The organism is Stutzerimonas nitrititolerans, from assembly GCF_003696285.1.
GTDB classification, from domain to species: domain Bacteria; phylum Pseudomonadota; class Gammaproteobacteria; order Pseudomonadales; family Pseudomonadaceae; genus Stutzerimonas; species Stutzerimonas nitrititolerans.
On record NZ_RFFL01000004.1, the window covers coordinates 115,344 to 170,505 of the forward strand.

General features: G+C 65.4%; 59 protein-coding genes, 3 pseudogenes and 2 riboswitches (2 of these 64 only partly in view). Of the genes and pseudogenes, 33 read left to right on the plus strand and 29 right to left on the minus strand.

Features of this window, described 5'->3' with window-relative positions; all coding sequences use genetic code 11:
- The 11 genes from EA795_RS06140 to EA795_RS06190 form a co-directional block, all read left to right on the plus strand.
- A protein-coding gene (locus EA795_RS06140; RefSeq protein WP_122076164.1) for a polysaccharide pyruvyl transferase family protein crosses the window boundary here: on the plus strand, positions 1-431 show its final stretch. Its footprint begins 742 nt before the window's first position; the window shows 431 of its 1,173 coding nt (coding positions 743-1,173); its start codon lies beyond the left edge, outside the window; its stop codon occupies positions 429-431.
- 169 nt (positions 432-600) lie between these two features.
- Positions 601-843 carry an exodeoxyribonuclease VII small subunit gene (locus EA795_RS06145; protein WP_014854021.1) on the plus strand — a complete coding sequence of 81 codons (243 nt, stop codon included), beginning with the start codon at positions 601-603 and terminating at the stop codon, positions 841-843.
- Positions 840-1,724, plus strand: coding sequence for a polyprenyl synthetase family protein (locus tag EA795_RS06150; protein ID WP_058076146.1), 885 nt, complete (start codon positions 840-842; stop codon positions 1,722-1,724). Before EA795_RS06145 ends, EA795_RS06150 begins: the two co-directional genes overlap by 4 nt.
- Before the next feature lie 117 nt (positions 1,725-1,841).
- Positions 1,842-3,743 carry a 1-deoxy-D-xylulose-5-phosphate synthase gene (gene dxs / locus EA795_RS06155; protein WP_122076166.1) on the plus strand — a complete coding sequence of 634 codons (1,902 nt, stop codon included), beginning with the start codon at positions 1,842-1,844 and terminating at the stop codon, positions 3,741-3,743.
- Between the two features lie 265 nt (positions 3,744-4,008).
- A complete protein-coding gene (gene cobT / locus EA795_RS06160; protein ID WP_122076168.1) occupies positions 4,009-5,064 on the plus strand; it encodes a nicotinate-nucleotide--dimethylbenzimidazole phosphoribosyltransferase in 1,056 nt (351 codons plus the stop codon).
- Positions 5,061-5,837, plus strand: a complete 777-nt coding sequence (locus EA795_RS06165) for an adenosylcobinamide-GDP ribazoletransferase (RefSeq protein ID WP_205891476.1) — start codon at positions 5,061-5,063, stop codon at positions 5,835-5,837. Before cobT ends, EA795_RS06165 begins: the two co-directional genes overlap by 4 nt.
- Positions 5,822-6,340, plus strand: a complete 519-nt coding sequence (gene cobC, locus EA795_RS06170) for an alpha-ribazole phosphatase family protein (RefSeq protein ID WP_058076143.1) — start codon at positions 5,822-5,824, stop codon at positions 6,338-6,340. Before EA795_RS06165 ends, cobC begins: the two co-directional genes overlap by 16 nt.
- Positions 6,341-6,617: 277 nt before the next feature.
- A riboswitch (cobalamin riboswitch) is annotated at positions 6,618-6,830 on the plus strand.
- A 104-nt stretch (positions 6,831-6,934) separates the two neighbouring features.
- Positions 6,935-8,857 carry a TonB-dependent receptor gene (locus tag EA795_RS06175; RefSeq protein ID WP_122076172.1) on the plus strand — a complete coding sequence of 641 codons (1,923 nt, stop codon included), beginning with the start codon at positions 6,935-6,937 and terminating at the stop codon, positions 8,855-8,857.
- Positions 8,858-8,970: 113 nt separating this feature from the next.
- Positions 8,971-9,744 (plus strand): substrate-binding domain-containing protein, encoded by a 774-nt coding sequence (locus EA795_RS06180; protein ID WP_122076174.1) that lies wholly within the window; start codon positions 8,971-8,973, stop codon positions 9,742-9,744.
- Positions 9,732-10,718: a FecCD family ABC transporter permease gene (locus EA795_RS06185; protein ID WP_122076176.1), complete on the plus strand. Its 987-nt coding sequence runs from the start codon at positions 9,732-9,734 to the stop codon at positions 10,716-10,718. The genes EA795_RS06180 and EA795_RS06185 overlap by 13 nt, the downstream gene beginning before the upstream one ends.
- Complete coding sequence (locus EA795_RS06190; RefSeq protein WP_122076178.1) at positions 10,709-11,437, plus strand: ABC transporter ATP-binding protein; 729 nt, start codon at positions 10,709-10,711, stop codon at positions 11,435-11,437. Before EA795_RS06185 ends, EA795_RS06190 begins: the two co-directional genes overlap by 10 nt.
- A gap of 144 nt (positions 11,438-11,581) precedes the next feature.
- Here the strand turns inward: EA795_RS06190 and EA795_RS06195 are convergent, their stop codons facing one another.
- The 11 genes from EA795_RS06195 to nrdR all read right to left on the minus strand — a co-directional run bounded on the left by EA795_RS06195 (position 11,582) and on the right by nrdR (position 19,855).
- Entirely contained in the window at positions 11,582-11,986 is a 405-nt protein-coding gene (locus EA795_RS06195; RefSeq protein WP_043942661.1) for a hypothetical protein, read from the minus strand.
- The gene (gene ribA, locus EA795_RS06200; RefSeq protein ID WP_014854032.1) at positions 11,983-12,600 is read right to left on the minus strand and encodes a GTP cyclohydrolase II; all 618 of its coding nucleotides are present in this window, start codon (positions 12,598-12,600) and stop codon (positions 11,983-11,985) included. Before ribA ends, EA795_RS06195 begins: the two co-directional genes overlap by 4 nt.
- A gap of 190 nt (positions 12,601-12,790) precedes the next feature.
- The gene (locus tag EA795_RS06205) at positions 12,791-13,438 is read right to left on the minus strand and encodes a retropepsin-like aspartic protease family protein (protein ID WP_122076180.1); all 648 of its coding nucleotides are present in this window, start codon (positions 13,436-13,438) and stop codon (positions 12,791-12,793) included.
- A gap of 87 nt (positions 13,439-13,525) precedes the next feature.
- Complete coding sequence (locus tag EA795_RS06210; RefSeq protein WP_014854034.1) at positions 13,526-14,026, minus strand: phosphatidylglycerophosphatase A family protein; 501 nt, start codon at positions 14,024-14,026, stop codon at positions 13,526-13,528.
- A 41-nt stretch (positions 14,027-14,067) separates the two neighbouring features.
- Entirely contained in the window at positions 14,068-15,027 is a 960-nt protein-coding gene (gene thiL / locus EA795_RS06215; RefSeq protein WP_122076183.1) for a thiamine-phosphate kinase, read from the minus strand.
- Positions 15,028-15,037: 10 nt separating this feature from the next.
- The gene (gene nusB, locus EA795_RS06220) at positions 15,038-15,520 is read right to left on the minus strand and encodes a transcription antitermination factor NusB (protein WP_058076134.1); all 483 of its coding nucleotides are present in this window, start codon (positions 15,518-15,520) and stop codon (positions 15,038-15,040) included.
- Positions 15,517-15,993, minus strand: a complete 477-nt coding sequence (gene ribH, locus EA795_RS06225) for a 6,7-dimethyl-8-ribityllumazine synthase (RefSeq protein ID WP_065983730.1) — start codon at positions 15,991-15,993, stop codon at positions 15,517-15,519. Before ribH ends, nusB begins: the two co-directional genes overlap by 4 nt.
- A gap of 155 nt (positions 15,994-16,148) precedes the next feature.
- Positions 16,149-17,228, minus strand: a complete 1,080-nt coding sequence (ribBA, locus tag EA795_RS06230; protein WP_122076185.1) for a bifunctional 3,4-dihydroxy-2-butanone-4-phosphate synthase/GTP cyclohydrolase II — start codon at positions 17,226-17,228, stop codon at positions 16,149-16,151.
- Between the two features lie 12 nt (positions 17,229-17,240).
- Positions 17,241-17,903, minus strand: a complete 663-nt coding sequence (locus EA795_RS06235) for a riboflavin synthase (protein WP_122076187.1) — start codon at positions 17,901-17,903, stop codon at positions 17,241-17,243.
- An 82-nt stretch (positions 17,904-17,985) separates the two neighbouring features.
- Positions 17,986-18,152, minus strand: a riboswitch (FMN riboswitch).
- A 111-nt stretch (positions 18,153-18,263) separates the two neighbouring features.
- Positions 18,264-19,391, minus strand: a complete 1,128-nt coding sequence (gene ribD / locus EA795_RS06240) for a bifunctional diaminohydroxyphosphoribosylaminopyrimidine deaminase/5-amino-6-(5-phosphoribosylamino)uracil reductase RibD (protein WP_122076189.1) — start codon at positions 19,389-19,391, stop codon at positions 18,264-18,266.
- Complete coding sequence (nrdR, locus tag EA795_RS06245) at positions 19,388-19,855, minus strand: transcriptional regulator NrdR (RefSeq protein WP_014854041.1); 468 nt, start codon at positions 19,853-19,855, stop codon at positions 19,388-19,390. The genes ribD and nrdR overlap by 4 nt, the downstream gene beginning before the upstream one ends.
- A gap of 114 nt (positions 19,856-19,969) precedes the next feature.
- Between nrdR and EA795_RS06250 the strand changes: the two genes are divergently transcribed.
- From EA795_RS06250 to thpR, 3 genes are all read left to right on the plus strand, one after another.
- Entirely contained in the window at positions 19,970-20,401 is a 432-nt protein-coding gene (locus EA795_RS06250; protein WP_240644997.1) for a YbaY family lipoprotein, read from the plus strand.
- Complete coding sequence (locus EA795_RS06255; RefSeq protein WP_122076193.1) at positions 20,398-21,054, plus strand: class I SAM-dependent methyltransferase; 657 nt, start codon at positions 20,398-20,400, stop codon at positions 21,052-21,054. The genes EA795_RS06250 and EA795_RS06255 overlap by 4 nt, the downstream gene beginning before the upstream one ends.
- 234 nt (positions 21,055-21,288) lie before the next feature.
- Positions 21,289-21,825, plus strand: a complete 537-nt coding sequence (thpR, locus tag EA795_RS06260; RefSeq protein ID WP_122076195.1) for an RNA 2',3'-cyclic phosphodiesterase — start codon at positions 21,289-21,291, stop codon at positions 21,823-21,825.
- A gap of 7 nt (positions 21,826-21,832) precedes the next feature.
- Here the strand turns inward: thpR and yedF are convergent, their stop codons facing one another.
- Entirely contained in the window at positions 21,833-22,072 is a 240-nt protein-coding gene (yedF, locus tag EA795_RS06265) for a sulfurtransferase-like selenium metabolism protein YedF (RefSeq protein ID WP_014854046.1), read from the minus strand.
- Complete coding sequence (gene yedE / locus EA795_RS06270) at positions 22,041-23,267, minus strand: selenium metabolism membrane protein YedE/FdhT (protein WP_058076126.1); 1,227 nt, start codon at positions 23,265-23,267, stop codon at positions 22,041-22,043. Before yedE ends, yedF begins: the two co-directional genes overlap by 32 nt.
- A gap of 180 nt (positions 23,268-23,447) precedes the next feature.
- Between yedE and trxA the strand changes: the two genes are divergently transcribed.
- Positions 23,448-24,317, plus strand: coding sequence for a thioredoxin (gene trxA / locus EA795_RS06275; protein ID WP_122076197.1), 870 nt, complete (start codon positions 23,448-23,450; stop codon positions 24,315-24,317).
- Between the two features lie 270 nt (positions 24,318-24,587).
- Here the strand turns inward: trxA and EA795_RS06280 are convergent, their stop codons facing one another.
- From EA795_RS06280 to EA795_RS06290, 3 genes are all read right to left on the minus strand, one after another.
- Positions 24,588-25,181: an HAD family hydrolase gene (locus EA795_RS06280; RefSeq protein ID WP_065983721.1), complete on the minus strand. Its 594-nt coding sequence runs from the start codon at positions 25,179-25,181 to the stop codon at positions 24,588-24,590.
- Positions 25,178-26,047, minus strand: coding sequence for an acyl-CoA thioesterase II (gene tesB, locus EA795_RS06285; protein WP_122076199.1), 870 nt, complete (start codon positions 26,045-26,047; stop codon positions 25,178-25,180). The genes EA795_RS06280 and tesB overlap by 4 nt, the downstream gene beginning before the upstream one ends.
- An 81-nt stretch (positions 26,048-26,128) precedes the next feature.
- Entirely contained in the window at positions 26,129-26,695 is a 567-nt protein-coding gene (locus tag EA795_RS06290) for a GNAT family N-acetyltransferase (RefSeq protein ID WP_014854051.1), read from the minus strand.
- Between the two features lie 99 nt (positions 26,696-26,794).
- On the opposite strand from EA795_RS06290, the pseudogene EA795_RS06295 reads away from it, so the two are divergent.
- Positions 26,795-27,084: pseudogene (locus tag EA795_RS06295) on the plus strand (histone deacetylase); the annotation flags it as partial.
- 74 nt (positions 27,085-27,158) lie between these two features.
- Positions 27,159-28,415 (plus strand): TIGR03862 family flavoprotein, encoded by a 1,257-nt coding sequence (locus EA795_RS06300; RefSeq protein ID WP_122076201.1) that lies wholly within the window; start codon positions 27,159-27,161, stop codon positions 28,413-28,415.
- Between the two features lie 7 nt (positions 28,416-28,422).
- Here EA795_RS06300 and EA795_RS06305 read toward each other — a convergent pair whose 3' ends face one another.
- From EA795_RS06305 to EA795_RS06315, 3 genes are all read right to left on the minus strand, one after another.
- Positions 28,423-28,815: a GFA family protein gene (locus EA795_RS06305; protein ID WP_122076203.1), complete on the minus strand. Its 393-nt coding sequence runs from the start codon at positions 28,813-28,815 to the stop codon at positions 28,423-28,425.
- Between the two features lie 71 nt (positions 28,816-28,886).
- Positions 28,887-29,507, minus strand: coding sequence for a flavin reductase family protein (locus EA795_RS06310; protein ID WP_122076205.1), 621 nt, complete (start codon positions 29,505-29,507; stop codon positions 28,887-28,889).
- Between the two features lie 18 nt (positions 29,508-29,525).
- Positions 29,526-30,755 carry an MFS transporter gene (locus EA795_RS06315; protein WP_122076207.1) on the minus strand — a complete coding sequence of 410 codons (1,230 nt, stop codon included), beginning with the start codon at positions 30,753-30,755 and terminating at the stop codon, positions 29,526-29,528.
- A 537-nt stretch (positions 30,756-31,292) separates the two neighbouring features.
- On the opposite strand from EA795_RS06315, the gene EA795_RS06320 reads away from it, so the two are divergent.
- From EA795_RS06320 to EA795_RS06365, 10 genes and pseudogenes are all read left to right on the plus strand, one after another.
- Positions 31,293-32,579, plus strand: coding sequence for an SLC13 family permease (locus EA795_RS06320; RefSeq protein WP_177431883.1), 1,287 nt, complete (start codon positions 31,293-31,295; stop codon positions 32,577-32,579).
- A gap of 57 nt (positions 32,580-32,636) precedes the next feature.
- Positions 32,637-34,040: a 3-isopropylmalate dehydratase large subunit gene (gene leuC / locus EA795_RS06325; RefSeq protein ID WP_058077404.1), complete on the plus strand. Its 1,404-nt coding sequence runs from the start codon at positions 32,637-32,639 to the stop codon at positions 34,038-34,040.
- Between the two features lie 11 nt (positions 34,041-34,051).
- Complete coding sequence (gene leuD / locus EA795_RS06330) at positions 34,052-34,708, plus strand: 3-isopropylmalate dehydratase small subunit (protein ID WP_058077405.1); 657 nt, start codon at positions 34,052-34,054, stop codon at positions 34,706-34,708.
- 407 nt (positions 34,709-35,115) lie between these two features.
- Positions 35,116-35,871, plus strand: a pseudogene (locus EA795_RS06335) (SDR family NAD(P)-dependent oxidoreductase).
- Between the two features lie 230 nt (positions 35,872-36,101).
- Complete coding sequence (locus tag EA795_RS06340) at positions 36,102-36,437, plus strand: cupin domain-containing protein (RefSeq protein WP_058077406.1); 336 nt, start codon at positions 36,102-36,104, stop codon at positions 36,435-36,437.
- Positions 36,438-36,495: 58 nt separating this feature from the next.
- A complete protein-coding gene (locus EA795_RS06345) occupies positions 36,496-36,903 on the plus strand; it encodes a GNAT family N-acetyltransferase (RefSeq protein ID WP_122076209.1) in 408 nt (135 codons plus the stop codon).
- Between the two features lie 129 nt (positions 36,904-37,032).
- Positions 37,033-37,500 (plus strand): GNAT family N-acetyltransferase, encoded by a 468-nt coding sequence (locus tag EA795_RS06350; RefSeq protein WP_122076211.1) that lies wholly within the window; start codon positions 37,033-37,035, stop codon positions 37,498-37,500.
- Positions 37,497-37,892, plus strand: a pseudogene (locus EA795_RS06355) (aspartate/glutamate racemase family protein); the annotation flags it as partial. The gene EA795_RS06350 and the pseudogene EA795_RS06355, both read left to right, overlap by 4 nt.
- 29 nt (positions 37,893-37,921) lie before the next feature.
- On the plus strand, positions 37,922-38,212 hold the full coding sequence (locus EA795_RS06360; RefSeq protein ID WP_349771812.1) for a VOC family protein: 291 nt from the start codon (positions 37,922-37,924) through the stop codon (positions 38,210-38,212).
- A 32-nt stretch (positions 38,213-38,244) separates the two neighbouring features.
- Positions 38,245-38,643: a GFA family protein gene (locus EA795_RS06365; protein ID WP_122076213.1), complete on the plus strand. Its 399-nt coding sequence runs from the start codon at positions 38,245-38,247 to the stop codon at positions 38,641-38,643.
- Positions 38,644-38,734: 91 nt separating this feature from the next.
- On the opposite strand, the gene EA795_RS06370 is transcribed toward EA795_RS06365, so the two are convergent.
- Both EA795_RS06370 and EA795_RS06375 read right to left on the minus strand, forming a co-directional pair.
- Positions 38,735-38,962, minus strand: coding sequence for a hypothetical protein (locus EA795_RS06370; RefSeq protein ID WP_122076215.1), 228 nt, complete (start codon positions 38,960-38,962; stop codon positions 38,735-38,737).
- A gap of 156 nt (positions 38,963-39,118) precedes the next feature.
- Complete coding sequence (locus EA795_RS06375) at positions 39,119-40,018, minus strand: helix-turn-helix domain-containing protein (RefSeq protein WP_122076360.1); 900 nt, start codon at positions 40,016-40,018, stop codon at positions 39,119-39,121.
- Positions 40,019-40,429: 411 nt separating this feature from the next.
- Between EA795_RS06375 and EA795_RS06380 the strand changes: the two genes are divergently transcribed.
- Entirely contained in the window at positions 40,430-41,194 is a 765-nt protein-coding gene (locus tag EA795_RS06380) for an SDR family NAD(P)-dependent oxidoreductase (protein ID WP_122076217.1), read from the plus strand.
- On the opposite strand, the gene EA795_RS06385 is transcribed toward EA795_RS06380, so the two are convergent.
- A complete protein-coding gene (locus EA795_RS06385; protein WP_122076219.1) occupies positions 41,181-42,530 on the minus strand; it encodes an NTP/NDP exchange transporter in 1,350 nt (449 codons plus the stop codon). The two genes, EA795_RS06380 and EA795_RS06385, sit on opposite strands and share 14 nt — an antisense overlap.
- Positions 42,531-42,594: 64 nt before the next feature.
- The gene (locus EA795_RS06390; RefSeq protein ID WP_122076221.1) at positions 42,595-43,593 is read right to left on the minus strand and encodes an oxidoreductase; all 999 of its coding nucleotides are present in this window, start codon (positions 43,591-43,593) and stop codon (positions 42,595-42,597) included.
- A 200-nt stretch (positions 43,594-43,793) separates the two neighbouring features.
- Here EA795_RS06390 and EA795_RS06395 point away from each other — a divergent pair, with 200 nt between their 5' ends.
- Positions 43,794-44,702 (plus strand): LysR family transcriptional regulator, encoded by a 909-nt coding sequence (locus EA795_RS06395; protein WP_122076223.1) that lies wholly within the window; start codon positions 43,794-43,796, stop codon positions 44,700-44,702.
- A 5-nt stretch (positions 44,703-44,707) separates the two neighbouring features.
- Here the strand turns inward: EA795_RS06395 and EA795_RS06400 are convergent, their stop codons facing one another.
- From EA795_RS06400 to EA795_RS06410, 3 genes are all read right to left on the minus strand, one after another.
- The gene (locus EA795_RS06400) at positions 44,708-45,328 is read right to left on the minus strand and encodes a glutathione S-transferase family protein (protein WP_122076225.1); all 621 of its coding nucleotides are present in this window, start codon (positions 45,326-45,328) and stop codon (positions 44,708-44,710) included.
- A 96-nt stretch (positions 45,329-45,424) separates the two neighbouring features.
- Positions 45,425-46,753 (minus strand): RNA helicase RhlE1, encoded by a 1,329-nt coding sequence (gene rhlE1 / locus EA795_RS06405; protein ID WP_122076227.1) that lies wholly within the window; start codon positions 46,751-46,753, stop codon positions 45,425-45,427.
- Positions 46,754-47,012: 259 nt separating this feature from the next.
- Positions 47,013-47,486: a LabA-like NYN domain-containing protein gene (locus EA795_RS06410; RefSeq protein WP_014854066.1), complete on the minus strand. Its 474-nt coding sequence runs from the start codon at positions 47,484-47,486 to the stop codon at positions 47,013-47,015.
- A gap of 110 nt (positions 47,487-47,596) precedes the next feature.
- On the opposite strand from EA795_RS06410, the gene EA795_RS06415 reads away from it, so the two are divergent.
- Positions 47,597-48,277: a YciC family protein gene (locus EA795_RS06415; protein WP_043942856.1), complete on the plus strand. Its 681-nt coding sequence runs from the start codon at positions 47,597-47,599 to the stop codon at positions 48,275-48,277.
- Positions 48,278-48,332: 55 nt separating this feature from the next.
- Complete coding sequence (locus tag EA795_RS06420) at positions 48,333-48,758, plus strand: VOC family protein (protein ID WP_014854068.1); 426 nt, start codon at positions 48,333-48,335, stop codon at positions 48,756-48,758.
- Here the strand turns inward: EA795_RS06420 and EA795_RS06425 are convergent.
- Positions 48,755-49,597 carry an SDR family oxidoreductase gene (locus EA795_RS06425; protein WP_122076229.1) on the minus strand — a complete coding sequence of 281 codons (843 nt, stop codon included), beginning with the start codon at positions 49,595-49,597 and terminating at the stop codon, positions 48,755-48,757. The two genes, EA795_RS06420 and EA795_RS06425, sit on opposite strands and share 4 nt — an antisense overlap.
- A 163-nt stretch (positions 49,598-49,760) precedes the next feature.
- Here EA795_RS06425 and EA795_RS06430 point away from each other — a divergent pair, with 163 nt between their 5' ends.
- Entirely contained in the window at positions 49,761-50,537 is a 777-nt protein-coding gene (locus tag EA795_RS06430) for a substrate-binding periplasmic protein (RefSeq protein ID WP_058076109.1), read from the plus strand.
- 28 nt (positions 50,538-50,565) lie between these two features.
- Here the strand turns inward: EA795_RS06430 and EA795_RS06435 are convergent, their stop codons facing one another.
- Positions 50,566-52,617: a TonB-dependent receptor gene (locus EA795_RS06435; RefSeq protein ID WP_122076231.1), complete on the minus strand. Its 2,052-nt coding sequence runs from the start codon at positions 52,615-52,617 to the stop codon at positions 50,566-50,568.
- A gap of 188 nt (positions 52,618-52,805) precedes the next feature.
- Here EA795_RS06435 and EA795_RS06440 point away from each other — a divergent pair, with 188 nt between their 5' ends.
- Positions 52,806-53,954, plus strand: a complete 1,149-nt coding sequence (locus tag EA795_RS06440) for an acetyltransferase domain-containing protein (RefSeq protein ID WP_122076233.1) — start codon at positions 52,806-52,808, stop codon at positions 53,952-53,954.
- 79 nt (positions 53,955-54,033) lie between these two features.
- Here the strand turns inward: EA795_RS06440 and hrpB are convergent, their stop codons facing one another.
- Positions 54,034-55,162, minus strand: partial view of an ATP-dependent helicase HrpB gene (gene hrpB, locus EA795_RS06445; protein WP_014854071.1) — the final stretch only. 1,403 nt of this gene lie beyond the right edge of the window; only the last 1,129 of its 2,532 coding nucleotides appear in the window; its start codon lies beyond the right edge, outside the window; its stop codon occupies positions 54,034-54,036.

Genomic DNA, 55,162 nt, shown 5'->3' on the forward strand with positions numbered 1-55,162 from the left:
AAGGCAAGGACGACCGGGCGCTGGCGGACAAGTTCTCGGCAGCCGTCGGCGGCATCCCGGTGGTCCAGGAAAAGGACGCGCTGCGGATCAAGGGCATTCTCGGCGCCTGCAGCGGCACCCTGGGCAGCCGCTTCCATGGCCTGGTCAGCGCGTTATCCCAGGGCGTGCCGTCGCTGGCGACCGGCTGGAGCCACAAGTACCAGATGCTGTTCGAGGACTACGGGCTCCCCGAAGGCCTGCTGGAGGTCGGCGCCAGCGATGCCGAGATCGAGCGCAAGATCGCCTGGATAACCGACGACCGCGAACGGATCCAGGCACAACTCAAGGAACGCGCCGAACAGCTCAAGGCGCAATCCGAACAGATGTGGCAGCAGGTGTTCGCGGTGATCGATCAGCGCACCGAGCAGCGGCAGGCCCGGCGCTCGGCCTGAGCACATCGAGCCCTCCTGATGGCGCCCATGCTCTGCGTGGGCGCCCCAACAGCTACTTCCGCCTTTCAGCGTCTTTATGCTGGCTGCTTGTCCCTGGCCGCTGCTTTTTCCGCCCAGCTCTGCTAGTGTCGCGACCGTTTCAGAACCGCCGCACAGAACAGGTTCCGCCATGGCCCGCAAGAAAGTCGCCCTCGATTTCGAACAATCCCTCGCCGAGCTGCAACAGCTGGTCGAACGACTGGAAAGCGGCGAGCTGTCGCTGGAAGACTCGCTGACCTGTTTCGAGCAGGGCATCGGCCTGACCCGCGACTGCCAGGCGGCCCTCAGCCAGGCCGAGCAGAAGGTGCAGATCCTGCTGGAGCGTGACGGCAAGCTGCAGGAAACGCCCTTCGAGGTGGACCCCGAAGCATGATCGCCTATCAACAGCGCTGCCAGGCGCGCGTCGACGACTGCCTGAACACCCTCTTCGTCCCGCCCCGTCCACAACTCGAACGTCTCTACCAGGCCATGCGCTACAGCGTGATGAACGGCGGCAAGCGCGTGCGCCCGCTGCTGGTGTACGCCGCCTGCGAAGCACTCGAAGGTGATGCGGCCCAGGCTGATGGCGCCGCCTGCGCGGTCGAGCTGATCCACGCCTATTCGCTGGTGCATGACGACCTGCCGGCCATGGATGACGACGACCTGCGCCGTGGCCAGCCCACCACCCACAAGGCCTTCGACGAGGCCTGCGCGATCCTCGCCGGAGACGGCCTGCAGAGCCTCGCCTTCGAAGCACTGGCGGCAGCGGCGCACAACCCGGCCGACCCGGCGCTGCGCCTGGAAATGTTCAGCAGCCTGGCGCGTGCCGCAGGACCGGCCGGCATGGTCGGCGGCCAGGCCATCGACCTCGGTTCGGTGGCGCGCAAGCTCGACCGCGAGGCGCTGGAGCTGATGCACCGGCACAAGACCGGCGCCCTGATCGAGGCGTCCGTGCGCCTGGGCGGCCTGGCCAGTGGCCGTGCCGACGACACCAGCCTCGCCGCGCTGCAGCAGTATGCCCAGGCCATCGGCCTGGCGTTCCAGGTGCAGGACGACATCCTCGACGTGGAAAGCGACACCGCCACGCTGGGCAAGCACCAGGGCGCCGACATCGCCCGCGACAAGCCCACCTATCCGTCCCTGCTGGGCATGGACGCGGCAAAGGCCTACGCGCTGGAACTGCGCGACCTGGCGCTGCACGCGCTGCAACCTTTCGGCGCGAGCGCCGACCCACTGCGCGAGCTGGCCCGCTTCATCGTCGAACGCCGCAGCTGAGCAGCGCGGGGCGCTCGTATTCCGGCTGCCCGGCGACCGTTGGCGCCGCGGTCATTCTTATCGTCGGGCCCATCGGGTAAACTGCGGCTCTTTTTTCAGATAAAAACGATTCGCCCGATGCTCAAGACGTTCCATGAGATCCCTCGGCTTCGCCCCCAAACGCCCATTCTTGACCGCGCCGCCACGCCCGCGCAGCTGCGTCGCCTGGGCGAGGCGGAACTCGAAGAGCTCGCCAACGAACTGCGCCAGGAACTGCTGTTCAGCGTCGGCCAGACCGGCGGGCACTTCGGCGCCGGACTCGGCGTCATCGAGCTGACCATCGCGCTGCATTACGTTTTCGATACGCCGGACGATCGCCTGGTCTGGGATGTCGGCCACCAGGCCTACCCGCACAAGATCCTCACCGGCCGTCGCGAGGGCATGGCCAGCCTGCGCCAGAAGGACGGCCTGGCCGCTTTCCCGCGCCGCTGCGAAAGCGAGTACGACACCTTCGGCGTCGGCCACTCCAGCACCTCGATCGGCGCCGCGCTGGGCATGGCCATTGCCGCTCGCCTGCAGGGACAGCAGCGCAAGTCCATCGCCGTGATCGGCGACGGCGCACTGACCGCCGGCATGGCCTTCGAAGCACTCAACCATGCGCCGGAAGTCGGCGCCGACATGCTGGTGGTGCTCAACGACAACGACATGTCGATCTCGCGCAACGTCGGCGGCATGTCCAACTACCTGGCGAAGATCCTCTCCAGCCGCACCTACAGCAGCATGCGCGAAGGCAGCAAGAAAGTGCTCTCGCGTCTGCCCGGCGCCTGGGAGATCGCCCGTCGCACCGAGGAATACGCCAAGGGCATGCTGGTACCCGGCACCCTGTTCGAGGAGCTCGGCTGGAACTACATCGGCCCCATCGACGGCCATGACCTGCCGACGCTGATCGCCACCCTGCGCAACATGCGCGACCTCTCCGGCCCGCAGTTCCTGCACGTGGTGACTAAGAAGGGCAAGGGCTTCGCCCCGGCGGAAGTCGACCCCATCACCTGGCATGCGATCAACAAGCTGGAACCGCTGGACGCCCCCAAGAAGCCCAAGGCACCGTCCGGCCCGCGCTACTCCAACGTGTTCGGCCAGTGGCTGTGCGACATGGCCGAGGTCGATGCGCGCCTGACCGGCATCACCCCGGCGATGAAGGAAGGCTCCGATCTGGTGGCCTTCAGCGAGCGCTTTCCCGAGCGCTACTTCGACGTCGCCATCGCCGAGCAGCACGCGGTGACGCTGGCCGCCGGCATGGCCTGCGAAGGCGCCAAGCCGGTGGTGGCGATCTATTCCACGTTCCTCCAGCGCGCCTATGACCAGCTGATCCACGATGTGGCGGTGCAGAACCTCGACGTGCTGTTCGCCATCGACCGCGCCGGCCTGGTGGGCGAGGATGGCCCGACCCACGCCGGCAGTTTCGATCTGTCGTACCTGCGCTGCATTCCCGGCATGCTGGTGATGACCCCCAGCGACGAGAACGAGATGCGCCGCATGCTCACCACCGGCTACCTGTTCGAAGGGCCGGCGGCGGTGCGCTATCCGCGCGGCACCGGCCCCAATGCACCTATCGAGCGCGGCCTGGAGCCGCTGGAAATCGGCAAGGGCGTGGTCCGCCGCCAAGGCTCGAAGGTCGCGCTGCTGGTGTTCGGCGTACAACTGGCCGAAGCGCTGGCAGTGGGTGAAACCCTGGATGCCACGGTCGTCGACATGCGCTTCGTCAAACCCCTGGACGAAGACCTGGTGCGCCAACTGGCCGACAGCCATGACCTGCTGGTAACCATCGAAGAAAACAGCATCATGGGCGGCGCCGGCAGCGCGGTGAACGAGTTCCTGGCCCGCGAAGGCCTGCTCCAGCCCATCCTCAACCTCGGCCTGCCCGATCATTACGTCGAACACGCCAAACCGGCCCAGATGCTCGCCGAATGCGGTCTGGACGAGGCAGGGATCGAGGCGGCGGTGCAGCGAAGGCTGGAGAAGCTGCAAAGCGGCAATTGACGCTTTGGCGAAGCGGCTTCTCCTCTCTTCCACCAGTGGCGAGGGGGAAAGCGGTCTCTGCATAGGCACACTCCTGGCATCCCGCACGAACCGCTCCCTCTCCCCTCGCGGGAGAGGGCTGGGGTGAGGGGGCGCCCCTGCACAGCGCCAAACCAACACCAACCACTTGTCCTTCCGCCATTCCCGGCAGTAAGGTGCCCGCCATCTCTTCCCTCACTCATCCCGCACCGGCTCGTCTACAGCCTCGGTGCTATCGAGCCTTCCGATGCATTCCCTGCCTCATATCGTCATCCAAAGCCCCGATCCTACTTTGCTCCCCGCCCTGCGCCACAAGATCGATCGCAAGACCAAGCCGCTGGGCGCCTTGGGTGTACTGGAAGCCCTGGCACTACAGATCGGCCTGATCCAGCAGAGCCTGACGCCCAGCCTGCGTCGCCCGAGCCTGACCATCTTCGCCGCCGATCATGGCCTGGCGCGCGCCGGTGTCAGCCTGTATCCGCCGGAAGTCACGCCGCAGATGGTCTACAACTTCCTCGCCGGCGGCGCGGCCACCAATATCTTCGCCCGCCAGCACGGCTTCGCCCTACAGGTGGTCGACGCCGGCGTCAACGCCGACTTCCCCAGCGACCTGCCGCTGCGCCACGAGAAGCTCGGCTTCGGTACCGCCAATGCGCTGGAAGCCCCGGCGATGAGCCGTACCCAGGCCATACAGGGTCTGGAAACCGGGCGGCGCATCGCCCATGAGGAAGTGGAAAAAGGCAGCAATGTGCTGGCCTTCGGCGAGATGGGCATCGGCAATACCTCCAGCGCCACACTGCTGTCGCACTTTCTCGCCGACCTGCCCATCGCCGCCTGCACCGGGCGCGGAACCGGCCTGGACGATGCCGGGCTGGCGCGCAAGATCGCCACCCTGGAAGCTGTCGCAGCTCGTGTCGGGCCCGGGCCGCACGAGGTGATCGACATCCTGGCGGAGGTCGGCGGCTTCGAAGTGGTGATGATGACCGGCGCCATGCTCGGTGCCGCGGAGAAAGGCGCGCTGATCGTCATCGACGGTTTCATCGCCAGCGCAGCGCTGCTTGCAGCGATGCGGATCGCGCCCGCGGTACGCGACTATGCCGTGTTCGGCCATCGTTCCCACGAAGGCGGTCATCCACTGTTGCTGAACCATCTGCTCGCCACACCGCTGCTGCAGCTGGACCTGCGCCTCGGTGAAGGCAGCGGCGCCGTGCTGGCCTGGCCGCTGCTGCAGGCGGCCTGCGGCTTTCTCAACGAGATGGCCTCCTTCGAGGAAGCCGGCGTGAGCGGCGAGGCGGCGCAGTGAACGAACGCTCCTTGCTGCGTCGGGAGTGCGATCGCCTCCTGCTCTCGCTGCAGTTCTTCACCCGTATCCCGATTCCCGCTCGGGTGCCCTATTCCGAAGACGAACTCAACCAGGCAGCGATCTACTTTCCGCTGATCGGCACCCTGATCGGCGCGCTCTGTGCGCTGGCCTATTGGGGCGCCTCGTTTGTCTGGCCAGTGCCGGTGGCGATACTGCTGAGCATGGCGTTCGGCCTGCTGCTGACCGGCTGCTTCCACGAGGACGGGCTGGCCGACTGCATGGATGGCATGGGCGGTGGCTGGGATCGTGAGCGTATCCTCACCATCATGCAGGACTCGCGCCTGGGGACTTTCGGCGCCGCCGCGCTGATCGGCGCACTGGGCGGCAAGTTCCTCCTGCTGAGTTCGCTGCCGCCGGCGCTGATCGTCCCGGTGATGGTGCTGGCGCACACGCTCAGCCGCCTCAACGCCGCCAGCATGATGCTTACCGAGACCTATGCCCGCCCCGAAGGCAAGGCCAAGCCGCTGGCGGTGCGCATGTCGGCGACCGGGTTGCTGATCGCGGCCATTCTGGCGCTGCTGCCTTTTATCTGGATCGAGGTACCGGCGCCTTTCTGGCTGGCGTTGCTGCCGCTGATCGCGCTGCGTCTGTGGTTCGCTCGCTGGCTGCGCAAGTGGATCGGTGGTTTCACCGGCGACTGCCTGGGCGCGCTGCAACAGCTGAGCGAGCTGACCTTCCTGCTGGGAGTCCTGGCGCTGTGCCGCTTTGTCTGATTCGCCACACCCGCGTGGCGGCGCCCGCCGGCCTCTGCTATGGCCAGCTCGACGTTCCCTTGGCCGACACCTTCGCCGAGGAGACGCAGGCGGTCCGTGAAACGCTGGCCCACCAGTTTCCAGCGGGTCTACCGCCGATCTGGAGCAGCCCGAGCCTGCGCTGCCGCAGCCTCGCCGAAGCCCTGGACGCTCCGTTCAGGCTCGACCCGCGTCTGCGAGAGTTGAACTTCGGCGACTGGGAAGGACGCACCTGGGTGGAACTGGACTCTCCCGAAGCGCGCCACTGGGGCGACAACTGGCAGACTGCCGCGCCGCCACAAGGCGAAAGCCTGCCCGAACTGCTGCAGCGCCTGCGCAATTTTCTCGCCGAGATCGATAGTCGCGACGCGCTGTTGATCACCCACGCCGGGCCGATCCGCGCGCTGCACCACCTGCTGCTGGGCGAAGCGCTGGAAATGGCATTCCGCCGGCCAGTCGGCTATGGCGAGCTGCTGTGCCTGTGAACGGTCGGAGCCTGCGCACCGTTCCGTAGGGCCAAATTCATTCTGCCGCCGGCACGCCAACGGTCGAACAAGTTCGACCCTACGGTACAGGCCGAGCCCAGCTGCTTTAGCCGTCCTGACCCTCCGAGGTGCCCACGCAGGAGCATGGGCACCATCAGGACAGGCACTCCGATCGCTCCCATGCTCCTGCGTGGGAGCGCCAGCCACCACCACGCCTGGGCATCCCCGCCCTTTCTCAACCACAGTCATTGCCATCGGCAGCCTCGCCGGCTATGGTGCGCGCGTTTTCCTTTCAGGTGTGCTGCCCAAAGCGCGCATTAAACGGGAAGCCGGTGCGTTCAAGCGAACAATCCCGGCGCTGCCCCCGCAACGGTAATCGACCGCGATCCCCGGGATCGCCGTTCGCTCAAACGCCACTGTGCCCCGGCATGGGAAGGCGAGCGCGATGCGAGTCGAGAGCCCGGAGACCGGCCTGAGCGGATTCGACTGGTGTTGCGGAGGGCAGCACCGTCAAGCGCGGCTGCCTGTATCCGGATTCCACGCTTGTTCCTGCCCTCCTCAAAAGTGCTTCGATCTTTTGAGGATTTCTTACCGATGAAACTGTCCCGTTTGGCCCTGGCCATCGCCCTGACGCCCGGCCTGGCGCTCGCTGCCGATGAGACTTCGTCCAGCACGCAATTGCCGCCCATGGTGATTACCCGCGCGACCAACCTGAAAGCGCCGACCCCCGCCAGCGTAGCGGTGATCGACCGCGAGCAGATCGAGGCCAGTGCCAGCAGCGACCTGCTCGATGTACTGCGCAGCCAGGCCGGCCTGCAGATTCGCGACACCATGGGTGACGGTAACCGCGCCGCCATCAGCCTGCGCGGTTTTGGCGAAAATGCCGCCAACAACACCCTGGTCCTGGTCGATGGTCGCCGCCTGAATCAGCCGACCCTGGCCAGCGCTGACCTGAACAGCGTCCCGCTGGCGAATATCGAGCGGATCGAGATCATTCGTGGCGCCGGAACCGTTCTCTATGGCGATCAGGCCGTGGGCGGTGTCATCAACATCATCACGCGCACCCCATCCAGCGACGAGGCCTATGTCGAAGCCAGCCGAGGCAGTCACGACCATGAAGCCTTTCGCGGGCACCTGCATCAGCAGCTCGGGGGTGGTTTCTCGCTGTATGCGAGTGGCGAAACCCGCAGCAACGACAATTACCGCGACCATAACAACGCCGACTACAGCAATGCCTTCGCCCGCCTGCGTTATGAACACGACAACGGCCACGTGTTTTATGAATACCAGACGGTGGATGACGAACTGCTTTTTCCCAACGCACTTTCTCTGGCTCAGCGCCGCCAAGACCGCAAGCAGAGCAGCTCGCAGTCCTGGAACGACAGCAAAAGCCAGGTTCATCGCCTGGCGCTGGAACAGCGCCTGAGTGAAGTCTGGAGTGCGCACCTCGACTACAGCCACAGCGATCAGGATGGAGTCGGCAGTTTCGGCCCCGGCTCTGAATTCACCCAGGGCACACGTATCGAAACCATCAGCCCGCGTCTTACCGCCCGATTCGATTGGCCTCTCGGGCAAGCCGAATGGCTGCTGGGCCATGACCATATCACCAGCGATTACGAGTACCTGGCTTCGTGGGGCGACACCCTCGCACAACAAACCCTGCGCGACTGGTACACACAGTTCAGCCAGGATCTCGGGAATGGATTGAACTTGGTGATCGGTTACCGCGCCAGCGAAGCGGATGACGAAAGCACCGCTTCCAGCCGAGCGCATCGTGATCGCGAAGGCAGCAGCAGTATCGGCCTGAGCTGGCAAGCCAACGAACAGACCCGCGTATTCATCAGGCGCGAGGACGTTCTACGCTGGGCCAATGTCGACGAAAACGGTTTTACTTCGCCAGATGTCACCTTTCTCAAACCGCAAACCGGCGAATCCTGGGAAAGCGGCGTCGAGTGGAACAACGGCATCCAGCAATACCGCCTCACGGTGTATCGCCTGGAACTGGAAGACGAGTTGATGTATGACCCGACCGCACCCGGCCCCAACAGCGCCTGGGGCTTCGATGGCGCCAACATCAACCTGGACAAGACCCTGCGCAAGGGCGTTCTGCTCGAAGCCGAACGCCAACTCAGCGCTGATCTGAGTATTGGTGGTCAGTACAGCTTCACCGATTCCGAGTACCGCGACGGCAGCTTCAAGGGCAACGATGTGCCTTGGGTCTCGCGCCACAGCGCCAGTGCCCACGTGAGCTATGAAATCCTGCCGGGGCTGCGGAGCTACGTGGAAGCGGTATACACCGGCAAGCGCTATTACTCGGGTGACGATGCCAATATCCAGCAGAAGGCCGGCAGCTATACCTTGGTCAATGCCGCACTGGCCTATGAATACAGGCAGTTCAACACCAAACTACGGATCAACAACCTGACCGGCAAGCGCTACGATGCCTTCGCCACCGCCGCCAGCCGCTATCCTGCTCCCGAGGAGGAGGTACAACTGAGCGTCGGTTACCGATTCTGAATGCTCTTGCCGAGGCGCCACGGACTGCCGTGGCGCCCAAGCGGAAGAAGCAGGATCGGGCACCCAATGATCGTCTCTCTGCCTGCTGAAACTCACCGAAGTACGTGCCTCTCATGCGCCACCACCCCGTTCGCCTTCTGCTGCCCCTGCTTCTGCTGCTGCCGTGGATGGCCTCAGCCGCTCCCCAACGCATCCTCTCCCTCGGCCTGTGCGCGGACTGGCTGATCGCCCATCATGCGGACCGGGACAATGTCGTGGCCCTGTCGCAGCTGCAACGCCGTTACCCCATCGACTGGATCGGCCCCGAGTGGCCCGTGCACGATGGCAGTCTGGAGCAGATCGTCGCCCTGCGTCCCGACCAGGTGTTGTCCGGCCAGTATTCGGCGACACAGATTCGTCAGCGCCTGGAGACCCTGGGCGTACACGTCGAGGTGCTGCCGCTGCCGCGCACCCTGCAACAGGTGGTGGAGTACGAAAAACAGTTCCTGCACGCCCTGCAACTACCGGAAACGCTCGCCAGCACCGTGCCCGCCCCGATGCCCCGACCGGCCAGGCCGCAGCGCCTGCTGCTGCTCGGCGCCAACGCCATCGGCACCGGACAGGGCACGCTGGAACATGAAATTCTCGAGCACGCCGGCTGGACCAACTACCTGACCGAGCCCGGTTACCAGCGCTTGGACCTGGAGCGGATCGCCAGTGACCCACCGGATGCGATTCTATGGGCCGCGCCCAAGCATCGCGCGCGCGCCAACCAATTCGCCGAGCACCCGGCGCTGGCCAGGGCCGTACCGGCCGAGCGCTGGCTGACCAGCGAATTCTGGCGCTGGCAATGTCCGGGACCATGGACCTGGGAACTGATAGGACAATTGCACCAATGGCTCGATTGATCACGCCATTGCTCGGTGGCTTGCTGCTGATCGCCGCCCTGCTCTCGCTGAGCCTGGGCTCGACGTCGGTCAACACGGCTGGCGGGCTGCTCGACTGGCTGCGCGGAGCGGACACGCTCGAGGCCATCGTGATCGGCGATATCCGCCTGCCGCGCACCCTGCTGGCCATCTGCGTCGGCGCGGCGCTGGGCCTCTCCGGCGCCGCGTTGCAGGGGCTGCTGCGCAATCCGCTGGCCGACCCCGGTCTGATCGGCGCCAGCCAGGGCGCGGCGCTCGGCGCGGCGGCGGTGTTCTACTTCGGCCTGCTGTCCTTCGCCGGCGAGATGGCGCCGGCGCTGGCCGGGCTGCTCGGCGCCGGCATCGCCCTGGTCCTGATGCTGGCCCTGGCCGGCTCCTCGCGGCCTTCGATGGTGATCATGGCGGGGCTGGCGATTTCCACCATCAGCGGCGCCGCGCTGGCGATGGTGCTCAACTTCGCGCCCAATCCCTTCGCCATGCAGGAACTGGTGTTCTGGTTGCTGGGCTCGGTGTCCGAGCGCGGGCTGGATCACCTGCGCATCCTGCTGCCGGCCCTGCTGATCGGCGGCGTCCTGATTCTGCGTCAACGTCCGCTGCTGTACGGCCTGAGCCTCGGCGAACGCACCGCGCAGAGCCTGGGGCTGAACGTCAAACGCGGCAGCCGGCTGATCGTCCTCGGCGCGGCGGTGCTGGTCGGCTCGGCGGTGGCGGTGGCCGGTGCGATCGGCTTCGTCGGGCTGATCGTGCCGCACCTGGTTCGCCCGCTGGTCAATCACCGTCCCGATCGTCTGTTGATCCCTTCGATGCTGGCCGGCGCCACGCTGGTGCTCTGCGCCGACCTGGTGGTTCGGCTGCTGCCGCCAGGGCGCGAACTCAAACTGGGGGTGCTCACTTCGCTGATCGGGGCGCCACTGTTCATCTGGCTGGTCTGGCGGGAGCGGCAGAAATGGAGCTGATCCGTGCCCAGGATCTGAGCGTGGACGAGCGCCTGCAGGGCGTCGATCTGTCCCTGGCGGCCGGCGAAGTGCTGGGCATCATCGGCCCCAACGGCTCGGGGAAATCCACCCTGCTCAACTGCCTGGCCGGCGTGCAACGGTATCGCGGCCAGGTGCTTATCGGCGGCCAGCACAGCCAACGCTTGAGCGCCAATGAACGGGCGCGCCAGGTGGCGCTGCTGCCTCAGGCCAGTCAGAGCGCCTGGGCCCTGAACGTGGCGAACATCGTTACCCTTGGCCGCCTGCCCTGGGGCGACGAGGATGCGGACAAGATTCACCACGCCATGCACCAGGCCGGCGTCTGGCAGTGGCATGACCGGCGTATCGACCAGCTCTCCGGCGGCGAGCAGACGCGCGTCTGGCTGGCACGCGTGCTGGCCGGCGAGCCTCGGGTGCTGATCGCCGACGAGCCGGTGGCCAGCCTCGACCTGTACTACCAGCGGCATATTCTCGAACTGCTCAGGACCTACGCCGGCGAAGGGCGCGGCGTGCTGGTGTCGATCCACGATCTGGCCCTGGCCACGCGCTATTGCGACCGCCTGTGCCTGATGCATCAGGGCCGTCTTTATCGAAGCGGCACGCCGCAAGAGGTGCTGACGCCGGAACACCTGGCCGAGGTGTTCCAGGTCGAGGTGCATGTGGATTTCAGCGTGCAGCCGCCCATCATCCAGCCGCGATAAATCACAGCCAAACGCAGCCACACCGTAGCCGTAGGGCCGAACTGGTTCGGCCGACAACCTCACCAACGGCCGAACCAGTTCGGCCCTACAAGCTGTGCATTACCGCGAACAGCCAACATGCCCAGCAGCCGCAGCACGCGAAGTTCAGAGCACCTGGCGCGGAATGCGGTACAGGAAGAAGGTCATCAGGCTGCCGAAGACCAGCAGCAGACAAGCCACACCGCCCAGGCCCGACAGCGAGCCCAGCGCCGCCAGCCAGGCCGGCAGCGCGGCCCAGTACAGGCCCAGCACCTGGGCCTTCTGCAAGGCGGCCCAGCGCTCACGCTCGCCGGCCTGGTCTCGTTCCTCTAGCGCGAAGAGCGCACGCTTGAACGACGAAAAGGCCTTGAGGCTCGGGAACAGGGCGAACAGGCCCGTGATGAAGATCGCCATGGGCGGCAGGCCGAGGTTGAAGTCGATGGGCCCCAGCAGCAGCCAGGGCAGCAGGCACAGCGCCAGCCAGAACCACCACAACCGATTCAGTCGAGTCCTTTCTTCGGTACGCTTCATGATTGCTCGGCTTCACCCTGATGGATTTCGCCGAGCAGGTGACCCAGCTTGCCGGCCTTGGTAGCCAGGTACTTGCGATTGTGCGGGTTATGGGCGATCTGCAGCGGCTTGCGCTCGGCGATACGAATGCCGAAACCCTGCAGCGCCTTGACCTTGCGCGGATTGTTGGTCATCAGCTTGATTTCGGAGATGCCCAGGTGTTCCAGCATCGGCAGGCAGATCGCGTAGTCACGCATGTCCGGGGCGAAACCCAGGCGCTCGTTGGCTTCGACGGTATCGGCGCCCTGGTCCTGCAGCTCGTAGGCGCGAATCTTGTTCAGCAGACCGATACCGCGACCTTCCTGGCGCAGATAGAGCAGCGCACCACGCCCCTCGTCGGCAATGGCCTTCAGCGCGGCTTCCAGCTGGAAGCCGCAATCACAACGCAGGCTGAACAGCGCATCGCCGGTCAGGCACTCCGAATGCAAGCGACCCAGCACGGGCCGGCCATCGGCGACATCGCCCATCGTCAGTACGACATGCTCCTTGCCGGTGTCCTGGTCGAGAAAACCATGCATGGTGAACACACCGAACGGCGTCGGCAATTGGGAAGCGGCGACGAACACGACAGACACCGGAGGAACTCCAGAAGCGGAAAAGCGGACATTGTAACAGCAGCACCATTGCTCTGGTGGATGCTTTGGTTTGGAGGCTGGAGGCTGGAGGCTGGAGGCTGGACAGTATCTGACCTAACGCCAACCCCCCGTCAAGCTTGTTCGTCCAGCTTTCCCAGCCTCCAGCGCCCTTATCGGCTTTTCGTCATTTTCAGATCTTCGACTCGAGCCTCAGCACACCCTGGTCCTCGCGCCAGCTGACGCGCCCAAGGAAACTCATGCCCAGCAGCGCCTCGGTGGGCGACGCACCTTCCACCACCACCGCCTCCACACCCATCACGTCGATGGCGCCGACCTTGACGCTGTTGAGGTGCACCTTCCAGGCCTTTGCCGTGCCGCTGGCGGTGCCGACCACGATCTGCCTGCCGTCGACGCGATAATCGATGCCCAGGCGGCGCGCCTGGTTTTCGTTAATGGCCACCGAGGTGGCACCGGTGTCGACAAGGAACTGCACCGACTGGCCGTTGATCGAGCCGGCGATCCAGTAGTGACCGCCCTGCCCCTTGGCGATGCTCAGCTGCTTGCGCTCGGGCTCGGCAAAACCCGAGCTGAGCTCACGGCTGAGACCGTAGCTACGCTCGATACCTTCGACCCGCAGCACGGCGCCCCTTGAGTCGGCGCTGACCACCACGACACCACCCGGCCCAGTCTGCCCCACCCGCACCAGTTTGCGCTGGCCGTCGACATTCAGCACCGCGGCACCGGGAAATAAACCCACCACCTGCACTCGTGGCGCGGCGGTAGTGGTGGCGGCGATCAGCGACAGCGTGGCGGTCAGCAGCAGGGCGAGAAAACGCATCGGCGAAAATTCCTGGAGAACCGGGCGGAACGGCATTCTTCCACGGGCCGTGCGCTGGTTACGGCGACCCGCCGCACAGTCCGAAGCTCAGCCGAACGTCAGCACGGCCAGATGCACCAGACCACAGGCGGCGAAGCCGGCGAGGATGTCGTCGAGCATGATGCCCAGGCCACCGGTCACATTGCGGTCGATCCAGCTGAGCGGCCAGGGCTTGACGATATCCAGCACGCGAAACACGACGAAGCCGAGCAGCAGCCAGTGCCATCCGGCGGGCACCAGCCAGAAGGTGATCCAGATACCGGCGAATTCGTCCCAGACGATGCCTTCGTGGTCATGCACGCCCAGGTCCTGCGCGACCTTGCCGCACAGCCAGATGCCGAACAGCATGCTGGCGACGATCAGCAGCCCGTAGGCCCAGCCCGGCAGGGTCTGCCACAGCGGCACGAAGGCCAGCGCCAGCAACGAACCCCAGGTACCAGGCGCCTTCGGCAAGGTACCGGAGCCAAAACCGAAGGCCAGGTTGTGCCAGGGATTGCTCCATACCGACAGTGGCATCGCCTCGGTGGCGGGTTGCAGGGAATCAGTCAAGACGGCTGTCCTCTCCGGGCTGGCCGAGCGGCGAAGCGCGCTCAGGCATTGAAATGGTTGTAACCCTGGCGGTCGATGGGGACGTCCTTGCCGTCGGCATCCAGCAGCCGCACGCCCTCGCCCGCCTCGATGCGGCCAATCACCCGAATCGGCCAGCCATCGGCCAGCAGACCCGGCAGTTCTTCCCTCGGCAAAGCGAAGGCCAGCACATAGTCGTCACCGCCCGCCAGGCCGCACTGCAAGGCCCTCTCCCGGCCCGCCCAGCGCACCAGGGCATCGGACAGCGGCACCCGCGCCTGCTCGATGGCGAGCCGCACGGAAGAGGCCGCGGCGATATGGCCGCAATCGGCCAGCAGGCCATCGGAAATGTCCAGTGCCGCCGTGGCCTTGCCACGCAAGGCCTGGCCCAACGCCAGTTGCGGCTGTGGCGACCAGTAGCGGTCGAGCAGAGCCGAAGCTTCGGCGCTAGCGCCCTCGCGCTCCCCCAGCACCAGCGGCAGTGCGCCCGCCGCATCGCCAACCGTACCGCCGACACAGAGCAGATCGCCCACGCGGGCGCCGCTGCGCAGCAATGCCTGGCCCGCCGGCACGCGACCGAATACGGTCAGGGTCATGCTCAGCGGGCCGCGTGTGGTGTCGCCGCCGATCAGGCGCATGTCGCACGCAGCGGCCATGATATCCAGCCCGCGGGCGAACGCCTCCAGCCAGCCGGGTTCGGCCAACGGCAGGGACAAGGCAAGGGTAAAACCGATGGGCGTCGCTCCCATGGCCGCCAGGTCGCTGGTGGAAACCGCCAGCGCACGCTGGCCGAGCAGGCAGGGATCGCAGGGGTCGGGAAAATGCACACCGGCGACGAGGGTGTCGGTGGATATCACCAGTTGCTCGCCAGCGGGAACGGCGAGCAAGGCGCAATCGTCACCGATGCCCAACACGACATCGCCGCCAGCCCTGGCGCAAGCGGCGGCGGCGAAGTAGTGACGGATCAGCTCGAACTCACCCATCGGGGCCGGATCAGGGCTTGCGGGCGCGGACTTCGGCGCTGCGCAGGCTGGGCGCCAGCTTGTCCAGCACGCCGTTGACGAACTTGTGCCCGTCGGTGGCGCCGAACACCTTGGCCAATTCGATGCCCTCGTTGATCACCACACGATAGGGCACGTCGATGCGCTGCATCAGCTCGTAGGTGGACAGGCGCAGAATGGCCAGCTCCACCGGGTCGAGCTCGTCCAGCGGGCGGTCGAGATGGGGCACGATGGCACCGTCGACTTCGCCCTTGGCGCGGGCGACGCCGGTCAGCAGTTCGTGGAAATAGGCACCATCGACACCCGAGAAATCATTGTCGACGCGAAACTGCGCCTCGATCTCGTTCAGGTTCTGGCCCGCCATGTGCCACTGGTACAGCGCCTGCATCGCCAGGCTGCGCGCTACGCGGCGCGTGGCGATCTTGCCCTTGGCCTTGGGCTGGGGTTCCTGGCTGTCGTCGCGATTGAGGCTCACTTGGCCTCCAGCTGCGCCAGCAGGCTTACCATTTCCAGTGCGGACAGTGCAGCCTCGGCACCCTTGTTGCCGGCCTTGGTGCCGGAACGCTCGATGGCCTGCTCGATGGAATCGACGGTCAGTACACCGAAGGCCACCGGCACGCCAAACTCCATGGAGACCTGGGCCAGGCCCTTGGTGCATTCACCGGCGACGTATTCGAAGTGCGGAGTGCCGCCACGAATGACCGCACCCAGGGCGATGATGGCGTCGTACTCGCCCTGCTGGGCGACCTTCTGTGCAACCAGCGGAATCTCGAAGGCACCCGGCGCACGGATGATGATGATGTCGTCTTCGCTAACACCGTGGCGCACCAGCGCATCAACGGCGCCACTTACCAGGCTCTCGACGACGAAGCTGTTGAAGCGGCCCACTACCAGGGCGAATTTCCCTTGCGGGGCGATGAAGGTACCTTCGATGGTCTTCAGGGTCATGGAACAGGTCTCGTATACGTTAAAGAGCTTGGATAAGGTACTGCTGTTGTAGGAGCGAATTTATTCGCGAATGGCTTGGCACCGTGCCGGCCCTTTTCGCGAATAAATTCGCTCCTACAGGGAATCTTGAGGGACCGCGCAGTAGCGCGGCAGTCCTACTCAGCGGGCAGGTATTCTACAACTTCCAGATCAAAGCCGGATATCGCGTTGAACTTCATCGGCGAACTCATCAGGCGCATCTTGCGCACACCGAGGTCGCGCAGAATCTGCGAACCGGCACCCACCGTGCTGTAGATCGCCGGCGTCGGCGGCACCTGACGGTTGAGCTGGGCCAGCAGTTGCGGCCCGGTGAGCGGGTTGCCCAGCAGCAGCACCACGCCGCTGCCGGCCTTGGCCACTTCGCCCATGGCCGCGCGCAGACTCCAGCGCCCCGGCACGTTGACCAGCAGCAGGTCGCGTAGCGGCTCCATGTTGTGCACGCGCACCAGGGTGGGCTGCTCGGGGCCGATCTCGCCCATGGTCAGCGCCATGTGCACGGTGTCCTCGACGCTGTCGCGGTAGGTCACCAGATTGAACTGGCCCAGCTCGGTGTCCAGCGGCTGCTCGGAAACGCGCTCGATGGTGCGCTCGTGGATCATGCGGTAATGGATCAGGTCGGCAATAGTGCCAATCTTGATGCCATGCAGCTCGGCGAAGGCTTCCAGCTCCGGGCGGCGGGCCATGGTGCCGTCGTCGTTCATGATCTCGCAGATCACGCCGCTGGCATCGAAGCCGGCCATGCGCGCCAGGTCGCATGCAGCCTCGGTGTGGCCGGCACGTGCCAGCACGCCGCCGGGCTGGGCCATCAGCGGGAAGATGTGGCCGGGGCTGACGATATCTTCGGCCTTGGCGCCTTTCGCCGCAGCGGCCTGCACGGTACGCGCGCGGTCGGCAGCCGAGATGCCGGTGGTCACGCCTTCGGCCGCCTCGATGGAGACGGTGAACTTGGTGCCGAAGCCGGAACCGTTGCGCGCCGCCATCAGCGGCAGTTGCAGGGTTTCGCAGCGCTCCTTGCTCATGGGCATGCAGATCAGGCCACGAGCGAAGCGCGCCATGAAGTTGATGTGCTCGGCCTGGCAGCATTCGGCGGCCATGATCAGGTCGCCTTCGTTCTCGCGGTCCTCGTCATCCATGAGAATGACCATCTTGCCGGCGCGGATGTCTTCGAGCAGTTCGTCTACGGTATTGAGTGCCATCGTCGCCATTCCTTAATTCTTCAGGTAGCCATGTTCGGCCAGAAAACCTTCGCTGATGCCGCCGGATGTCGGCTCGGCCGCCTTGTCGCCCTGCAGCAGGCGCTCCAGGTAACGCGCCAGCAGATCCACTTCGAGATTCACCTGCCGCCCGGGCCGGTAGTCGACCATGATGGTCTCACTCAGCGTGTGCGGCACTATAGTCAGCTCGAACTCGGCGCCATTGACCACATTCACCGTCAGGCTGGTGCCGTCGACGGTGATCGAGCCCTTGAAGGCGATGTACTTGGCCAGCTCGCGCGGCGCGCGGATGCGAAACTGCACGGCGCGGGCGTTTTCCTCGCGCGCGACGATCTCGCCGACGCCATCCACGTGGCCGCTGACCAGGTGCCCACCGAGGCGGCTGGTAGGCGTCAGGGCCTTTTCCAGGTTGACCTTGCTGCCCGCCTTGAGATCGATGAAGGCAGTGCGCGCCAGGGTTTCGCGGCTGACGTCTGCCCAGAAGCCGTTGCCCGGCAGCTCCACCGCCGTCAGACAGACACCGTTGACCGCGATGCTGTCGCCGAGCTTGACGTCGCCCAGATCCAGCTTGCCGGTCTCGACCAGTACCCGCACGTCGCCGCCCTTGGGCGTGAGCGCACGGATGGTGCCGATGGCTTCGATTATTCCTGTGAACATGACGAACTCCTGTTTTGAGAAAAACAGGGCGTTGCAGATCGAAAGGGATGCAGCGCGCGCACGAACGGCGCACGTCAAGGTATCCCGCTCTCTCTCATCCGGACTTACAAGCCAAGGAAGCCTGATTACCGTCGGCCCCGGAATCGCACCGGGTCTGCTGACCTTGTCTGTTACAACCGACAAGCGCTCGCGGGCTAGGCCGAGGCCATTACCGCCGGTGGGGAGTTTCACCCCGCCCTGAGAACGTTGGGCCTGTCGCGGCCCGGCGCAGTTTTTACCACAAACGCGCCCGATTTGCAGCGTACATGGGATTTTGCGCTGACTATGGCGATCAGAGGCGACGGCAATGACGATGGCGAATCAGTCGGGCTTCGCTTGCGCGGTGCTCGGCACGGCGCAGATTTTCCAGTCGTCACCTACCGCACGGATGTCAAGTATCTTCAACTCCCGCGCTTCGCTCATGCGCTCCAGCGGCAGATCCAGCAGTGGCCGCGCGGACGAGCCGAGGAATTTCGCCGCGACGAATATCTGGTATTCGTCGATCAGCCCCAGCGCGGCGAAGGCGCCCGCCAGGCGCGGGCCGGCTTCGAGCAGGACTTCGTTGGCACCACGCTCGGCGAGCGCCGCAAGCAGTGCCGGCAGATCGACGCGCCCCTCGGCATTGGCCAACGCCAGCAACTCATGCCCCGCTGCGCGATACGTCTCGGCGCGCGCGCTCGATGCAGAAGCGACCAGCGCCGGTCCGGCCTGGAAGAACGGCGCATCCAGCGGCACCCGCTGGCGCCCGTCGACCAGCACCCGCAGCGGCGGGCGCTGCAGGGCCAGATCGGTCTGTTCGGCATCCAGCCCCAGTTCGGCAGCGCGCACCGTAAGCCGCGCGTCGTCCATCAGCACCGTATCGGCGCCGGTCAGCACCGCGCTGGAGCGGGCGCGCAAGCGTTGCACTTCGGCGCGCGCCGCCGGGCCGGTGATCCACTGGCTCTCGCCGCTGGCCATTGCGGTACCGCCGTCCAGGCTCATCGCCAGCTTGGCACGCAGATACGGCAGGCCGTGTTCCATGCGCTTGACGAAGCCGATGTTCAGCTCTCGCGCTTCGCCTTCCAGCACGCCGCTGGCCACCTCGATGCCGACACTGCGCAGGCGCTCCAGCCCGCGCCCGGCCACCAGCGGATTGGGATCGCGCATGGCTGCGACCACCCGCGCCACACCGGCCTTGACCAGCGCCTCGGCGCAGGGCGGCGTGCGGCCATGGTGGCTGCAGGGCTCGAGGGTCACATAAGCCGTGGCGCCGCGGGCGCGATCGCCGGCCTGGCGCAGCGCATGCACCTCGGCGTGAGGTTCGCCGGCACGCACGTGCCAGCCCTCGCCGACCCGCTCACCGTCACGCACGATGACGCAGCCGACACGGGGATTCGGGTGGGTGGAATACAGTCCCTTGCGCGCCAGTTGCAGCGCGCGGGCCATCCAGGCGTGGTCGGAGGTGGTCATTCGTGCTTCGCAGGTTCGCGGGACAGACGCTCGATCTCTTCGCGGAATTCGTTCAGATCCTGGAAGCGGCGATAGACGGAGGCGAAGCGGATGTAGGCGATTTCATCGAGTTTCTGCAGCTCGGCCATCACCAGTTCGCCAACCACCAGCGACTTGATTTCGCGCTCACCGGTGGCGCGCAGCTGATGCTTGATATGCGCAATGGCCGCTTCCAGCCGCTCGACGCTGACCGGGCGTTTCTCCAGCGCGCGCTGCATGCCGGCACGCAGCTTGTCTTCGTCGAAGGGCTGGCGACTGCCGTCCTGCTTGATCAGCCGCGGCATCACCAGTTCGGCGGTTTCGAAGGTCGTGAAGCGCTCGCCGCAGGCCAGGCATTCGCGCCGGCGACGGACCTGATCGCCCTCGGCGACCAGGCGCGAATCGATGACCTTGGTGTCATGTGCAACGCAGAAGGGACAATGCATGAGTTGGGCTGGTCAGACGTGAAAGAGGGCCATGGTAGCGCATCCGACCGGCAAGACAAGCTGACGGACTTGCTGCTATACAGGCGCCCGTTCACCCGCCCCGAGGAGCCGTCCGTGCCGTTACGTTCCCTAGTTTCGCTCGCATTCACAGCCCTGCTTGCAGGCTGTTCGAGCCAGCCCGCCAGCGAGCCGGAAGCCACCCAGCCCGTCGAGCTGAGCAAAGCCCCGCACTCGAAGCTGCTCAATGAATTGAGCGGTACGCTGATCGGTGCCCCCGAAGGCAGCGAGGTGGAGCTGGCGCTGCTGGAGGTCGATCGCCGCGACCAGCCGGATCGCCTGCTGAGCAACCTGCTGCTGAGCGGTCGCGGCTCGGCGCTGCCGTTCATCCTGCAGTTCAACCCCGACAGTTTTCCCGCCGGCCAGCGCGTGGAACTGCGCGGTCGGGTGACCCAGGACGGCCAGCTGATCATGCGCCTGCCTCCTCGGCAGATTCACAGCCCGGCAAGTCAGGCACTGGGGCCGCTGCGGCTGGTGCCAGCGCCATGAACGCACCGGTAACCCTCGAAGGCGCTCTCGGCGAACTGCTGGGCGATGCCCGCCTGTGCATCGCAACCTTGCCAGGTACCGACCTTCGCCTGTGGCTGATCGACCCGGCCAACATGGATCGCGCCTTCAGCCCCGAGGAAACCCGGCGGATTCTCGAGGAGCCACCCTATTGGAGTTTCTGCTGGGCCAGCGGGCTGGTGCTGGCGCGCTGGCTGGCCGAACACCCCGAATGGGCTCGCGGCAAGCGCGTGCTGGATTTCGGTGCCGGCTCGGGTGTGGCGGCCATCGCGGCGGCCAGGGCCGGCGCGGCCGAAGTGGTGGCCTGCGACCTCGACCCGCTGGCGCTGCAGGCCTGCCGCGCCAATGCGGCGCTCAATGGGGTGACGCTGGGTTATTCGGAGGATTTCTTCGCCGAGGCCGACCGCTTCGACCTGATCATCGTCGCCGACGTGCTCTACGACCGCGCCAACCTGCCGCTGCTGGATCAGTTCCTCAGCCGCGGCCGCGAGGTGCTGGTGGCCGATTCGCGGGTGCGTGATTTCCAGCATCCGCTGTACGAGCGCCTCGACATCCTCGACGCCTGCACCTGGCCGGATCTGGCCGAACCCGCCGAATTCCGCCGGGTCAGCCTGTATCACGCCCGGCGGGCGTGATATCGGGGAGGCGCCATGGTTCATGCGACTTTCAAAAAGAAGCCTCAAAAGCTTCGCGCCGAGGGCGGCACTCCCACAAAGCAAAGCCCCGACCGCACCATCGTGGCCGCGTCCCGCGGCGAATGCAGGCGCGAGCCTGCCAGCAAAGCCAAAAGCTTCGCGCAGAGGGCAGCACTCCCACGAAAGCGGAGCGCTCACCGCACCGCTCTCAAGCCCCGGAGGGTGAGCTGAAAAATGGCGACTGAAGATACCCTGCGTCTGTTCTTCGCCCTGCCCTGCCCACCGGAGCAGGCGGCGGCCATCTGCAGCTGGCGCGACCGACATGCGCTGGGCGGGCGCCCGGTGGCGCTGGAAAACCTGCACCTGACCCTGGCCTTCCTCGGCGCGCAGCCGGCAGCACGCCTGGATGCGCTGCGACATCTGGCCACCGGAGTCACAAGTGACAGCTTCGAGCTGACCCTGAACCGCCTGATCACCCTCGGCAAAGGTTTCGCCTGCCTGGCGCCGGGCGAAGCACCGCCCGCCCTGCTGCAGTTGGCCGGCAGCCTTGCCGAGCGCCTGGGTGCGCTGGGCATCGTGCTCGACAGCCGTCCTTACCTGCCGCATATGACGCTGGCGCGCCAGGCCCCCACGCAAGCGCATGGCGCCGCCGCAACCTTCGGCTGGAAGGCCGAGCGCTTCGTGCTCTATCGGTCGCAGAACACCGCCGACGGCGTGCGTTATAGCGAGCTGGGCAGCTGGCCGCTGCGCTCCGCAGCCGCCCCGGACTGAGGTCGGATCAGGCCGGCACTTCGATCAGAAAGCGGAACAGCGGACCATGCTGCTCCACGGCCAGGCAGTTGTAACCCTTGAGCTTGGCGTCCTCGGGAATGCCCTGTACCGATTGCGAGCAGTCGGTCACCACTTCGAGCAACTGCCCCGGCAGCATGGTTTCCAAGGTCTCCAGCGTGGCGATGGCGTTGTAGGGGCAGTGTTCGCCCCGCAGATCAAGCGAGAGATTCGGTTTGGGCTGGCTCACGGGCAGCACTCCTCTTGGGTTGGAAACGGCGGGCATTGAGATGGACCAGCCACATGGCCAGTGCCAGGCCGGCGAAGCTGAACAGCAGGCCGGTGCCCGGCCCCATGCTTTCCAGCAGATCGATCTTCGGATAGGGCAGCGCCAGCGAGGTGCCCAGCTCGTCCCAGTACACCGCCACCAGCGTGCCGCCGATCACGTTGCCGATGCCGACCACCCAGAAATGCACCTGCCCCTCCATGGCCCGGTACATCCAGCCGGTTTCGCAGCCACCGGCCAGGACGATGCCGATCCCGAACAGCAGGCCGCCGATCACCGCATTCGGTCCCATCCAGAAGATCTTCGCATCGGCCCCCAGCATGATGGCGCCGAAGGTGCCGACGCAGGCCACGGCCATGCCCAGCAGAATGCCGTAGGCGATCTGGGTACGCCCCGTGGTCCAGAGATCACGCGCGGCGCTGGTGAAGCAGATCTGCGCACGTTCGATCAGGCCACCGAACACCACGCCGAACAGCACCGCCATGCCCAGTGCGATCGACACGCCGAAACGCCAGGCGGCGAATGCCACGGCGATGACCGCCACCGCCACGCCCAGGCGCACCTGCAGGCGGTTGCGCTTTTCCCGCGCCTGCGCATCGGCGAACAGCGAACTGGCCTGGCTCCCCACCTTCAGTGGTACGCGCAGGAACGGCAGCAGGCAGATCTTCACCCCGACCCAGGCGCCGCCGACCGTGGCCAGCATGAACGCCCAGGCGTGCAGGGAAAACATCGGAATGCCGGTGAAGAACGCCGCCAGGTTGCAACCCATGGCCAGACGGGCGCCGAAACCGGCGATGATCCCGCCGATCAGCCCCTGCGCCAGACGGCGCTTGCTGGTGGGCCAGCGCAGGCTGACGTTGTTCGCCCAGAGCGCCGTGCACAGCGCGCCGAGCAGCATGCCGATGATCATCACGCCATCGATGCGATCCAGCGGCGTGCCCTGCAGGCCGATCAGCTTGAAATAGCTCCACTCCTGCGGCTGGAACCCGAACCAGGCCAGCACGTGCCCACCCCAGCGGGTGAACTCGCCGGTCACGGCCCAGAAGGTCCCGGTGATTGCGAAGTAGTAGGCGGAAGCAACACCCAGCGCGACGAGCGCAGGCAAAGGTGACCAGAAGCGCACGAGATAGCGCGCCCGGAAATCGGACAGAGCGGACATCATTGACTCCTTTTGCGCGACTGCAATCGCCGCACCGAGAAAAGGTGATGCGGATTCTAGCCGTCTACGGCGCACTTTGCGCGGATAATCCACCGACGCGCAGAAGCTCGTCCTTGCTTCCCGTGGCACCCGCCCCCACTTAACATGCATACCTTCACACGCGCCCATTCGAGAACCCTGATGAGCCAGACTCCCTTCATCTTCGACGTCACCGCCAGCAACTTCGAGCAGCTGGTCCTGGAGAACTCCTTTCACAAGCCGGTGCTGGTAGACTTCTGGGCCGAATGGTGTGCGCCGTGCAAGGCGCTGATGCCGCTGCTGGCGAAGATCACCGAGGAGTACCAGGGCGAGCTGCTGCTGGCCAAGGTCAACTGCGATATCGAACAGGAAGTGGTCGCCCGCTTCGGCGTGCGCAGCCTGCCCACCGTGGTGCTGTTCAAGGACGGCCAGCCGGTGGACGGCTTCGCCGGCGCCCAGCCCGAAGCCGCCATCCGCGCCCTGCTCGAACCCCATGTCCAGCAGCCGGCCACACCCGAGGCGGACCTGCTGGAAAGCGCCCAGGCACTGTTCGCCGAGGGCCGCATCGGCGAGGCGGAAAGCCTGCTCAAGCAGCTGCTCACCGACGACAACGAGAACGCCGCGGCGCTGATTCTCTACGCGCGCTGCCTGGCCGAGCGCGGCGAGCTGGGCGAGGCCGAGACGGTGCTGGGCGCGGTCAAGGGCGACGCGCACAAACAGGCGCTGACCGCCGCCCGTGCGCAGTTGACCTTCTTGCGCCAAGCCAACGACCTGCCGGAAGTCGCCGAACTCAAGAGTCGCCTGGCGCAGAATGGCGAGGACGACGAAGCGACCTACCAGCTCGCCATCCAGCAACTGGCGCGCCAGCAGTACGAAACCGCGCTGGATGCCCTGCTCAGGCTCTTCGTGCGCAACCGCAACTACGCCGACGGCTTGCCGCACAAGACCCTGCTGCAGGTGTTCGACCTGCTGGGCAACGACCACCCGCTGGTCATGACCTATCGGCGCAAGCTTTACCAGGCGATTTACTGATACAGAGCAGTCGATCGTGCCCACGCTCCTGCGTGAATACGCCTGAGTGGTTGCGCCTTAGCCACAAACGGGTTCCCACGCAGGAGCATGGGAACCATCAGAAGGCTTGATCGTGCCCATGCTCCTGCGTGGGCACGCCTGAGCGATCGCGTCACAGCTACGAGCGGGGCTCCACGCAGAAGCGTGGCAACCAACAGCCCCGAGTGCGCCTCGTTGCATCTGTAGGAGCGAGCTTGCTCGCGAACAGTGCCCCGACAAGCCAAGCCCGCTCTAGCCACCCAGCATCCGCCGAAGCTCCAGACAATCGCGGGCATGCAATTCGGTCAACTCGGGCCAGAGATTGTCCGGCAGGTTGACCAGCACACCGCGGGCACCGGCCGCCTTCGCGCATTCCAGATCGAAGCGGTAGTCGCCGACCATCACCAGCGTCTGCGGCGCGACCTGCCACTTGTCCGCCAGATGCAACAGACCACCGGGGTCCGGCTTGGGCGGCGCTTCGTCGCGACCGAGAATGTCCTCACTGGCGAAGCAGTCGCCCATGCCCACGGCCTGCAAGGTCACCAGCGCCAGTTCATGGGCGTTGCGCGTCAGCACGCCGAGCCGGCAACCGCGATCACGCAGTTCATGCAGCAACTCGAGCGCACCCGGTGCGGGGCTTGCGGCATAGGCCAGCTCGCGCTCGTGTTCCAGCAACCAGGCGCGCTTGGCCGCGGCCTCATCAGCCGGCAAGGCGGCGAGGTGATGAAGGATGTCGTCTTCCGGCGGGATATCCAGCGCGCGCTTGATCGCCGGGAAGTCATGCACGGCGATGGTCAGGGTGCCGTCCATGTCGAACACCCAGTGCCGCGCGGCAGCCAGTGTCACTTCCAGTCCTCGCGCACGCGGATCAGGCCTTCCTGGGCCACCGAGGCGACCAGCTCGCCGGCACGATTGAAGATGCTACCGCGGGCGAAGCCACGGGCGTTGCCGGCCCAGGGGCTGTCCATGGAGTACATCAGCCAGTCGTCGGCGCGTACTTCGCGGTGGAACCAGATGGCATGATCGAGGCTCGCCAGCTGGATGAACTTGCTCCAGGAGGTGACGCCGTGGGGCTGCAGCGCCGTACCGATGAAACTGAAATCCGAGGCATAGGCCATCAGGTATTTGTGCAGCGCCGGGTTGTCCGGCAGCTTGCCGTCGGCGCGGAACCACAGGTGCCGGATCGGTTCGATCGGCTGCGGATTGGTCGGGTCCTGCAGGGTCACCGGGCGAATCTCGATGGGCTTGGGCCGGCGCAGCTTTTCCGCCACGCGCTGGGGCACCATGGATTCCAGCTTGTGCAGCAGCTCCCATTCGCTGAGCAGGTTCTCCGGCCCCGCCACATCGGGCATCGGCAGCTGGTGCTCGAAGCCGGTTTCGTCCGCCTGGAACGAGGCGCTGCAGGTGAAGATGGTCTGCCCTTTCTGGATCGCGCTGACGCGGCGGGTGGAGAAACTGCCGCCGTCGCGGACCCGATCGACGTCGTAGACCACCGGCTGATGGGAATCGCCGGGGCGTAGGAAATAACCGTGCATCGAGTGCACATGCCGCTCCGGCGCCACCGTCTGGCTCGCCGCCGACAGCGCCTGCCCGATCACCTGGCCACCGAACAGCTGCGGAAAGCCCAGGTCCTGGCTGTTGCCACGGAACAGGTTTTCCTCGATCCGCTCCAGCGACAGCAGGCTCACCAGGGTATCGAGTGTCTCGGTCATGGGAATTTCCTTCAGGCAGGGCCCTTTCAGGCAAAGGCGGCGATTTTACGGTTTAAAACAGATGGGCTCCAGCAACGGCGCTCAGCTTCGACCATCGGCCCAGTCGGCACGCCGCAGCCGATACAGCACATGTGGGCGCAGCGGATGACCTTCGGCCAGCGCTGGATGCTCGAAGTCGTCCCGCGGCTCATGCTGCATGCCCAGCGCCTCCATCAAGCCGCGCGAGGGCTCGTTGAGTTGCGCCGTGAAGGCGACCACCTCGGCCAGTTGCAGCCGCTCGAAAGCGCAGGTCAGCGCGGCGTCAGCCGCCTCCTTGGCCAACCCCTGGCCCCACTGATCCGCTACCAGTCGCCAGCCGATTTCCACCGCCGGACAGAACGGCAACGGCAGCTTGCACCAGGCCAGCCCGGCCATGCCGATGAAGCGTCCATCGTCCTTGCGTTCCAGCGCCCAGAAGCCGAAACCATGGTGGGCGAAATGCAGGCGGCAGCGCGCCATCAACGCCGCGCACTCGTCACGTGACAACAATTCTGGAAAGTAGCGCATCACCTGCGGATCGGCACACATCCGCTCCAGCGGATCGAGATCGGCATCGTGCCAGGTACGCAGGTGCAGACGGGGTGTTTCCAGTGCTATCCGTTCTTGCATGTTGCCTCCTTGAGAGGTACGTCGGCGGAGTCGGCATACGGCGCCGTTTGCGCTACCGGGGCGGTCGCCGCAGTGCAACGGAATTCCAGGCTCCGATCGATGCCCTTGCCGCTGGTATTCCACGACGACTACAGCCCGCCGCTGCCACCGGGGCACCGTTTTCCGATGGAGAGGTTCCGGCTGCTGCGCGATCACCTGATCGACAGCGGTTTGACCACGGACGCGGCAAATTTGCACCCCGAGCCGCGTGCAGCGGACATCCTCGCGCAGGCCCATGACCGATCCTATATCGAGCGCTGCTGCACCGGCGACATGAGCCGCGACAAACTGCGCCGCCTTGGTCTACCTGTGGCCCGCGACTGGCGCAGCGCACCGTGCGCGCAGTCGGCGTGATCAGCGGCTACGACTAGGACCGGGCCCTGCTCGCCCGCTGCCCATGACCCGCTCCGGCGCAGTCGCTACAATGCCCGCCCTTCGCAACTGTCCGGCTGCCGTCATGACCCAAGCTACTCGCATCGCCATCATCGGCGGCGGCCCCGCCGGGCTCATGGCCGCCGAAGTGCTGAGCCAGGCCGGAATCGCGGTCGATCTCTACGATGCCATGCCCTCGGTCGGGCGCAAGTTCCTGCTGGCTGGCGTCGGCGGCATGAATATCACCCATGCCGAGGACTACGCCACATTCGTCAGTCGCTATCGCCAGCGCGCCGATCATTTGCGCCCATTGCTGGACGCCTTCAACCCGGCTGCCCTGCGCGAATGGATCCACGGCCTGGGCATCGATACCTTCGTCGGCAGCTCCGGCCGCGTATTCCCCACCGATATGAAAGCCGCACCCTTGCTGCGCGCCTGGCTCAAGCGCCTGCGCGACAATGGCGTGCAGATCCATACCCGCCAGCGCTGGCTGGGCTGGAGCGAAGACGGCCAGTTGCGCATCGCAGGAGCGGAAGGCGAGTCGCGGCTGAAGCCGACTGCCACCCTGCTCGCGCTGGGCGGCGGCAGTTGGGCGCGGCTGGGTTCCGATGGCGCCTGGGTGCCGCTGCTGCAGGCTCGCGGCGTCGTCATCGCGCCGCTGCGACCGGCCAATTGCGGGTTCGAGGTTGCAGGTTGGAGCCAGCATCTTGTGGAGAAATTCGCCGGCGCGCCGCTGAAGACAGTCAGTCTGGCTCTGCCTGGCGAAACCCTGCGCAGGGGCGAGTTCGTCCTTACCGCGACCGGCATCGAAGGCAGCCTGGTCTATGCGTTGTCGGCGGACATCCGTGAGCGGATCAACGCAACGGGCTCGGCAACACTGCTGCTCGACCTGCTGCCGGATCGCTCCCAGGCGCAGATCGCCGGCGCCCTGGCCAGGCCGCGCGGCTCGCAATCCATGGCCAAGCACCTGCATCGCCAGTTGAAGCTCGACGGCGCCAAGGCCGCCCTGCTACGCGAACTGACCGCTGCCGAGACCTTCCAGGACCCGCAAGCGCTTGCCGCCGCCATCAAGGCCCTGCCCATTCCCCTCGTCCGTCCACGCCCGCTGGACGAAGCCATCAGCAGCGCCGGCGGCGTGCCCTTCGAGGCACTGGACGAAAACCTGATGCTGCGCCAACTGCCCGGCGTGTTCTGCGCGGGCGAGATGCTCGACTGGGAAGCGCCCACCGGCGGCTACCTGCTCACTGCCTGTTTCGCCACGGGCCGCGCGGCGGCTGAAGGGATGCTGCGCTGGCTGAAGCAGCGATAACGCGCTTCTATTCCTCGGAGCGCCCCGACGCCTCCCGATCCCGCTCATATCGCCTGGCCAGCGGAAACGGCGGCAACCAGGCCTCGCGGCGCAGGGTCCAGCATTCATAGGTCGGCATCAGCTGGTCGGGCGCATCCAGGGCACCCAGGTACACCTCGATTTCATCCGCGCTGCGGGCAAACACCGACGAGCCACACCGCGGACAGAAATGGCGCCCGCCGTAGTCGCGCGTTTCGCCCTCGATGGTCACCGCCTCGTGGGGGAATATGGCCGCCGCGTAGAACAGCGCGCCGTGCTGCTTGCGACAGTCGAGGCAGTGACAGAACCCGACCCGATACGGGCGCCCTGCCGCCAGAATCCGCACGTCGCCGCATAGGCAGCCGCCGCTGAATTGGTCCATACCGCACCTCCGCCAGCAAACGATGAGTACGGATGACGATAGCAGCGGCTGCCGGTGCCCGGGCCGCCCTATCAGCGGGGACGGTACATCTGGAAGTTCGCCTCGCGACTCAGCTGGAAGTAGTCCGCCGGCCCACCGCCGCGCATGATGGGCTCAGCCGCCGCGGTGTCGTAAATGCCATCGACCAGCAGCGACTTGGCGATATGCACTGCCACCACCTCACCCAGCACCAGCCAGCTCGACACCGACGCCTTGTCAGCACCCTGCAGCTGGATGATTTGGGTCACCTTGCACTCGAAGGACACCGGGCTTTCCAGCACCCGCGGTACGTCGACCACCCTGGAGGCCACCGGCGTCAGGCCGCTCAGGGCGAACTCATCCACATCGGGCGCGACGGCGGCACAACTCTGGTTCATCGCCTCGGCCAGCGGGCGGGTGGCCAGGTTCCAGCAAAACTCGCCGGTCGCCTCGGCATTGTTCAGGCTGTCCTTCCGACTGACGCTGGAGAAACCAATGATCGGCGGGGTGTAGTTGAAGCCGTTGAAGAAGCTGTAGGGCGCAAGATTCAGTCGACCTTCGGCGTCCTGGGTCGAGATCCAGCCGATGGGCCGCGGCGCGATGATCGCGTTGAAGGGATCATGGGGCAGGCCGTGGCCCTGGGCGGGTTCGTAATAGTGCATATCGTCGTGCATGGCGATACTCCGAAGTGGTCAAGGTAGCCGAGGGGAAGGCTTGCTGCGCGGCTTGGCGGCATCTTTCACAGGGCTGGAATCATCAGCCCGCGCCGCGGCGCGCAGCAAGAACAAACTCAGCAGCGACGCCGCTGTGAGCAGACCGAACACGTCGGTGTAGTGCTCCATGAAGGTCATCAGCAAGGCAAAGGTCGGCAACCCCAGCAGTACACCACCGTAGGTGAACACCAGGCAGGCGCCAGAAGCTTCCGCGATGCGCTCGGGCGGTGCCAGCCGCGCCACCTCGGCAAGGTACACGCCATTCCAACCCAGCGCCGCAACGCCGAACAGGCCAAGCGTCAGGGCGACACCGGCCAGCGGCCACGCCGGGCTCATGAAGTAGATCAGCACCGTGCCCACCGAGGTACAGCATGCGATGATCGCCAGCGTCATCAGCCGATGCCCGATACGGTCGGCGATCCAGCCCCACCACAGGCGGCCGGCGATTCCGCTCGCCTGCACCACCGTCATGACTGCCCCCGCCGCGATCAGACTCACGTCCAGATCATCCACCAGCATCGCCACGGTAAAGGAGGACAGCGACAGCTGAACGGTAGAGAAGCACAGGGTGACGATCGCCAGGTAGCGCAGCGGCTTATGGGCCCAGACCACCTTGATGCCGCCCAAAGGCGAACGGCGCCAATTCAGGCCGGGCTCGCGACGGTCATCCCAGCTGTGGCGCTTGAACTGCAACGCGATGATGCCGAGCGACGCCAACCCCGCGAGCAGCCACAGGCCCTGCCGCCAGCCAATGCCGAGCGCAAGCGAAGGGGCCAGCGCACCGGCCAGCATGCCGCCAAGGGGCACGCCGGTCTGCTTGAGCGAGAAGATGAAGCCCAGCCGCTCCGGCGGGGTGAAGCGCACCAGCAGCACTGAAGCTGATGGATTGGTCATGCCGTAGCCCAGCCCGACGATCAGCGCCGCGACGACCGCCACCAGTAAGCTCGGCACACTCATCAAGGCCGCGCCTGCGCCCAGCAACAGCAAAGCGGTCTGGCTTGCACGGCAAGGGCCGAGGCGCCGAGTCAGCGGGCCACCTACCAGCGACGTCAGCATGGCGCCACCGAACACCAGGCTCACCTGCAAGCCGATAGCCGAGGACGGAATGCCCAGCGCTGCCGAAACCTCAGGTGCGATGGCCGACGGATAAAGCGCGACCAGAGCGGAAAAAGCCAGAACCAGCGTGGTGCTGAGCACGACGATCAGCATCGGCCAGGGCTCCGAACCGCGGCGGCGTGGGTCGGTACTGCAGGCTTAACCACTGACATTTACGAATCCGTTTTTCGAAGGTCAGGCAGGCTAGCGGGCCATACCCGGCCAAACAATACGTAGTTCGACAAGCGCCCCTTCGCCTAATGCGAAGCGATGTAAGGAACGTGGGCGTCCGATTTTTTCTACCCCCCGCAGACCCTCGCCGCCGCTAGGCTTGTGGCCCTCCAGCCGCACTGCAACGGGATCACTGGCTTATCTCAGCGACAAGACTTCGCGAAATGCGAAACCTATCTTGGCGATACACCAATTGTTCAGCGCATAAGCCTTGGCGACACTCGGGGTGGACCAGATTTGGCGATGCGGCCATTGCGCAAGCGATTCCGCCTCGCATGAAGCCTGGCAGGGCCGCGGCCCGCTTGGCGCTGCAGCCAACTCCCGGGATGCCTAAACAGCACATCGCGCTCTGCTGAGCGTGGCGCGATGGGCAGCGTATGTGTCTTGGCGCTCTGCGAAAACAACTACAAAGGACCTACCGTGTTAACCATCACCATCATCCTGGCGATACTGATCTGCATTGGTGTCGGCTACTGGCTGAACATCAACATCGGGCTGCTGGCCATCAGCGCGGCCTACCTCATTTCCACCACCATGATGGGCGTCAGCGTGAAGGAGCTGGTGACCTACTGGCCGCTGAACCTGTTCTTCATCATCTTCGCCGTCACCTTCTTCTTCGGCTTCGTCATCGCCAACGGCACCATGGAAAAGATCGCGCGAAATGCCGTATTCATGGCGCGCGGCATGCCGAGCCTGATCCCCTTCGCGCTGTACGGCCTGGTACTGCTGGTCGCCGGCATTGGCCCGGGTCACTACGCGGTGTTCGTGTTCCTCTCGCCCTTGGTAATGTCGGTCGCCAGCCGCACCGGCATGAGCCGCCTGCTGGGCGCGATCATCATCGTCTCCGGCGGCATGGCCACCACCTTCACCAGCATCAGCCTGGGCGGGCGCGTGACCCAGGGCATCCTGGAGAATGCCGGCTATGACGCGGCAACCGCGGCGAGCTATACCCACACGCTGCTAATCGACTCCTTCATCTACCAGACGCTGGTGTTCCTGGTGGCCTACGTGCTGCTCAAGGGCTACCAGACCAAGAGCCTGGAGACCGAACGGCCCGAACCCTTCGATGCCCAGCAGCGCCGTACCCTCTGGCTGGTGGCCTTCATCGTCGGGCTGATCATCCTGCCCTCGACCATCGCCGCCTTCCTGCCGGCCGGCTCGGCATTCGCCGCCATCGCCTCGCGCATAGACCCGACGTTCATCTCGATCATCGGCGTGGTGCTGGCGCTGATCCTGCGGGTGGGCGATGAAAAGGCCGCACTGGCCAAGGTCCCGTGGGGCATCATCATTTTGCTGTGCGGCATGGGCATGCTCATTGCCGTGGCGGTCAAGGCCGGCACCATCGCGGCGCTGGCGCAGTGGCTCGCCGCTAACGTCAGCCCGGCGATGGTGCCCTACGCCACCGGGGTTTCCTCGAGCATCATGAGCTTTTTCTCCAGCACCCTTGGCGTGGTGATGCCAACGCTGTTCCCCATCGTGCCGGACCTCGCCAGCAACGCCGGCCTGAGCCACACCGTGTTGCTGTCGGCCATCGTGCTGTGCTCTTCGCTGACCGGCTTCTCGCCTTTCTCCTCCGGCGGCGCCCTGGCGCTGGCCGGTGTTCAGGAGGAAGCCGAGCGCAACAAGCTGTTCTATCGCCTGCTACTGGTGCCGCTGTGTGGCGTCAGCGGTGTGCTGGTGTTCGTTTTCCTTGGCCTGCTTGGCTGACATCCCGCTCGCCGTCCGCACGCGAGACGGCGTCGCCTTGAACGGAAGGAACAGAAGATGACTGCACAAACGCTCTTCGAAAAACTCTGGGCCCGCCATGCCGTGCTCGATACCGATGACGGCCAGACGCTGCTGTATATCGACCTGCACCTGATCAACGAGGTGACCAGCCCCCAGGCCTTCGACGGCCTGCGCCTGAATAACCTGCAACCCTGGCGCCCGGGCGCGGTGCTGGCCACCTCGGACCATAACGTGCCGACCAAGGCCCGCGAGGCAGGCATCACTGATGCCATCGCGCGCCGTCAGGTCGAGGCGCTGGAGCGCAACTGCGCCGAGTTCGGGCTGAAGTTCTTCGATATGCAGGACGAACGCCAGGGCATCCTCCACGTGATCGGCCCGGAACAGGGCATCACCCTGCCCGGCATGACCATCGCCTGCGGGGACTCCCACACCACCACCCACGGCGCCTTCGCCGCCCTGGCATTCGGCATCGGCACCTCGGAGATCGAGCACATCCTCTCCACCCAGTGCCTGCTGCTGAAGAAGCTGAAGACCTTGCGCATCCGCATCGACGGCGAGCTGCCACCCTATGTCGCCTCCAAGGACCTGGCGCTGGCGCTGATCGGCACGATCGGCACGGCCGGCGCCACCGGCTATGCCATCGAGTTCACCGGCAAAACCGTTGCGGCGATGAGCATGGAAGCGCGCATGACGCTCTGCAACCTGGCCATCGAAGCGGGCGCGCGCTGCGCCATGGTCGCCTTCGACGACACCACCGCCGCCTACCTCAGGGGCCGTCCGCTGGCCCCGACCGGCGCCCAATGGGACGCCGCCGAAGCCTACTGGCGCACCCTGCGCAGCGACCCAGACGCGCGCTTCGACCGCGAACTGCAGCTCGATGCCGCCAGCATCCGCCCGCACGTGACCTGGGGCACATCGCCGGAAATGGTCACCGATGTCGACGGCCAGGTGCCAAATCCTGAGTCCGAGCGCGACCCGGTCAAGCGTCGCGGCATGCAGCAGGCGCTGGATTACATGGGCCTGGAGCCCGGCACGCCGATCCGCGCGATCAAGCTGGACAAGATCTTCATCGGCTCCTGCACCAACTCGCGCCTGGAGGACCTGCGCCTGGCCGCCGACGTGGTCAAGGGCCACAAGGTCGCCGACAACATAGTCCAGGCGCTGGTGGTGCCCGGTTCGGGCCTGGTCAAGCGCCAGGCGGAAGCCGAGGGCCTGGACCGCATCTTCACCGATGCCGGCTTCGAATGGCGCGACGCCGGCTGCTCGATGTGCCTGGGCATGAACGAAGACCGCCTCGGCAAGGGCGAGCGCTGCGCTTCGACCTCGAACCGCAACTTCGAAGGCCGCCAGGGCGCCGGTGGTCGTTCGCACCTGGTCAGCCCGGTCATGGCAGCGGCGGCGGCCATCGCCGGCCACTTCACCGATATCCGCGATCTCTAAGGGGGACAGACATGCAAGCCTTTACCCAACTCGACAGCACCGTGGTCCCCCTGGATCGTTCCAACATCGATACCGACGCGATCCTGCCCAAGCAGTTTCTGATGATCATCGAGCGCACCGGCTTCGGCCCGCATCTGTTCGACGAGTGGCGCTACCTTGACCGCGGCGAGCCCTACAAGGACTGCTCCCAGCGCCCGTTGAACCTTGAGTTTTCGCTCAACCAGCCACGCTATGCCGGGGCCAACATCCTTCTCACCCGGGCCAACTTCGGTTGCGGCTCGAGCCGCGAGCACGCTCCTTGGGCGCTGGCCGACTGGGGCATCCGTGCGATCATCGCGCCGAGCTTCGCCGAGATCTTCTACGGCAACTGCTTCAAGAACGGCCTGCTGCCGATCGTGCTCGACGAGCCGACCATTGACCGCCTGTTCGCCGAGGTGGACGCCACGCCAGGCTACGGGCTGCGCATCGACCTGGCCGAGCAGACGGTGATCGAACCGAACGGCCAGGTGAATCGCTTCGAGATCGACGCCTTCCGCAAGGAGTGCCTGCTCAACGGGCTCGACGAGATCGGCCTGACCCTGCTCAAGCGCGACGCCATCCGCCAGTTCGAGCAGCAACGCCAGGCGCAGGAGCCCTGGATGTTCACGGGCGACCGCCAGCTCGCCTGAGCCCGGCGGCCGCGGCGCTGCAACGGCGCCGCTAGCTCGCCACGGCCGCCCTGGACTGCGCCCTAACAGCTGGGTATGAATGCCCTGGGTGACTTCCTTGCTGCCCTGCAGCACCAGGCACGCCTGCGGATGGGGAATGCCGTGTTGCAGGCCGCTGACGGTCGTGGCGCGGATGATGGTCAGGCCGGGCATCGGTGTCTGCGCGATGCCCGTCGCTTCGGCGTGGGCCTCCAGGTAGCGACGCACCCTCTCACAAGCAATGTTTCATTCATGGCGGCGTTCCCTGGCGGCGCTGGCCGTGCATTACACGTGAAAGGATTAGGCAAATAATGCCGAGGTTTCGGTAACGACCGCCACCGCTTCAGCTCGCACCATAGAGGCTCCCTCAACCCCAGGAGCTTTCCACCATGAGCAAGATCGCACTCGTTACCGGTTCCAGCCGCGGCCTCGGCCGGAACACCGCCCTGAGCATTACCCGTCAGGGCGCCGATGTCATCGTCACTTACCATAGCCGCGCCGACGACGCCGAGCGCGTGGTAGCCGAAATCGAGGCCCTGGGCCGCAAGGCGGTGGCCATGCAACTCGACACCGGCACCACCGCCGGCTTCCCCGACTTCGTTGAACGGCTGCGCGCGGTGCTCGACACCATCTGGCAGCGGCAGAGCTTCGATCACCTCGTCAACAACGCCGGCCACGGCGACGCGGCGCCCTTCGCCGAAACCACCGAAGCGCAGTTCGACACCTGCTGAACGTGCACTTCAAGGGCGTGTTCTTCCTCACCCAGGCATTGCTGCCCCTGCTGGCGGACGGCGGCCGCATCGTCAATTTTGTCCTCGGGGCTGACGCGCATCTCCTACCCCGGCTTCTCTGCCTACTCCGCGATGAAAGGCGCCATTGAAGTGTTGAGCGTCTACATGGCACGGGAGCTGGGCAGCCGCGGTATCGCCGTCAACTGCGTCGCCCCCGGCGCGATCGAAACGGACTTCCTCGGCGGCGCGGTACGCGACATGCCGGAGCTCAACGCCAGCTTCGCCGGCATGACCGCCCTGGGCCGCGTCGGCGTCCCCGACGACATCGGCCCGATGATCGCCAGCCTGCTGAGCGAGAGTAACCGCTGGGTCAACGGCCAGCGCATCGAAGTCTCGGGTGGGCAAGGGATCTGACTCGGACTAGATCGCAAGATGGAACCCAGCCATCGCCTGGCAATGCTGGGCGGTGGCTGGGTTTTTCTGGGGCATGCCTATCAGCCGGCGCGCCGCGAGAAGCATGACCGTCCGCTGCCTGGAACAGGCTTCAAGCAGGATGATGGCAATGGCCTTTCAAACCACACCACACTGGAAAAGCCTGGCAATAGGTACATGATCTTGGAGAAGCCATTCGGGACTACGCAATCATGTCCACTGGAAACCTGTTCGCCGACTTCGAGGTGCCCCTGAACGGGGAGCGCTTCGAGGCGCTGCTGAGCCACAGAAGCCTGGTGATCGAACGCATCATCAGCTCAGCGGACATAACGCCGACCGATTACGTGCAATCGCAGGACGAGTGGGTGGTGTTGCTCCAGGGCGAGGCGACCCTCGAGGTGGCGGGCAAGGCTGTCGAGCTGCGTTCCGGCGACTACCTGTTTCTACCCGCCGGCACGCTGCATGTGGTCCGGCGTGTCACCAACGGCGCCCTCTGGCTGGCGGTGCATCTCCACCCGGCGCCGGCGTGCGGCGAAGATAGCGCCTAACCTGTTTTTAGCCCGAAGCCGCTGCGCGCGGCGGCGCTTGTCCCCACAGGAACGCTCCATGATCGAGATCAAAGCGCCGAGCCTTGCCGATGCTCCCGCCATATCCGCCCTGCTGGATGCGCTGGGCTGTCCCGGCACGGAAGCCTTTATCGAGCGGCGCGTCGCCCAGCTGATGGCCCACCCGGATGCGTCGTTGCTGGTGGCCGTGGACGATGGCGAAGTCATCGGGGTCATTTCGCTGCACTTCATTCCGCAACTGGCGTTGAGCGGCGATATCTGCCGCATCAGTTACCTGTGCGTATCGACGCAGGCGTGCAGCCAGGGCGTAGGCGCACAATTGGAAGAGCGCGCGGTAAGCCTGGCGCGCCAGCGCGGCTGTGACCGCATCGAGCTGCATTGCCATGAAAGGCGTACCGACGCGCACCGCTTCTACTACCGGCAACACTATGTGGAAATACCTATATAAATCGCTGACGGACGCCAGCCCGGTATTCACGCGACCGCCGGAGTAGGCACAGCAAACCTTCAACCAAAGGCCAGGCATCAGGAGTCCATGTCGCTACAGATACACGAAGTCCGGCCAGCGGACGCTCCCATGGAGCTTCTGCTGCTCGCCGATCCCTCGGAAGCAAAGCTGCGTGCGTACCTGCCGCATTCAAAGTGCTTCGTGGCCTCACGCGATGACGTGGTCGTTGGCGCCTGCGTGGTACAGGCGCTGGCAGCCGGCGCCCATGAACTGATGAGCATCGCGGTTCACCCCAGCCATCAGCAAGCGGGCCATGGTTCGGCGCTGCTGAAATGGGTCATCGAGCACTTCCGCCAGGCGGGCGCCTCTCAGCTGGAGGTCGGCACCGGCTCATTCGGCTACCAGCTGGCCTTCTACCAACGGCACGGGTTTAGGGTCACGGCCATCAACCGCGATTTCTTCACCAGGAACTACCCCGAGCCCATCTTCGAAAACGGCATCCAGCTGTTCGATATGCTGCGCCTCACGCTGGCCTATGGCGACGACGCAGCCTCGCCTGCGAAACCCCACCTCGAATGGTCAAGGACCGAGCCATGAAGACCATTGGCCTTATCGGCGGCATGAGCTGGGAATCGACGACTTCCTACTACCGCCAGATCAACCAGACGATCAAGGAGCGCCTGGGCGGGCTGCACTCGGCGAAGGTGGTGCTGTACAGCGTCGACTTCCACGAGATCGAGCGCCTGCAGCATGCCGGCGACTGGGACGGCGTCGGGCAAATGCTGGCCGCTGCTGCACAGTCGCTGGAGCGCGCCGGTGCCGATTTTCTGCTGCTCTGTACCAACACCATGCACAAGGTGGCGACCGCCATCGAAGCGGCCGTGCGCATACCGCTGTTGCACATCGCCGACCCGACGGCCGAAGCCATCAAGGGCGCCGGGTTTTCCAGGGTCGGCCTGCTCGGCACCCAGTTCACCATGGAGCAGGCGTCATCGGCGAGGAATTCGAGCATGGTGCGGTGGCCTTCTTCGATCTCCAGCCAGGCCTGAAGCTGGCCCTCTGGCCACGGGCGAGCATTGCCCGCGACAGCGGCCTGCCGTTGGCTGCGGCGAGTGCCACCGACATGCCCCTGGGACACAACGTCGGTTCGAAGGCCGAAGTGGATACCGTGATGAAGCAGGCGCTAGCGGCCGGGGCAATAATCGTCAAGCCGGCGCAGGACACCTTCTGGGGTGGCTACGCGGGTTACTTCCAGGACCCGGACGGCCACCTCTGGGAAGCGGTATGGAATCCGGCGCTGCTGCCTTAAGCGCAGGCCTGAGCAATCTGAAGGAGCGAGACATGCACAATGGTAGCTGCCTCTGCGGGCGCATCGAATACCGGTACGACGGCGAGATCGACGAGATCTCGATGTGCCATTGCAGCCAGTGCCAGAAGGGCCAGGGCTCGGCCTTCGTGGCGGTGGCGCCGGTACAGGCCGACAAATTCCACATCCTTCGCGGCGAGGAGTACCTGAAGGAATTCAGGGCCAGCCCCAACAAGGCGCGGGTGTTTTGCGCCGAGTGTGGCAGCCCGCTGTACAGCGCCAAGGACGACCTGCCGGGGATCAAGCGGTTGCGCCTGGGCACCCTGGAGACGCCGGTACAGGCCAAGCGGCAGTACCACGCCTTCGTCGCGGAGAAGGCAAGCTGGTATGAGATCCGCGATGGATTTGCGCAGCATCCGGGGCGGGCGACCTAGGGTCGAAGCCGCCCCTCTGCCGGCGAGTGCGTTGTGTCAGTGAAGGTGGAAAATGCGTTGCAGTTTTCCACCCTACGGCGATACCGGCGTCTCAGGGAATCGGATTGCCCAGACCCGGTTCGTTCGGGTCCTTGATGTCAAGCCGGCCGGGGTCCTGCACGTCCGGGCCGATGCCGGGACGCTCGGGTTCGTCGCCGTTGCCGGGCTGGATGTCCGGGTTGTCGGTAATGAAGTCTGGATCAGGCGCGTGGCTGGGGTTCTGATCCTGGCCCGGTACGGGCTGCTGGTCATGGAGTCTGTCGAGCGGATCGATACTCATGCATCACCTCCGGTGGAGCCGGGAATGGCTCATTGTGTTTGAGGCGATTCGAGGAGATTGGTGCGCGCCGCAGGTCGTATTGCAGGGCCCACGGCTCGTCTCGCGGCACCGATGACGGAAGCCCGATCACCCCTGCGGTGCTGCACACGGCCAAACTCATGTCTGCCGATAAGCCCGCGGCGTCACGCCCACTTCCCGACGGAAGACCTGGGAAAAATGGCCAGGACTCGAATAGCCGACTTCCATGCCGATCTCGATGACGCTCAGGTCCGTTTCCAGCAGCAGTTGCCTCGCGCGGGCCATGCGCAGGCGGATGAAGTACTGCGAGGGCGACAGGCCCGTGGCGCGCTTGAACAGGCGGCTGAAGTGGTAGTCGCTGAGGCCGGCGATCTGCGCCAGGTACGGCAGGCAGAATGCCTCGGCCAGGCGTGCCTTCATCGCTTCGATGACGCGGCGCAGCTTGTAGCTCTGCAGCGCGTTGGCGCCTCTGGCCAGGTTGCGCGGTGCGGGGTAGGTGCGCACCAGGTGTATGGCCAGTGCCTGAGCCAGGCTATGGACGAACAGCGGGCTGGGTTGGCGCTCGCCGTATAGCTCCAGCCGCAGCTGTTCGAGCAGAAAGCGCACGCGCCCATCTCGGCCGCCGGAGACATCGAGGAAGGTCAACGGTGCGCAGCGTTCACCATGAAGATCACGCACCGCCTGCTCGATCAGCGGCAGCCCGAGATACAGGTGCATCACTTCGAAACGGTCGTCGCTCCGCACCTGCCAGCGCATCTCGTAGGGCTCGCTGGTGCTGGTGAGAAAGAAGTCGCCCGCCTCGACGTTGGTTGCCTGCCAGTCACCATCGAGGGCGCGCTCTTCCACCGTCGCCGCGCCAGACAGCACCAGTACCAGCAGCGGCTCCACCACGGCGGGAACCAGGATCGGCTCGGCCAGATCCTGATAGCTGAACAGTTGCACCACCACATCCTGCATCGGCGGGCGCGGCGGCAAGGACAGCGGCTCGCCGGGCAGATAGTGCGGCATCGCTTCGGCAGTGACGCGCTGGCCATCCATCACTGGCGGCAGCTCTGAATCGGATCGCTGCAAGGATTCCTCCATTGCGAAGCCCTTAAAAAGGCGACGCGAGCGCAAAGGTTAGCTCAGAGCCGGAATCGGGATGGCTCGCTGGCTGGGTTCTTGCGCTGGATGGAAGTCTTTCCCTTCACCCCAACCCTCTCTCCAGAGGGAGCGGATTGGCGCCACCGAGTCGTCGGCGGTGGGCCTGTCACTGAACCAGTTCCCTCTCCTCTGTGGGAGAGGGTTAGGGTGCGGGACTGAGCACCCCTCGTCTTCGCGCAAGAATCCGACAGTCCGCGCAAGGCCGCGAAAGCCATGAGCCTGGGGTTGCGCGACAGTGAGCCCGACATCGCTCACAAGCGCCGGGCCGGCGAACGTCCTGCCTGACGCACATCGGAGGCAATACGCATGACTGATATCAAGCACAGCTTTCCCCAGGAAGTCGAAGGCAAGGTCGCCCTGGTTACCGGCGCCGCCAGTGGAATCGGCAAGGCCATCGCGCAGTTGCTGCATGCCCGCGGCGCCAAGGTCGTTGCCGAGGATCTGAGTCCGGACGTCGAGGCCCTGGCGCAACCAGGACTGGTGCCGCTGGTGGCAGACATCACCGCGGACGGCGCGGCCGAACGTGCAGTGGAGCTGACGCTGGCTCGGTTCGGGCGACTGGATATCCTGGTGAACAATGCCGGGATCATCATCAACAAGCCGGTCATCGACATGACCCGCGAGGATTGGGAGCGTATCCAGGCGACCAATGTCACCGCAGCCTTCCTGCATTCACGCGAGGCGCTCAAGGCGATGCTGCCCAACAAGTCGGGCGCCATCGTCAACATCGCCTCCTACGCCTCGTACTTCGCCTTCCCCACCATCGCCGCCTACGCCGCATCCAAGGGCGCGCTGGCGCAACTGACGCGCACGCTGGCGCTGGAGGCGATCGAGCATGGCATCCGCGTCAACGCCATCGGCGTCGGCGACGTGGTCACCAATATCCTCAACGATGTTGTGGACGACGGCCCCGGATTCCTCGCCAAGCACGGCAAGGCCGCCCCCATCGGTCGCGCCGCCCAACCGGAGGAGATCGCCGAGGTGGTGGCCTTTCTGGCCTCGGAGCGCGCCAGCTTCATGGTGGGCGCGGTGGTCATGGCCGACGGCGGCATGACGGTCACGGCAGGCTGAGCTGGCGGGCGGGCACGGCCGCGCCGTTTGCGCCCTTCGCGCCAACGGCGCGCTCGGCCCGATCGTCGGCCTGCCTGCCCAGCTGCCAGCCAAGCAAGCCCCACAGCAAGGCACAGAAGGCACCCACCACCGCCACCAGCCCGGCGCCCTGGCCGAGCATGTCCAGCGCGGTCTTGGCCCAGCCACTGATGGCGTCGCCGGCGCGATAGACGATGGTGTCGATGACGTTCTTCGCCTTGTACTTGCTCTCGGCATCCAGCGGCGCGAAGATCATTTCGCGCCCAGGCCTGACGAAAGCGTACTCGCCGATCCGCCGCACGATCATCAGCGCAGCCAGCATGGCGAAGCTGGGCGCCAGTGCCAGCCCGAGGAAGCCCAGGCATACCAGCAACGGCACTATCGCCAGCAGCACGCGCACGCCCAGCTTCTGCGCCAGACGCCCGGTGATGAACACCTGCGAGAGCAAGGCGCCGGCCTGGACGATCACGTCGATGGCGCCGAACACACGGATCTGCGCGGCCCGGTCGGGAAACAGCTCGGCCACCAGCCGCGCCTGCTCGAAGTAGAGAAAGGTAGTGACCGTGGCCAGCAGCACGACGAAGCCGGCGATGCCCAACAGATAAGAGGACTTGAGCACCCGCGTGATGCCGCTGAAGGGGTTGCCGGGCAAGGGCCTGCGCGTGCTTTCGGCAGGCAGCGCATCCGGTCGGCCGGCGCCGCCCACTTCGCGCCAGCGCATCAGCGAATACTTGAGCGCCAATCCAACACCGAGCAGCAGCCCGGCCAGCAACATCAGCCCGGCTTCGCCTAGGCTAGCGGCCAGCAGAGCACTGAGCGCCGGCCCCACCAGGCCGCCGACGCTCGCCCCTGCGGCGATGAAGGCGAACAGGCGCTTGGCCTGGCCGGCGTCGAACACGTCCGCCATCAGGCTCCAGCCAACCGAGACCACGAAAAGGTTGTAGACCGAGATCCAGACATAGAACACCCGCGCCAGCCAGGGGCTTTCGCCCATGAGGTGAAACAACGCGGCGAACGTCAGCAGGTTCACGCAGAAGAAGCCGTACACCCAGTCGATGAAGTGCAGCCGCGGCACCCGCGAGCTGAGCCATGCGAACAGCGGCACTGCCGCCAGCATGACGAAGAAGGTGGCGGTGAACAGCCATTGCAGGTTTTCCACCCCCGCCGCGATGCCCAACGATTCGCGAATCGGGCGAAGCATGAAGTAGCCGGTAAACAGGCAGAAGAACAGTGCGAAACCCATCAGCGAGGGGCGCAGCTCATGGGGTTCGGCGTTGAGGGTGGTACTCAGGCGTTGCGAAATGGATAGCGCGTTCATAAGGCGGCTCCGCGAAATCGACGTGCGCAGCCGAGGCACGGGAAACAGCCCGTGCCCGCGGCGATCAGGGATAGGTGACGCCGGTGAGGCGCTCAGACAGTTGCCACAGCTGCTCGGCGTCCGTGCGCTGGCAGGCGGCCTCGGGGGTCCGGGCGAAGCCCAGCGGCCCACGCTTTTCGTCCTCTCCGGTCGGCCCGTAATAGGCACCGCCGACAGCCTCCGACGCTGTGGCCGCGTACAGGGTGGAAATCGCTCCCTGGGCAGCGGAATGGTAGTCGTCCAGGTTCTGCGCCCATTGTTCTCCGAAGGGGCTGTCCAGCCCGGGACCACGCTCGATCAGCTCGGTGACGGCGACGCCCGGATGCGCGGCAATGCTGCGAATTCCCCAGCCTGCGTCATCGCTGCGCCGCTGCAGCTCGAATGCCCAGTTCAGCACGGCCAGCTTGGATTGGGCGTAGGCGCCGTAGGGGTCGTAGTCCAGCTCGGATTGCAGGTCATCGAAATCCAGCGCGCCGCGGGCGGCGGCGATACTGGACAGGCTGACCACCCGACCATCCTCGCTTTCCCGAAGCAGCGGCATCAGCAGCCCGGTCAGTGCGAAGTGGCCGAAGTAGTTGGTCGCCATCTGCAGCTCGAAACCGTCCGAAGAAGTTCGGCGCTGCGGCGGCGCCATAATGGCGGCGTTGTTGATCAGCACATCGAGCCGCGACAGTCGACCATTCAGGCGTTCGGCCAGCTCGCGTACCGAAGCCAGGTTGGCCAGATCGACAGATTCGAACTGGACGCGCGCATCCGGGACCTGCTGGCGGATGCGCTCAATGGCTTCCCGCCCGCGCTCGACATTGCGCGCGGCGATGATGACCTCGGCACCCGTTCTGGCCAGCGCCAGCGCGTCCTCATAGCCTATGCCGCTGGTGCCGCCGGTGACTAACACGATGCGGCCCTCCTGTGAAGGCATGTCACTGACGCTCCAATCCGGCTTCGGCGCCTCGCGGTTGTCGGCTTCGGCGGTCATCGCGACCGCCAGCACAACGCTGGCGAAAAGAGCCTTGGCGAGTTTCATCAATCGCTGCGCCGGGGCTGGATTGCCCAACGCTGGGGTGTTCGTTCTGCTCCACATGGCTGCTGCCTCCGCTGCTCAGAAAATGACCGAATGGCCGACGTGGGCAGTATCTGCCTGCGGATAACCCGTGATAATCCGGGCAACCGTGGACGGGCTGTACGAGTAGGCGTACAGTTTCCGCAGCAACCGGGGACGTTAAGATGCGCCAACCCAACCTGAGTGATGTCGCGCTGTTCGCCGCCGTGATCGAGGCCGGAGGCTTTCGCGCGGCGGCGCAGAAACGAGGGATTTCGGCCTCCTCCTTGAGCGACTGCATGCGCCGCCTGGAAAGCGATGTGGGCCTGCGCCTGCTCAACCGCACCACCCGCAGCGTGACCCCGACCAGCGCTGGCGCGCGCCTGCTGGAACGCCTGCGGCCGGCGCTGGAAGAGATCAACGCGGCCTTCAACGACCTGGACGATGAATCACAGCGCCCGGTGGGTACGCTGAAGCTGAACGTGCCGGTGCCGGTCGCGCGCTATCTGCTGCCCGAGCTGCTCGAACGCTTCCTCAAACGCTACCCTGGCGTAAATGTCGAGGTGGTCATGGAGAACACCTTCATCGACGTCATCGGTGCCGGTTATGACGCTGGCGTGCGCTACGAAGAAAGCCTGGCCAAGGACATGATCGCGGTGCCCATCGGCCCGCGCCGGCAGCGCTTCGTTGCCGCCGCATCGCCTGCCTACCTGGCGGCTCATGGCACGCCGCGGCACCCTTCGGAGCTGACCGAACACCAACTGATCGGGCACCGCTTCGAGAACGGCAAGGTAGGTATCTTCGAGTTCGAGAAGGATGGTGAGAGGCTGCGTATTCCACCGCGCGGCCAGCTGGTGACCTCCTCCCATGACCTGCGGATCAAATCCGCCATCAACGGACTGGGAGTCGTCTATCTCTTCGAGGAGTTCCTCCGCGAGGCACTCGATGACGGCCGCCTGGTGCCCATTCTCGAAGACTGGAGCCAGGTGTTCGATGGCCCCTACCTCTACTACCACGGCCGCCGGCATATGCCTTCGCCGCTGCGGGCCTTTATCGACTTCATCAAGGCCGAAGCCCAGGGCGAGGACGCCTAGCCGGCTCAGGTCAACGGGATCATCACCGCGCGCTGGTAAGCCGGGCGCTCCTGCAAGCGCTGGTACCACGCCTGGAGGTGGGGCAGTTCGGGGCGTTCGATGGGCATCTCGAACCAGGCGTAGGCGAAGCAGCCGAGCGGAATGTCGCCCATGCCGAAACTCGCGCCGGACAGATACGGCTGCTCGGCCAGCGCGCGGTCGACGATGGCGAGCAGTTTGCCACATTCGGCCAGCGCCACCTCTACCGCGGCCATGTCACGCTGTTCGGCCGGGGTGCGCACCATGCTCCAGAACACCACCCGGAAAGGTGCCGCCAGGGACGAGGTGGCCCAGTCCATCCACTTGTCCGCCTCCGCCCGCTGACGCGGATCGGGCTTCCACAACGCGGGCTCGCCGTATTGCGCCGCCAGGTAGCGAACGATGGCGTTGGACTCCCACAACACCAGTTCGCCATCTTCCAAGCAGGGCACCAGGCGGTTCGGGTTCTTTTCCGCATAGCCCGGCTCGCCGACGATGCCAAAGGCGCCACCGGCATCGACCCGGCTATAGGGAACGCCAAGTTCTTCGAGGCACCAGAGGGCCTTTTTCACGTTGGTGGAATTGGTCCGGCCCCAGAGCTTCAACATGCACCTACCCCTGTCTGTCTGCGTGGAACAGGCACCCTAGCCGCCACCTGGCCAATTGCGCCAGTCCCACTGAACGCCGGCCGCCTGACGGTTCGCTCAGCGCTTCTTCTTTGCCGGCTTTGCCCCGCCCAGGCTCGGCACCTTGCGAATCGGCTTGGCGTTGGGTTTTTCGCTTTCGTCGAACCAGTTGCCCAGGTGGATTCTGCCCTTGCCGGCGCCGTCCTTGGGCTTCTTGGGTTTCTTCGGCTTCTTGACGATCTGCCCGCCGGGCTGGGTGACAGGTACCCGATGATCGGGCACGAAGCCTGGCTCGTCATGGCGCGGCAGGATCTGGTTGATCAGGGTTTCGATGGCGGCGAGCTGGTCCACCTCGTCGGCGGCGACCAGCGAGATCGCCTCACCCGTGGCGCCGGCGCGGCCGGTACGGCCGATGCGGTGCACATAGTCCTCGGCGACGATCGGCAGGTCGAAGTTGACCACCTGCGGCAGGTCATGGATATCCAGCCCGCGCGCGGCCACGTCGGTAGCCACCAGGATCTGCACCTCGCAGGCCTTGAAGCGCTCCAGCGCGCGCAGCCGCGAGGCCTGCGGCCGGTCGCCGTGGATGGCGTCGCTGGCGATGCCCTGGGTCTGCAGCTGCGCCACCAGCTCGTCGACGCCCTTGCGCGTCTTGACGAACACCAGCACCTGGCCCCAGCGCTTTTCCGCCAGCAGGTGCAGGAAGAGTTCGCTCTTGCGCTTCTTGTCCACCGGCACCAGCCACTGCTTGACCGTCTTGGCCGCGGTATTGCGCGGGCTGACTTCGATGGACAGCGGGTCGCGCAGCAACTCGCCGGCCAACTGGCGGATGGGCTCGGAGAAGGTCGCGGAAAACAGCAGCGTCTGGCGCTTGCGCGGCAAGGCGCAGAACACGTCGGTCAGCTCCTGGGAGAAACCGAGGTCGAGCATGCGGTCGGCCTCGTCCAGCACCAGCGCCTGCACCTGGGCGAACTTCACCGCGTTCTGCCGGTACAGATCGAGCAACCGACCGGGCGTGGCCACCAGCACGTCGACGCCCTTGCGCAACGCCATCATCTGCGGGTTGATGCTGACGCCGCCGTACACCGCGTAGGTGCGCAGCGGCAGGTTCTGTCCATAAACGCGGAAACTCTCGTGCACCTGCTCGGCCAGTTCGCGGGTCGGCACCAGCACCAGCGCACGCACCGAATTGCTCGTCACCGGCGCACCTTCCTGGGTCAGACGCTGCAGCAGCGGCAAGGCGAATCCGGCGGTCTTGCCGGTGCCGGTCTGCGCCGCCGCCATCAGGTCGCGGCCCTTGAGCACGGCGGGAATCGCCTTGGCCTGGACCGGAGTCGGCGTAGTGTAGTCGAGGGATTCGAGCGTGCGCAGCAGCGGCTCGATCAGGCCCAGGGAGGCGAAAGTCATGAGATAAAACCGGACGAGGAAAACGAAGTGGAAAGTTTACGCGCAAAGTCCCGCCGAATCGCAGCGGACGAAGACGTTGGCAAGACCCCAGGCCGAATAAATTCGGCCCTACAGCCACGACAATGGACCGCCACGTATCAACCGTAGGGCCGAATTCATTCGGCCACAGACTCGCAGCCGGCCGAACGAGTTCGTCTTCACCTAGGGTCTGTTGCCATTTCTCGCAGCAACGCGGCTCGCGACGAAACGGCAACAGACCCTAGCGCAGCAGCAACCTGCCCTCGATGGGCACATAGCGCGTGGCGGCGCGGATCAGCGATTGCGCGGTCAGGCCGGGCACGCCATAGGCGGTGGCTTCGGCGCCACCGGCTCGCACCCGTTCGAGCAGCAGGTCGAAATCGCCATCACCGGAGGCCAGCACCACTTCATCCACGCGCGCGGCGACATCCAGCACGTCGATGGTGATGCCCACGTCCCAGTCGCCCTTGGCCGAGCCGTCGCTGCGCTGGATATAGGGCTTGAGCTTCACGGTGAAACCGAGATTGCGCAGGATCTGCTGGAACTGCTGCTGTTTGGCGTCGCCGCGGTCGATGGCGTAGGCATAGGCCTCGACGATCTCGCCGCGTGCGCTCACATCGGCCCACAACGCCGCATAGTCGAAGTGGCAACCATGGGCCTGGCGCACCGTGTAATAGAGGTTCTGCACATCGGCAAACAGGGCGATCTTCTTCACGCAACAGCCCGAATCGAGGAAAGGCGCCAGTATGGATGGCAAAATCGCACATGTCTCCCGCTACCCTCTTGGGCTAAAGTGCGGGCCTGTTTTTCGAGACCGCCTTGCACGTGAACGTTCTGACCATCCTGCGCGACGCCTGGTATTTCTATTCCCGCAACCTGACCACCATCGCCCGGCTCTGCCTGCCGCTGATCGTGCTCGAGAGCTGCGCCAAGCTGGCGGTCGACCACTGGCTGGGCAAGGGCGCGCTGCCGGCGCAGGAGCTGCTGACGGGAATCCTCTTCTATCCGCTGTACGTCGGTGCGTTGATCCTGTTCCTCGACGCCCGCAGCCGTGGCCATGAGCCCAGCGTGCGCGAGGTGCTGGCGCGGACGCTGCCGATATGGCCGGCGCTGGCGGTACTGGCCGCGCTGGGTACGCTGCTGATCGTGCTCGGCGCATCGCTGTTCGTACTGCCGGGCCTCTGGGTGATGGTGAAGATCGCCTTTGCCGAATATCTGCTGGTGCTGCGCGGCATGACGCCACTGGCAGCGCTGAAGGCCAGCTTTCAGCAGACCCGCGGCCACTTCCTGCTGATCCTCGGCTGCATCCTCGCCGTGCTGCTGCCGCTGTGGATCCTGGAAGCCTGGATCGCCGCGCAGTTCTGGGCCGGCGAACCACCGCCCCCGGCACAGGCGATACTGGTCGACAGCGCCGTCGGGCTGATCCAGCTGCTGGCGACGGTGGTGCTGTTCCGCTGCTTCATGCTCTGCAGCGCGCAGGCCATCACACGGGACGAACAGCGTTAACGAGCAAATCACGAGCGGTCGACTAGGCTGTTTCATTTCCCGAGAGAACATTGCCATGGCCGACCAGAACCCCAGCATCCTTTCCCACGTATCCCTCGGCAGCAACCGCTTCGACGAGGCCGTGGCCTTTTACGACGCAGTGCTGGCCACGCTGGGTTGTACGCGCATCCTCTCCCACCCCGGCGCGCAGGCCTGGGGTCGTGAATACCCGGAGTTCTGGCTGCACACGCCCATCGATGGCCGGCCGGCCAGCATCGGCAACGGCACGCACGTGGGTTTCTTCGCCGCGGACAAGGCATCGGTCGATGCCTTTCACCGCGCCGCATTGAACGCCGGCGCAGCGGACGAAGGCGCTCCGGGGCCACGCGAGGAATACGGCGCGCCTTACTACGGCTGCTTCGTCCGCGACCTGGACGGACACAAGATCGAAGCCGCCTATTGGGACGTGCAGTTGATGCAGGAGCTTTACGACAGACCCTAACTGACGCCCCGCGACATCCGGCTGCCGGTCAGACGCGGCAGCAGCAATTGCTCGAACAGCCGGGGAAAGCAGCGGGCGATCATCCGTGCGCGCCAGTCGAGGTTGGACAGCACCAACAAGCGCCGACGTTTGAGCGCGCCCTGGTAGATCGCCTCGGCCACGTCCTGCGGCGAAGCCACGCGTCCGGTGGCCAGGGCTGGCTGTGGCGCGGTAGAGCCATCGCCGACCAGCACGTTCTTGCGCAGATCGGTGGCGGTATAGCCGGGGCAGACCAGCATCACGTGGACGCCGGTGCCGTCCAGTTCACCGCGCAGGGTTTCGAACAGGCCGTGCAGCGCGTGCTTGCTGGCGTTGTACGCGGCGCGGTCGGGAACCGGCGCATACTGCGATAGCGAGCTGAGCACGATGATCTGTCCGCGGCGGGCCACCAGGCTGGGCAATGCCGCCTGAGTGCAGTGCAGCGCACCGTAGAAATTCACCGCCATGATTCGCTCGAACACCGCCAGGCTGGTGTCCGCCACACGGCTGCGGTGGGTGATGCCGGCATTGTTGATCAGCACGTCGATGCCGCCGAAGCGCTCCAGCACCAGCGCCACCGCCTGCTGCACCGCCATGCTATCGGACACGTCGCAGCGCAGCCCCAGCACATCGGCGTTGTGATGATCGACCAGGTGCTGCACCAGGCCGTCCAGTGCATTCTGCTCCAGATCGAAGATCACCAGCCGTGCGCCCGCCTGGGCCATGCGTTCGGCCAGGGCGCGGCCGATGCCGGCACAGCCCCCGGTAATCAGCACGACCTTGCGATCGAAAATCTTGCTGGCAAAAACCTTGCGCCGCATACGCAACTCCTTGATCCGCTCACACCTTGGGTCGGTTTGGCCTGTTAGGCTTGCCCCTCGGCTTCAGCATAGGCCGGGGCATCACCCTTTTCCCGGAGCATGACCGGCGGGTGGTTCGATCGCTCAATCAATTACCGGGACGACGGAGCTCCCCTTGGCCAGAATGCCCACATTGTTCGCTGCCTTGCTGTTCAGCGCGCCCTGCCTGGCCGGCAGTGCGGCGGACGAGCGGCCGACCCTGACGGTGGGTTTCTCGGAGTTTCCGCCCGCGATCTACAGCGATGCGCAGGGCCAGGCGCAAGGCCGCGTGGTAGAGGTCACGCGGCGCGTCCTGCAGCAGGCGGGTTATAAGGCCTCGTTTCGCGCACTGCCCAGCGCCCGCCTCTATGCCGGGTTGATGGACGGTTCCATCGACCTCTGGCCCGGCGCGGCAGGTAAGCCCGAACTGGCCGCACATACCCTCGAGACACGTCACGCCCTCAGCAGAATCGACCTCAATCTGTATCACCGTCGCGACACGCCTGCTCCGAGCCTGGCGAACGCCCTGGCAGGGCTGACGGGACGAGGCGTGATCCTGATCGGCGGTTACGACTACTGGCCGCGCATCAACCGGATTCTCAACGATCCGCAACGCGAGATTCGCCTGCATCACACCGCCAGCCACCTCTCCGGGCTGCGTATGCTGGAGCATCAGCGGGGCGATTTCCTGCTCGGCTACGAGATGCCCGTGGAGCACGCGCGGCAGCAACTGGACATGGAGCCGCTGCCGTCGATCACCATCAAGCGGGTGCCGGTCCGCTTCATCATTTCGCGCTACGCCCCTGGCAGCGAAACCCTGCGCGATGCACTGGACCAGGCCTACGAAGAACTGATGGTCGCCATCCCTGGCTGGCCCCTTCGCGGCGATACCGAGGCGCAGCCAGCTGCCGCCAGCCGGTGAGTTTTTCCGCGCGCGCCCTGGCGCCGCTTTATATCTTCAGGTTCATGGACAGGTAGGCGGTGCGCCCAGGCGCCGGCGAGAACATGGGCTGGTCGTCGCCGCCCCAGAAGAAATTGTCGTACCACACGTATTCGTACTCGCGGTCCGTCAGATTCTTCATCTGCAGGTCGAGGCTGGCGGTTTCGGACAGGGCATACCGCACGCTGGCGTCCAGCACCGCGAAACCGCCGTACTTGCCCTGTTCGTTCAGCTCGTCGATGTAGTAGTCGCCCTGCGCCCTGGCCTGCAGGCCGAAGCGCCATTGGCGGTTGGGCTGGTATTCCATGCCCAGGTTGGAGATGTAGCGCGGGGTCGAGAAGACTTCCTTGCCCGCCAGCGACTGGCCACCCGCCGTATAGGCACTGACCACCTTGGCCTCCTGAATGGCGTGGGAGGCCCAGACGGTCCACTGCTCGTTGATGTACGAGGTCACCTGCATGTCGATGCCCCGCCGGCGCGTCTTGCCAAGGCCCACGGTGGTGCCGGTGCTCGGCATGTTCGCCACCTCGTCGGTGGCGTCCTGCTGCCAGAGCGCTACGCGTGCCTCGGTGCCATCCAACGGCCTGAACTTCACCCCGAGTTCCTTGCCGGTATTGATCGATGGCCTGAACGCGGCCTGACCGGGAGTCATGTAGGCCGGTTCGCCCGACCCGGTGAGGATCTGAAAGGTCCTGCCCCAGTTGGCGTACAGGTTCAGGTCCGGCGTCAGGCTATACACCACGCTCAGCTTGGGCTGCCTGATCCAGCCATAGTCCTGGAGGTCTGCATCCATGCCGTTCGGCAGGTGTGTCTCGCCGGAGAACCTGTCCACCCGGTACGCCGGGATGATCTTCAGCGAATCGATCGGCTCGATTACCGCCTGGACGTAGGCACCCCCGTTGTCGAGGGTGTATTCGTCGTCGTTCTGGATGCGCTCCGGCGCGGAAAAGCCCGTCGGCACGTCGAAGGCATAGCGATAACGGCGGTACTCGTTGTCCTGGTGTTCAAGGTTGACGCCGCCATCGAGCGTCAGCCAGTCGGACGCCTGCCAGGTCAGCGAGCTCAGCAGACCGGTCTGTCGCTCTTCCCACTGCCGACGCTGGCGCGGTGCATTGCCGAGCGGGTAGGAGGTGAATGTGACCTTTCGATCATCTTCGTAGCTGTTGTAGTACAGCTTGTTGCTGAAGGCCAAATCGTCACGCAACTGCCAGTCCAGATGCACGGCAACCTGCTTCATGTCCCGGTCGTCGCCGTCGTTGGCGTTCTTCGCGGCGGAATCGGTCCGGCTGGCGCGCAGCTCTTCACGGGTCAGGAAGCCGGCCTCCTCGGCCTCATGGTGATACAGCCGGGTCACCAGGCCCAGCTTGAACAGGCCCGCATCGTCTGTGTAGAACCATTTGCCGCCGAGGACGTACTTCTCCGAGCGGTCGTGGTCGCGATAGCCGTTCGAATCCTGCCGGGCGAGGAAGTAGTTCTGGGCGAAGTTATCGGACTCGCGACCCAGCGCAAGCTGCACCTCTCGGAAATCGAAGCTGCCGTAGGTCAGTCGGCCGTCGGTGTAATTCCCGCCCTGGCGGGTGGCGAAGTTGATGTTGCCGCCGATGTTGTGCAAGCCGTAGCGTGGATCGTTCGTGCCGCGGACCACCTCGATGTACTCGAGGTCGAGCGGGAACACCATGTCGATGAAACGCTGGTTGCCACTGTTGACGTTGCTGGGAACACCGTCGATTAACGTCTTGATGCCGTTGATGTAGCCCTCGCCATTGAAGGCGCGGAAGGTGGCCTTGCCCGACTCGGCGCCCTGGCGGGTTTCCGTGAGCTGGATACCGGGCATCTGGCCCAGCAGTTCCCAGCTGTTCATGGCGTTCTTGTCCTCCAGCATGTCGCCACCGAGAACATCCACCGAGGTCAGTACGCTGCTGCCGGTCTGCTGCAAGCCACCTGAGTTCGAGTAGACGTAGGACTCGCCCAAGGTGATCGTGGATTCTCCAGTCGGTGCGGCATGGCTGGCCGTGCTGGCAAGCGCGACCAGCACCGCCGGAATGACGCGTTCGTTCTTCATTTTCTTCCCTTGAATTTATTGCAGTGTGATCCGGGCAGTCATGGCACCGTCGATAGCACCGGCATGTCCTGGCCCGGCAAATGTATAATGTTATATTATTTCTATTTCTTGTGAACAGAACCGCTTCCGAGGCGGAACTGGGCAGGCAGCGTTATCGATTCACGAAAATGCGACAGTTAAGGATGTAAATGTCAGTACCGGCTTCCACTCGGCTCCAGTCCATCGACGCCCTGCGCGGACTGGTAATCCTCTTCATGCTGCTCGATCACGTCCGCGAGACCTTCTATCTGCACATGCAGGTGAACGACCCCATGGACGTGAGCCAGACCGACCCCGCACTGTTCGCCAGCCGCCTGCTGGCCCATCTCTGCGCGCCGGTCTTCGTTTTCCTTACCGGTACGTCGGCATTCCTCTACGGGACGAAGCACGACGGACGGGCATCGGTTTCAAGCTTCCTGTTCAAGCGCGGGCTGTTTCTCGTCGTGCTGGAAATCACCCTGGTGAACTTCGCCTGGACGTTCCAGTTCCCGCCCGGCGTGATCTACCTGCAGGTGATCTGGGTCATCGGGCTGAGCATGCTGGCGCTCGCGCTGCTGGTGTGGCTGCCGCGGGGTGTGCTGGTCGCGCTCGGCCTGCTGCTGGTGGCTGGGCACAATCTGCTGGATGCCGTGCATTTCGCGCCGGGACACTGGGCCTACGTGCCATGGTCGATACTGCACGACCGTGGCTGGATCGAAGTGGGGCCCTCCCTGCACCTGCGCACCTCCTACCCCCTCCTGCCCTGGATCGGCGTGATCGCGCTGGGCTACGCTGCCGGCCCCTGGTTCGGCAGCGCGGTAGACGCGTCGAGCCGCCAGCGCAAGCTGTCGCTCTGGGCGGCGGGCGCGCTGGGAACCTTTCTGCTGCTGCGGCTGTGCAACGGCTATGGCGACGCGCCCTGGGCCAGCGGCGAGCACGCGGCCCAGACGCTGATGAGCTTCTTCAACATCACCAAGTATCCGCCGTCGCTGCTGTTCCTCGCGCTGACGCTGGGAATCGGGCTCCTGCTGCTGGTATGGCTCGAACGCCGCGGGCAGTCCGCATTGATCCGCCTGCTGGCGGTGTTCGGCGCGGCCCCGATGTTTTTCTATCTGCTGCACCTGTACGTGCTGAAACTGCTGTATCTGCTCGCCGCGTCGGTCTGGGGGCTGAACCAGGGGCAGCATTTCGGCTTCGATTCGGTGCCCGCGCTTTGGCTCTGCTCGCTGGTGCTGATCGTCGTGCTCTATCCGCCGGTACGCTGGTTCGCGCGCCTCAAGGCACGGCGCCGGGACATCGCCTGGCTGAAATATCTGTGAGCCAGGCGGTTGCCCGTCGGGCATAGCCCGTGCACGCTCGTCGACACTGTACGTTCAGCGTCGACAGGCTGAATGAAAGCTAGCTGCCGCGCGGCTTGGCGCGTGCGGTGGGTTCGGCGATCAGCGGGTCGTCCGGCCAGTAATGCTTGGGATAGCGCCCCTTCAAGTCCTTGCGGACTTCGGCATAGGTGTTCTGCCAGAAGCTGGCCAGGTCCTGGGTGACCTGCACCGGCCGACGCGCGGGCGAGAGCAAGTGCAGCTTGACGGTCAGCCGGCCGCCGGCGATCCGTGGCGTCTGCGCCAGGCCGAACAGTTCCTGCAGCCGTACCGCCAGCACTGGTGGCGACTCGCTGTAGTCGAGCCTGATCTGCGAGCCTGAAGGCACCCTGACGGATGTCGGCGCCAGCTCGTCGAGCCGTTGCGGCAATGGCCAGGGCAGCAGCGTGGCAAGCATGGCCTTCATGTCCAGCTGCGCGAAATGCGCCAGTCGCGAGACCTTGCCCAGGTAAGGCAGCAACCAGTCATCCATTCGATCGAGCAGCGCGGCATCGCTGACATCCGGCCATTGGCTGGTCCCGCCGTCCGCCAGGTCCAGTTGCCGCAGCAACGCGATACGCGACTGCCACTGTCGCAGTTCCGGCGTCCAGGGCAGCAGTTCGAGGCCCTTGCGCCGCACCAGCCCCAGCAAGGCACTACTGCGGGCCTCTTCGTCCAGCCGGGCCAGCGGTTCGCGCGTCAGCACCAGCTCGCCGATACGGCGCTGGCGCTCGGCACGCAGCACGCCTTCGCGCTCATCCCACTCCAGTTCGTCACGCTGGCTGACCAGCTCGGCGAGCGTCCGCTCGAACATCGCCGGGTCCAGTGCGGCGGCGCGGTAGATGCGCTCTTCACGCTGGCCCTGGCGACTGCCCAGTTCGGCGATCACCAGCCAGGGCTCCTTCATCAGCGCATCGGGCTCGGCGAAGATCGCCGCGCGTCCGTTGGCCAGGCGATATTCGCCACCGCCTTCACGGCGCTGTTGCGCGATCCGGTCGGGATAGGCGAACGCCAGCAGCGCGCCGAGCCAGCGCGGGTCATCACCATCCGCCGGGGCCGTCCCTCCGGAGCCGCGCAGCAGGCTGCGAAACTGCCGCGCCAGCTGTCGCACGCGTTGCGCGCCAGCGTGACGCCCGGCTCGCGCTTCGAGCAGCCCGAGGCGATTGGCGATA

Bases quoted from the DNA above. Each gene is read 5' to 3' on its own strand.
- EA795_RS06145 (WP_014854021.1), top strand. From the start codon at position 601: ATGGCCCGCAAGAAAGTCGCCCTCGATTTCGAACAATCCCTCGCCGAG.
- EA795_RS06150 (WP_058076146.1), top strand. From the start codon at position 840: ATGATCGCCTATCAACAGCGCTGCCAGGCGCGCGTCGACGACTGCCTG.
- dxs (WP_122076166.1), top strand. From the start codon at position 1,842: ATGCTCAAGACGTTCCATGAGATCCCTCGGCTTCGCCCCCAAACGCCC.
- cobT (WP_122076168.1), top strand. From the start codon at position 4,009: ATGCATTCCCTGCCTCATATCGTCATCCAAAGCCCCGATCCTACTTTG.
- EA795_RS06175 (WP_122076172.1), top strand. From the start codon at position 6,935: ATGAAACTGTCCCGTTTGGCCCTGGCCATCGCCCTGACGCCCGGCCTG.
- EA795_RS06180 (WP_122076174.1), top strand. From the start codon at position 8,971: ATGCGCCACCACCCCGTTCGCCTTCTGCTGCCCCTGCTTCTGCTGCTG.
- EA795_RS06185 (WP_122076176.1), top strand. From the start codon at position 9,732: ATGGCTCGATTGATCACGCCATTGCTCGGTGGCTTGCTGCTGATCGCC.
- EA795_RS06190 (WP_122076178.1), top strand. From the start codon at position 10,709: ATGGAGCTGATCCGTGCCCAGGATCTGAGCGTGGACGAGCGCCTGCAG.
- EA795_RS06195 (WP_043942661.1), bottom strand. From the start codon at position 11,986: ATGAAGCGTACCGAAGAAAGGACTCGACTGAATCGGTTGTGGTGGTTC.
- EA795_RS06205 (WP_122076180.1), bottom strand. From the start codon at position 13,438: ATGCGTTTTCTCGCCCTGCTGCTGACCGCCACGCTGTCGCTGATCGCC.
- thiL (WP_122076183.1), bottom strand. From the start codon at position 15,027: ATGGGTGAGTTCGAGCTGATCCGTCACTACTTCGCCGCCGCCGCTTGC.
- ribH (WP_065983730.1), bottom strand. From the start codon at position 15,993: ATGACCCTGAAGACCATCGAAGGTACCTTCATCGCCCCGCAAGGGAAA.
- ribBA (WP_122076185.1), bottom strand. From the start codon at position 17,228: ATGGCACTCAATACCGTAGACGAACTGCTCGAAGACATCCGCGCCGGC.
- EA795_RS06235 (WP_122076187.1), bottom strand. From the start codon at position 17,903: ATGTTCACAGGAATAATCGAAGCCATCGGCACCATCCGTGCGCTCACG.
- ribD (WP_122076189.1), bottom strand. From the start codon at position 19,391: ATGACCACCTCCGACCACGCCTGGATGGCCCGCGCGCTGCAACTGGCG.
- nrdR (WP_014854041.1), bottom strand. From the start codon at position 19,855: ATGCATTGTCCCTTCTGCGTTGCACATGACACCAAGGTCATCGATTCG.
- EA795_RS06255 (WP_122076193.1), top strand. From the start codon at position 20,398: ATGAACGCACCGGTAACCCTCGAAGGCGCTCTCGGCGAACTGCTGGGC.
- thpR (WP_122076195.1), top strand. From the start codon at position 21,289: ATGGCGACTGAAGATACCCTGCGTCTGTTCTTCGCCCTGCCCTGCCCA.
- yedE (WP_058076126.1), bottom strand. From the start codon at position 23,267: ATGTCCGCTCTGTCCGATTTCCGGGCGCGCTATCTCGTGCGCTTCTGG.
- trxA (WP_122076197.1), top strand. From the start codon at position 23,448: ATGAGCCAGACTCCCTTCATCTTCGACGTCACCGCCAGCAACTTCGAG.
- tesB (WP_122076199.1), bottom strand. From the start codon at position 26,047: ATGACCGAGACACTCGATACCCTGGTGAGCCTGCTGTCGCTGGAGCGG.
- EA795_RS06290 (WP_014854051.1), bottom strand. From the start codon at position 26,695: ATGCAAGAACGGATAGCACTGGAAACACCCCGTCTGCACCTGCGTACC.
- EA795_RS06300 (WP_122076201.1), top strand. From the start codon at position 27,159: ATGCCCGCCCTTCGCAACTGTCCGGCTGCCGTCATGACCCAAGCTACT.
- EA795_RS06305 (WP_122076203.1), bottom strand. From the start codon at position 28,815: ATGGACCAATTCAGCGGCGGCTGCCTATGCGGCGACGTGCGGATTCTG.
- EA795_RS06310 (WP_122076205.1), bottom strand. From the start codon at position 29,507: ATGCACGACGATATGCACTATTACGAACCCGCCCAGGGCCACGGCCTG.
- EA795_RS06315 (WP_122076207.1), bottom strand. From the start codon at position 30,755: ATGCTGATCGTCGTGCTCAGCACCACGCTGGTTCTGGCTTTTTCCGCT.
- leuC (WP_058077404.1), top strand. From the start codon at position 32,637: ATGACTGCACAAACGCTCTTCGAAAAACTCTGGGCCCGCCATGCCGTG.
- leuD (WP_058077405.1), top strand. From the start codon at position 34,052: ATGCAAGCCTTTACCCAACTCGACAGCACCGTGGTCCCCCTGGATCGT.
- EA795_RS06340 (WP_058077406.1), top strand. From the start codon at position 36,102: ATGTCCACTGGAAACCTGTTCGCCGACTTCGAGGTGCCCCTGAACGGG.
- EA795_RS06345 (WP_122076209.1), top strand. From the start codon at position 36,496: ATGATCGAGATCAAAGCGCCGAGCCTTGCCGATGCTCCCGCCATATCC.
- EA795_RS06350 (WP_122076211.1), top strand. From the start codon at position 37,033: ATGGAGCTTCTGCTGCTCGCCGATCCCTCGGAAGCAAAGCTGCGTGCG.
- EA795_RS06365 (WP_122076213.1), top strand. From the start codon at position 38,245: ATGCACAATGGTAGCTGCCTCTGCGGGCGCATCGAATACCGGTACGAC.
- EA795_RS06370 (WP_122076215.1), bottom strand. From the start codon at position 38,962: ATGAGTATCGATCCGCTCGACAGACTCCATGACCAGCAGCCCGTACCG.
- EA795_RS06375 (WP_122076360.1), bottom strand. From the start codon at position 40,018: ATGGATGGCCAGCGCGTCACTGCCGAAGCGATGCCGCACTATCTGCCC.
- EA795_RS06380 (WP_122076217.1), top strand. From the start codon at position 40,430: ATGACTGATATCAAGCACAGCTTTCCCCAGGAAGTCGAAGGCAAGGTC.
- EA795_RS06385 (WP_122076219.1), bottom strand. From the start codon at position 42,530: ATGAACGCGCTATCCATTTCGCAACGCCTGAGTACCACCCTCAACGCC.
- EA795_RS06390 (WP_122076221.1), bottom strand. From the start codon at position 43,593: ATGAAACTCGCCAAGGCTCTTTTCGCCAGCGTTGTGCTGGCGGTCGCG.
- EA795_RS06395 (WP_122076223.1), top strand. From the start codon at position 43,794: ATGCGCCAACCCAACCTGAGTGATGTCGCGCTGTTCGCCGCCGTGATC.
- EA795_RS06400 (WP_122076225.1), bottom strand. From the start codon at position 45,328: ATGTTGAAGCTCTGGGGCCGGACCAATTCCACCAACGTGAAAAAGGCC.
- rhlE1 (WP_122076227.1), bottom strand. From the start codon at position 46,753: ATGACTTTCGCCTCCCTGGGCCTGATCGAGCCGCTGCTGCGCACGCTC.
- EA795_RS06420 (WP_014854068.1), top strand. From the start codon at position 48,333: ATGGCCGACCAGAACCCCAGCATCCTTTCCCACGTATCCCTCGGCAGC.
- EA795_RS06425 (WP_122076229.1), bottom strand. From the start codon at position 49,597: ATGCGGCGCAAGGTTTTTGCCAGCAAGATTTTCGATCGCAAGGTCGTG.
- EA795_RS06430 (WP_058076109.1), top strand. From the start codon at position 49,761: ATGCCCACATTGTTCGCTGCCTTGCTGTTCAGCGCGCCCTGCCTGGCC.
- EA795_RS06435 (WP_122076231.1), bottom strand. From the start codon at position 52,617: ATGAAGAACGAACGCGTCATTCCGGCGGTGCTGGTCGCGCTTGCCAGC.
- EA795_RS06440 (WP_122076233.1), top strand. From the start codon at position 52,806: ATGTCAGTACCGGCTTCCACTCGGCTCCAGTCCATCGACGCCCTGCGC.